This is a genomic window from Micromonospora sp. NPDC005324 (genome assembly GCF_040607155.1).
Lineage (GTDB): Bacteria > Actinomycetota > Actinomycetes > Mycobacteriales > Micromonosporaceae > Micromonospora > Micromonospora trifolii.
In genome coordinates, this window is the sequence record NZ_JBEXGE010000006.1 from 54,816 (window position 1) to 109,253 (window position 54,438).

Below are 54,438 nucleotides of genomic sequence, written 5' to 3' on the forward strand. Positions count from 1 at the left end.
GGCCGAACGCGCCCACCTCACGCACCGCATCACCAGCACACTCAAGGTCGACGAGCAGGAGGTGCAACGGGTGCTCGCCACCCTCGTCGACGCGGACCTCGCCGAGACCGACCACGACGCCGACGCACCACGGCTGCGGCTCACCGACGCCGGTCACGCCGTGCAGACCCGCATCGCCGCCGCCGTCGCGGACATCAGCGCCCGCCTCTACGCGGACATCCCCACCGACGAGGCGAGCGCCGCCGCCCGGGCGCTCACCCTCATCACCCAGCGCGCCAACGCCGAACTGGCCGCGACCTGACGGGCACGAGCCCGCCGGTGCGCGGCCCGATCCTGCCGGCCCGCGCGCCGGGTCCGGCCAACCTGTCGGCGGCCCGCGCGCCGGGTCCGGCCAACCTGTCGGCGGCCCACGTGCCGGGCCCGGTCGGTCAGAAGTAGTCGAGCAACTGCGCCGGGCCTCCGACGCCCAGCAGGTCCAGGGCGGCCGGGTCGGTGTCGCCGGCACAGAGCAGCAGGCCGGCCTGCGCGACCGACCGGGCGTGGGCCGCTCCGGCGTAGAGCAGGGCGAAACCGCGTACGTCCAACCGCAGCTCCGCCTCGCCGTCGACGCGGGTCAGCTCGGCGGCGCCGTCGGCGACCGTCAACCGCCAGGTGCCGGTGTTCCACTCGGCGAGCGGGTCGGTGAGGTGGAAGTCGACGGCGCCCCGGGCGTGGATCGGCCACCCCCGCGCGCTCACCGCCCGCGCCACGTCCACCGGCCGGTGCATCCACAGGTCCCGCTCGTGCTCGCGGGCCGACTCCAACGGCAGGTGGACGCTGACCGCGTCCCCGTCGAGCGGGCACAGTCGCAGGGTCGGCGCGACGCTGGCCCAACTGCCGAGCACCCCGACGAGTTCCCGGGCGGCCTCGGTGGTGACCGCCAGGGCCTCGTCGACGGTGAGCACGGAATCGGCCCCGTATCCGCGGCCCCGCTGCCAGGTGGCGTAGCCGACCAGGTCGCCGCCGGCCTCGACGAGGGTGACGCCGTCGCCGGGCAGGCCGCGGTCGGTGGCGTCGAACAGCTCACCCCGGCGGGTCAGCATGCCGTTGCGGTGCCGGGTGACCCGCTCGTACAGGTCGTCGACGGCCGGCAGGTCGGCGGGCGTACCGGCCCGGACGGTGAGGTGTGACGCGGGTCGGTGCCGGGGCAGCGCGGCGGTGACCAGGTCGACGGTGCGCAGCACCCCGGCGGCCTCCCACCCGCAGGCCCGGTACGGGGCCGCGACGGTCGGGTAGAGCGCGCTGATCGCCGCCCCACGGTTCCGGCCACCGCGTAGCAACGCGGTGAGCAGGGCGCGAGCCACGCCACGACCCCGGGCCTCGGGGGCGACCGCCACCCCGGCCACGTCGGCGGCCGGCACCGCCCGCCCGGACCACCACTGGTCGTGGTGCAGGTCGACCGCCTTGCCGACCAGCCGGCCGGCGTCGTCGAACGCGCCGTAACGGGTCAGGCCCGGCACCGGCGCGGACGCGGGCGCCGGGCGCTGCGGGTCGGAGCCGAACGCGAACCGGCCCAGTTCCCAGGCGGCGTCGAGGTCGTCGGCGGTGAGTTCGCGGACGTGCACAGTGGCAGGCATCGGCACACCGTAGCGAGACAGCTCCCCACCAACAGCGCATTTACCGCCGGCATGATCGACTCGCCACGCGATCTTGCAGTTTCTGTGGTGGCATACGGGGCACTCCACGCATCACGGCGACCGAAACTGCAAGATCGACGAGGTGGCGACCCCGCACCCCTGTCGGTCAGTGCTGCGGGATGTTGGCCACGCCGATGCGCTTGCGGAACACCCAGTACGTCCACCCCTGGTAGGCCAGCACCACCGGAGTGAAGATCACCGCCACCCAGGTCATGATCTTCAGGGTGTACGGGGTGGACGCGGCGTTGGTGGCCGTCAACGTGCCCGCCGCGTCCAGCGTGGAGGGCAGCACGTTCGGGAACAGCGCCGCGAACAGGGTCGCCACGGCCAGACCGATCGCCACGGCGGTGCCGGTGAACGCCCAGCCCTCCCGGCGTACCCGGGCAGCGGCCAGCGCGCCGAGCAGGGCGAGGGCCGCGCCGACGGCGAGCACGACGGCGGCCGCGCTGGAACGGATGGTCAGCGTCCAGGTCAGGAACCCGACCGCGAGCACGGCGGCGCCCACACCCAGGCGCACGGCGAGCGCGCCCGCGCGCTCCCGGATGTCTCCGGTGGTCTTCAGGGCGAGGAACACCGCGCCGTGGGTGAGGAACAGCGCGAGGGTGGTCGCGCCGCCCAGCAGGGCGTACGGGTTGAGCAGGTTCAGCAGGCCGCCGACGTACTCGTGGTCGGCGTCCAGTGGCACGCCGCGCAGGATGTTGGCGAAGGCGACGCCCCACAGGATCGCCGGTAGCAGCGAGCCGACCACGATCGCCGCGTCCCACCGGCGCTTCCAGGACGCCTCGGGGCGCTTGTGCCGGTACTCGAAGGCGACCCCCCGGGCGATCAGGGCCAGCAGGATCAGCAGCAGCGGCAGGTAGAAGCCGGAGAAGAGGGTGGCGTACCACTCGGGGAACGCGGCGAACATGGCGCCACCGGCGGTGATCAGCCACACCTCGTTGCCGTCCCAGACCGGGCCGATGGTGTTGATCAGGACGCGGCGTTCCCGGTCGTCGCGGCCGAGCACGGGCAGCAGCATGCCGACGCCGAAGTCGAAGCCCTCCAGGATGAAGTACCCGGTGAACAGCACGGCGACGAGGAGAAACCAGATGGTGGTCAGTTCCACGATGGGCTCCGGGATCAGTAGGCGAAGGCGAGCGGGCGCTCGGCGTCGTCGGTGTCGTCGGTGGGGGGTTGCTCGCTGACGTCCGGCACGCCGGCCTTGGCGTAGCGCAGCAGCAGCTTGACCTCGATCACGGCGAGGGTGGCGTAGATCAGCGTGAAGGCGGTGAACGAGGTGAGCACCTCGGCCAGCGAGACGCTGCGGGACACCCCGTTGCGGGTGAGCATCTCGCCGAAGACGATCCACGGTTGGCGACCCATCTCGGTGAAGATCCAGCCGAAGGAGTTGGCCAGCAGTGGCAGCACCGGCATGGCCAGTCCGGCACGCAGCAGCCACCTGCTGCTCGGGGTGCGGCCCTTGCGCTGGCTCCAGAGCACCAGCAGGGCGATCGCGCCGGCCGCCATCCCAAAGGCGATCATGAAGCGGAAGCTCCAGTAGGTGACGGGGATGATCGGGGTGTAGCTGCCCGCGCCGTACTGGGTGGCGTACTGCGCCTGCAGGTCGTTGATGCCGTGCACTGTGCCGTTCGGGTCACCGGTGCCCAGGTACGACAGCAGGTACGGGATCTTGAGGGCGAACACCTCGCGGCTGCCGTCCAGGCTGCCGATGGTGAGCACGGAGAACGAGGCGGGGCTCTCGGTGGTGTAAAGGCCCTCGGCGGCGGCCATCTTCATCGGCTGCACGTCCGTCATGATCTTGCCCTGGATGTCGCCGGTGAACAGCACGGCCGCGGAGGCGACCAGGACCACCCAGGAGCCGAACTTGGTGGCGAAGCGGTACGCGCCAGTGTCGGCGGAGTCGCGGTTGCGGATGACGTGCCACAGGCCGACCGCGACGATGAGCGACCCGGCGACCAGGAACGAGCCGGCCAGGGTGTGCGGGAAGGTGATCAGGGCGACCTTGTTGGTCAGCACGGCCGGGAAGTCGGTCAGCTCGGCGCGTCCGCTGTCGGGGTTGATCCGGTAGCCGACCGGGTTCTGCATGAACGAGTTCGCGGCGAGGATGAAGTAGGCGCTGAGGTTGGTGCCGATCGCGGCGGCCCAGATGCTGGCCAGGTGCGCCCGCTTGGGCAGCCGGTCCCAGCCGAAGATCCACAGGCCGATGAAGGTGGATTCGAGGAAGAACGCGACGAGCGCCTCGATGGCCAGGGGTGCGCCGAAGACGTCGCCGACGAAGCGGGAGTAGTCGCTCCAGTTCATCCCGAACTGGAACTCCTGCACGATGCCGGTGACCACGCCCATGGCGAAGTTGATCAGGAACAGCTTGCCGTAGAACTTGGTGAGCTTGAGGTAACGCTCGTTGCCGGTGCGGTGCCACATCGTCTGCAGGATGGCCACCAGCACGGAGAGGCCGATGGTCAGCGGCACGAAGAGAAAGTGGTAGACGGTGGTGACACCGAACTGCCAGCGGGCAACGTCCAACGCGTCCACCTGAGAACCCCCAACCATCCGTACTACGAGACGTAGTAAATACTACTGCTCGTCGTAGAAGGCGGGGCGGCCCGCACCCTCCCGGAACCAATGACCCTGATCACCCCGACCCGCCCTCGCGGCCCCGCCGACGCGTGCGACGATGGCGCGCTGATGGACACCGCACACACCGCCTGGCAGCCGCCGCTGATCTGGCGCGCAGCCCTGCTGCTGGCCCGGGGCCTGGTCGGCCTGCTCGCCCGCCTCGAGGTCACCGGCGACGTCCCGGCGCACCTGCGTCGCGGCCCGCTGGTGCTGACCGCCAACCACATCAGCCCGTTCGACCCGGTGGTCATGGCCGCCGCCTGCCACACTCGTGGCATCGCTCCGCGGATCATGGCGACCGCCGGACTGTTCCGCGTCCCGGTGTTCGGCGCCGCCATGCGTCACGCCGGGCACATCCGGGTCGACCGGGGCACCAGCGCCGTGCACCGGGCCCTCGACGACGCCGCCACGGCCGTCGCCCGCGGCTCGGCGATCCTCATCTATCCCGAGGGGCGCATCGGCCTGGACCCCGGCCTGTGGCCCGAACGCGGCAAGACCGGCGCCGCCCGACTGGCCCTGGCCTGCGGCGCCCCGGTAGTCCCGGTCGCCCAGTGGGGCTCGCACGAGGTGCTGCCCTACCAGGCGCCCCGCGGAATGCTGCGCGGCATCGCCCGCTCACTGTGGCGTCGACCGGTGATCCGGGTGCACTTCGGCACGCCCGTCGACCTGGGTGAGACGGCGGCCACCAACCCCGGCGCGGCCCGCCGCGCCACCGACCGGATCATCGACGCGATCACCGACACCCTCGCCCCGCTGCGCCCCGACGAGCCGAACCTGCCCCGCCACGTCGACCCCGGCCGCCCCAGCGATCCCAGCCGCGCCCACCGGCGCGAAGCGAGCTGACGGTCGGACGGATTCGGCCCGATCAACGACACGTGACGGCAAGGTGGAGGACACCACCGCTAGGAGAGGCAGACACATGGGCGAGCAGACCGTGCTGATCACCGGCACGTCCACGGGCATCGGACTGGAAATCGCGCTCGGCTGCGCACGCGCCGGCTGGCGGACCGTCGCCACGATGCGCGACGTGAGCCGCGCCGAACGGCTGCTCGCCGCCGCCGACACCGCCGGAGTCGCCGACCTGATCGACGTACGCCGGCTCGACGTCACCGAACCCGGCGCCGTGGATACCTGTGTCGAGGAGGTGACCAGCACATACGGGCGGCTGGACGCGGTGGTCAACAACGCCGGCGCCGGGCACCTGGGCACCCTGGAACAGGAGAGCATCGACGACATCCGGGCGGTCATGGAGGTCAACTTCTTTGGCGTGCTGCACGTCAGCCGCGCCGCCCTGCCGCACCTGCGGGCCAGTCGCGGCCGGCTGGTCACCGTCTCCAGCGTCGGCGGCATCCTCGGGCAGCCCTTCAACGAGGCGTACTGCGCGGCGAAGTTCGCCGTCGAGGGATTCATGGAGGCACTCGCCCCACTCGCCGCGACCACCGGCGTACGGGTCACGCTCGTCGAGCCGGGCGCGGTGGCCAGCGAGTTCATCGCCAACGTCGGCATCGACGCCGACGCCGCCATCGACGCCGCTGGCGTGTACGGGCCGGCGCTGCGTGCATACCTGGCCCGGACCGGGCAGGCGTTCGCCGCAGCGCAGTCGCCTGCCGCCGCAGCGGCGGTGGTGGTCGCCGCGCTGGGCGATCCGACACCGCCGGTACGGGTACAGACCTCGGACGCTGCTCGGACATTCGTCGGAGTCAAGCTCGCCGACCTGGACGGCGGGGCGGTTTCTCGGACAACCGCCAGTTGGCTCGTCTGACACCGAGACGAGACGCTCCGACTCCTGGGGCGCTGACCGGGTACGGCTCAGGTGCCCGGGCACCTGAGCCGTACGGGCGAGGGGGACAATGATCATGTGTCGCGTCGCCCTCTCGTCCTCGTCGCAGTGGTACTCCTCGTCGTCGGCGGCATCGGCTACGCCGGGCTGCGGACGGCGTACCACCACGCCAGGGACCAGCGGGACCTCGCCGACCTGACCAGATCGTCACCGTGGCCTCGGGGCCAACTGCTGATCCCCGACGGCGTGACCCGCTCCGGCGCCGTCGGCTGGCTGGAGCGTGGCGGCCTCGACATCGCCTACCCGCTGCGTACCGCCGATGGCGGCGCCGTACCCGTGCTCTGGCGGTTGCGTGTGCCGCACCCCGCGAGCGGGCTGCCCGACGGCGTCGACTGCGGCTCGCCGCGGCTGCGCACCTGCACCGACCTGGGCGGCGGGAGCACGCTGATCGTGACTCACGAGACCGACAACAGCGACCCGTCCGTCGCCCTCTACCGCACCGACGGCGCCACGGTACGGGCGATCGAGGTGCAGGGGCCGGAGCCGGTCGGCGTCGACGAGTTGACCGCCGCGCTCACCCACGCCCACCGGCCCAGCGACGCCGAACTGCTGGACCTGTTGCGCCACGACGGCTACCAGACCGACTGGAGCTGAGGCGCGAGCGGGCGACAGACGCCGGCCGGCCACCCGCCGGCCACCAACCGCAGGCATACTGCCTCGCGTGTTGACCCGATTCGGCTACCTCGACGCGCCGGCGCCGCTGGCGTTCGCCCATCGTGGCGGCGCCGCCGAGGGCGACGAGAACACCACCGAGGCGTTCGCCCGGGCCATCGGGCTGGGCTACCGGTACGTGGAGACCGACGTGCACGCCACCGCCGACGGCGTCGCGGTGATCTTTCACGATCCGACGCTGCGCCGGGTCACCGGTGAGGCGGGGAGCATCGCCGAGATGAACTGGGCGGACCTCGCCTCGGTACGGGTCGGCGGCGCTGCCGTCGTACCCCGGCTCGACGAGGTGTTGGGGGCGTGGCCGCAGGTCCGCTTCAACATCGACGTGAAGGCCGACGGCGGCGTCGCGCCGACGGTCGCGACGGTGACCCGGGCCGGCGCCGGCGACCGGGTGCTGCTCGCCTCGTTCAGCGACGCCCGGCTGACCCGGTTGCGCGCGCTCACCGAGGGACGGGTCGCGACCAGCCTGGGCATGCGCGGCGTCGCCCGGCTGCGGCTGGCCTTCCTGCACGGGCGTCCGCTGCGGCTGCCGCCGTCGGTGGTCGCCGCGCAGGTCCCGCCGCGCTACGGGCGGGTGCCGGTGGTGGACCGCCGGTTCCTCGACTACTGCCACCGCATCGGCCTCCAGGTGCACGTCTGGACGATCGACGAACCAGCCCAGATGCACGAGTTACTGGATCGTGGCGTGGATGGCATCATGACCGATCACGTCGGCGTGCTGCGCGACGTCTACCGCAGCCGCGGCCACTGGGCCGCCTGAGGATCGAAGGACCCCCGATGGCCGAGACCGTGACCCCCACGGTGGACGACACCCCGCCGCCGGCGAGCACTCGCCGGGAGCGGCGCGGCTGGTACATCTACGACTGGGCCAACTCCGCGTTCCAGACCACAGTCATCACTGTGTTCCTGGGCCCGTTCATCACGACCGTCGCCGAGTTGGCCGCCGGGTGCGAGTTGGGCGCGGACACCTGCGACGGGTACGTGCACCCGCTGGGCATCCGGGTGGCGGCCGGGTCCTACTACCCGTACCTCATCTCGCTGTCGGTGTTCCTCACCGTGTTCGTGCTGCCGGTGATCGGGGCGATCGCCGACCGGTCGGCGCACAAGAAGCGGCTGCTCGGCGGCGCCGCGTTCACCGGCGCCGGCGCGACCATCGCGATGATCTTCGTCACCGGTGACCGCTACCTGCTCGGCGGGGCGCTCTTCCTGGTCGCCAACATCTCCTTCGGCGCGGCCGTCGTGGTCTACAACTCGTTCCTGCCGCAGCTCGGCGGCCCGGACGAACGCGACGGCATCTCCAGCCGCGGCTGGGCGCTGGGCTACCTGGGCGGCGGCCTGCTGCTGGCGTTCAACCTGGTCGCTGTCACGGTGTTCAGCGAGGACGACAACCCGCAGCGCACCCTGGACCTGGCCCGCTGGTCGATCGTCTCCGCCGGGGTCTGGTGGGCGGTGTTCACCCTCGTACCGCTGCGCTGGCTGCGGGAACGCCCCAGCGCGGCGGCGGCGCTGACCCGGCGCGGCAACGTGCTCACCGACGGGTTCCGGCAGCTGGGCCGCACCCTGCGGGAAATCAAGGCGTACCCGTTGACGCTGTTCTTCCTGCTGGCGTTCCTGGTCTACAACGACGGCATCCAGACCGTCATCACCCTCGCCAGCCAGTACGGCACCGAGGAGCTGCGGCTGGACCAGAGCACCCTGATCGTCACCATCCTGCTGGTGCAGTTCCTCGCCTTCGGGGGCGCGTTGAGCCTGGGCGCGCTGGCCAAGCGCATCGGCGCCTGGAAGACGGTGCTGCTCAGCCTGGTCCTCTGGACCGGTGTGATCATCGGCGCGTTCCGGCTGCCGGCCGAGGCGCCGGTGCCGTTCATGGTCCTCGGCGCGGCCATCGGCCTGGTCCTCGGCGGCAGCCAGGCGCTGAGCCGGTCGCTGTTCAGCCAGCTCATTCCGGCCGGGAAGGAAGGCGAGTACTACGGCTTCTACGAGATCAGCGACAAGGGCACCAGCTGGCTCGGCCCGCTCGCCTTCGGCCTGGTGTTCCAACTCACCGCCTCGTACCGGGTGGGCCTGGTCTCACTGCTGATCTTCTTCGTGGTCGGGTTCCTGCTCCTCGCCGCCGTGCCGATCCGCCGTGCCATCGTGGCCGCGGGCAACACCCCACCCCGGGTGCTCTGAGCACGGGTCCCGCACCCGACCGATTCGGGCCGGTCAATGGGCTAGGCTGCCCGACCGTGACCGACGACGCCGCCACCGCCCCGACCTGCCTGGCCCACCCGTTCCCCGGCCAGCCACACGCCCCGGCCGGGTGCGCGGCCGCGCGCGGGCTCGACGGGCGTCCGGTGCACGCGGCGGCGTTGAAGTTCTTCTGGGGGCCGATGGACTGCGGCAAGTCCACGATGGCGTTGCAGATGAACTACAACCACGCCCGGCAGGGCCGGCGAGGGCTGGTCACCACCCGCATCGACCGGTCGCTGGGGCCGCAGGTCACCACCCGCATCGGCCTGGCCCACGAGGCCATCGAGGTCACCGACGACCTGGACCTGCGGGCCCTGGTGCGCGGCCGGTGGGCCGACGGGGTACGCGTCGACTACCTGATCTGCGACGAGGCGTGCTTCTACACCGTCGATCACGTCGAGCAGATGGCCGAGCTGGTCGACAGCTACGACGTCGACGTGTTCGCGTTCGGCCTGGCCACCGACTTCCGGTCGCGGCTGTTCCCCGCCGCGCAACGCCTGTTCGAGCTGGCCGACGAGGTGGCCCGCATCCAGGTCGAGGTGCTCTGCTGGTGCGGCCGCGAAGGGTTGCTCAACGCCCGGGTCGTCGACGGGCGGGTCGTCCGTGAGGGCGCCCAGGTCGTCATCGGCGACACCGTCGACACCGCCGAGGTGCGCTACCAGGTGCTCTGCCGCCGGCACTACCGCAGCGGCGACCTCGGCCCCCGCGACTGAGGCAGTCACGCCGAGCCGGCCGCCCCCTGGGTGGGAACGGCCGGTCCCGCTGCGGGTCGGTCAGCCGACGCAGACCTGCTGCGCCTTGATCCTCCACGACGAGGCGTACGCGATGATCTCGCGGCCGGTGGCGTCCGCGCTGTCCAGCGCCGCCTTGGGCAACAGGGTGGCCACCGAGCCGGCCCCGGTGAGCCCGGTCAGCGCCGCGCCGACCCCTGCGGTCTGCGAACCCGCCGGGCAGGACGGCGCGGTCGCCGTCTTCGGCGCGGACGCGTTGGACACGCTCGACGCCTCCGTCAACGTCATCGCCGGCAGCGGGGTGCCGCAGAACGCCTGGGTCTGCAGGGTGAAGTTGCCCGGTGCGCCGAACACGTACGCGGTGCTCGACACCGAGGCGAGCGTCGAGGTGAACTCCAGCTCGTCCACCGCCACCGCCGCGTTGGCGTTGTCCACCCGGTACCCGCCGCCGAAGGTGCTCTTGCCCGGCGGGCACACGGCGGTCACCGCGATCTTGTCCAACGCGTTGTTGGCCGACGTGGTGGTGACCAGTTGCAGGCCGGCCACCGCCCCGGCCGGTGCGCAGACAGCGAACGCGTCCACCGACCAGGGCACGTTCGTGGCGTTGGCCTCCACGCCCAGCACTGTCACCGTGTGCAGTGTGGCGTCGGCGTACACGCGGGTCATCAGGACGTCGCCCTGACCGTCGTTGATGCGCCCACCGGCGCCGACGACCTGGTCGGCGCCGTTGCACGAGATGGCCATCGTCTTGGCGTTCGTCGCGTCCAGGACGCTGGTGGCGGCGACCCGGTACAGGCCGACCGACGCCTGAGCCGGGGTCACCGGTGCGAGCAGCGTCGTGGCCGCCGCCATGCCGGTCAGCACTGCCAGACCAGCCAGTTTCCGTTTCATTGGATCTTCCCTCCGCACTGCCTCGTCGACTGTCGACGACGGCTGTGGGATCAGGCTCCGCACGGTCGTCAGGAGGGCGTCAGCAGCGCGTCGTACTGACGCCACGATGACGTGTGGCTGCGACAGTGCGCGCGACGACGTCATCGTGGCGTCGCCGGGCTCCGGACGGGGCCACGAACAGGAGGTTCCATCATGCGTACCCGAGCGTCGGTGGCGGCGGTACTGGCTGCCCTACTGCTCAGCGGCGGTCTGGTCGGCGGCGGCGCGGCGCACGCCGACCCGAACACGAACCCGTGCGCCACCACCGACGGCGACCCGATCATGGGCACCGACGGCGACGACATCATCTACGGCGGTGGCGGACCCGACGAGATCTACGGCCTCGGTGGCGACGACATCATCTACGGCGGCGGCGGCGTCGACACGATCCACGGCGGCTGGGGTGACGACACCATCTTCGGTGAGGGCTGCGGGGACTTCATCGCCGGCGGCGGCGGCGGTGACCTGCTCGCCGGGCTCGAGGGCAACGACGTCCTCTCCGGCGCCCACGGCGCCGACCTGCTGATCGGAGTGGCCGGCGACACCGTCACGGGTGGCACCGGCGGTGACACCCTCGACGGTGGGCCCGGTGTGGACACCTGCGCGGAGGACGACGAGCCCGACCCCGGCGCGATCTTCTACTCGTACGTGCAAACCGACGCGGGCAACGAGAACCTCTACAGCTGCTGACCGGCCCGTCCGCGCAGCAGACCCGGATCCGGGGGCGGTGCGTCGATCGCGCGCATCGCCCCGGACCACCTGTCGAACGCCCGGCGGGCCTCACCGTGCCGGCCGGCACCGACCAGCGTCGCGACCAGCGCGCGGTGCGCCCACTCGTCGTAGGAGTCGGCGTCGAGCAGCCGAACCAGTGTGGTGGCGGCCCGGTCGGCGTGCCCGTCGCGCCGGTACAGGCGGGCGAGTTCACGCATCGCCCGCAACCACACCGAGCGGGTCTGTTCCCGCAGCCCGTCGGCCCAGTCCTCGTACGGCTCGTCGGCGAAGGCGTCGCCCCGGTAGGCGGCGTCCACCTCGGCGAGCAGTTCGCGGGCCCGTGCCTCCTCACCGTCGCGACCGAGGCGCTCGGCCCGCGGCACGTCGGCGAGGAGGCGCTCCGCGTCGACGACCACCCGGGTCAGGTCGACGCGTACACCGGTCAGGTCGGCGCGCACGTACCGGTCGACGGGCCACCGGCGCGGCGGGTCGAGCACGGCCCGCACGGCGGAGAGCAGCACCGACAGGCGGTGCGCGGTGCGCCTCGGCTCGTCGTCGGGCCACAACAGCTCACACAGTTCGGCCCGCCCGATGGCACGGCCACGTCGGGCAACGAGGATCTTCAGCAGCGTACGGGCCTGCCGGGACCGCCACGCCGGCAGCGGGACCTCCCGCCCGCCGACGATCACCTCGAACCGGCCGAGCACCCGCACCTCGACGGCGCCGCTCCCGGCGGAGGTCTCGGACAACTGCCGCCCGTCGACCGTCTCGACCCCGCGCGCCACCAACCGGTCGGCGGCCAGCTGCGCCGCCGACCGCTGTGCGCCGTCGGCGCCCGGGATGCGGCCGAGCAGGACGACGGTCTGCTCGGCGGCGGGGGTCGCGCCCGCCGCCTGCCAGATCTCTGCGGCCTCCAGCAACGCCGCGCGGCTCGCGGCCGGCTCGGCGGCGACCGCAGCGGTGAGCTCCAACGCCTCGGCCAACGCGTCGGACTGCCGGCCGGCCCGGGCCGCGCCGACCGCTTCGGCCGCCCGTCGCCGGGCCAACCCCAGATCACCCCCGGCGTACGCCACCCAGCCCGTCGCGACCAGCGCGGACGAGAGCAGGTACGCCGGCGCCAGGCGGTGCGCCTCGTCGGCGGCGGCGCGGGCGGCCGCGAGGTCGGCGCCCACGCCCTCGCACCGCAGCCGAGCCAGGCCGACCAGCGCCGGGATGAGCACCTGGAGGTCTCCCACGTCGCGGGCCAGTTCCACCGCCTCGGCGAAGGCCGCCAACGCCTCCTCGCGCCGGCCGAGGCGGCGACTGACCTCGGCGATCCCGTAGACACCGGCCGCCGCCCGGCGCAGCCCCAACCGTTGCGAGACCGAGGTGGAGCGGCTGAAGTGCAGCGTCGCCTCCTCGTAGCGCCCGAGCCGCAGCAGCGCCTCACCGGCGTTGTGCAGCGCGGTCACCAGCACACCCGGCGGGCCGGCGAGTTCCGCCGCGCGAACGGCCCGCACGGCGGTGGCCAGCGCCGACGGGTAACGGGCCTCCCGTAGCAGGCAGTGCGCCTGGTTGACCAGGACCCGCGCCTGCTGGACCAGGTCGCCCGCGCGTTCCGCCGCGGCCAGGGCCTCGGCGAGGTGCCCGTCGCGGCGGGTGCCGGACGAGGTCAGTGCCGCCGCGATGTGCGCCGCCGCCAACGGGCCGTCCTCGTTGAGGTGCTGCGCCGCGGCGAGCGCCCTGGTCGCGGTGGTGGTGGCGTCCTCGACCTGGCCGAGCTGGGCGAGGGTGCTGGCGCGGCAGGCCAGCACCAGCACGTCGTCCGGGCCGGGCGAAAGGACCGTCGGCTGTGTACCGACCAGGTCGAGCACGGCCAGGGCGCCCGCGTAGTCGGCCCGCAGGTACGGCACCATGGCCGCCCGCCAGAGCAACCGTGCCGGCCAGCGACGATCCTGGTCCGCCTGCGCCACTAGCGGCGCGAAGACCCGCGCCGCCTGGGTCACCGAGCCGGACATGCGCAACGCCTCACCGTGGATCAGCCGGATGTCGGGGCTCTGCTCGGCCTGCGGCAACGCGGTGACCAGGTCAGTGACCTCGGGCGCCCCGCCGGCGGCGAGCATCTCCCCGCCGTGGCGCGCGATCAGGTCGGCACACCGGGCGGGGTCCCCCGCGTGGTGCAGGGCTCGGGCCGCCGCCAGCGGGTGCGCGTTGGCGAGGTACCAGTCGGCGGCGACGTTCAGCCGACGGCGTTCTGCGGCTTCGGGCCGGCCCGGTTGCTGCGTCAACACCTCGGCGAGCACCCTGACCAGCTGCACCATCGGCGGCGTACGACCGGGGTGCCGGCGGGGGTGGGCGACCAGCAGCCCGGTGCGGATCGCCCAGCGCAACGCCTCCGCGCTGCCCTCGGCCGTGACGTGACCGTCGACGGCCGCACACAGCGGCGCGCTGATCGGATCGAGGTCGTGGACGCGACCGAGCAGCCGCGCCACCGGCGGGGGCAGGCCGGCGAGGACCTCGTCGCGGGCGAAGTGCCCGCCCGCGGTGCCGGGCTCGGTCAGGGCCGCGAGCAACTCCCGCCGGCCGACGCCCTGCCGGCCGAGGGCGTCACCGGCGAGGTGCACCCACGCTGGCCAGCCGGCGGTCAGCTCGTACACCAGGTAGGCCAGGTCACTGTCGGGCACCGCGTGCTCGTCGCGCAGGATCCGGGCGACCGCGTCCCGGTTGAGGGCGAGTGTCTCCGGCCCACGCTCGACGACGGGTACGGCACAAGCGCTCAGCGTCGCGGCGGCCAGCGGGTGCCGGGCCGCCAGCGTCACCGCCGGCTGACCCGGCAGCGCGGTCAACAGGCGTACCAGGGTCAGTTGGTCGTCCTCGGCGAGCGCGGACACCTCGTCCACCGCGACCCGTTCCGAGGGCTGGGTGGTCGTCGGCGGGCTGGTGGCGTGTGTGGCCGCCTCGATCAGGTCGGTCGCCCGGTGACAGGTTGTCGGGCCGTCTCCACCGATGGTCTCCAGGGCTGTGGTCTTGCCGTAGCCGGCGGCGGCGACCAGCACCAACCACCGCTGTGGCCAGGTCTGTTGCGCTGTCGTCATCGGGTCGCCTCCGCTCGTCCGAGCACTGCGGAAGGTCACCCGGAGGGCCGGTGACCCACGCTAACCACCCGCCGGCCCGCCGACGGTGCCGTTGTCCTAGAACCGACGGACGCCGTCGGACGGTCAGGCCGGCTGCCGGGCGTGGGCCCGCACCCGGAACCGGTCGGTCAGGATCACGGCGACCGTCACCGCCAACGCCACCGCGGCGCACACCGCGACGGGCGCCCCCAGCACCACACCGACCGGCATCAGTGCCAGCAGGACCACCACCGCCGTGACCCGGCTGATCGGCAGGGTCCGCCACAACAGCGCCTTGTAGGCGGCGTGCCCGGCCAGGAACAGCGCGGGACCACCCAGGGTGAGCAGCACGTCGACAGTGGTGGCCGGTGCGCCGGGCTCCCGCAGCAACCGCTCGTCGGCCGCCGACGTGACGACGACGCCGGCGACGATCAGCGGGTGCAGGAAGTTGAACGCGACCCGGCTCAACGCGCCCGTGCGCTCCCCGGCGTTGGCGATGACCTCCGTGGCGGCCGGGGCCGAGCGGGCGAAGTACACCCACCACAACGCCACCGAACCGCCGAACGCCAGCAGGAACGCCCCGGACGTCACCAGGTCCACGTGCGAGGTGAGGGTGCTGCCGGTGACCAGGATCGACTCCCCCAGCGCGATCAGGACGAACGCCGCGCACCGTTCGGCCAGGTGCCCACCCTCCACCATCCACCGCTCGGGTCGGCTGCGTCCCCGTCGCGGCAGCGGATAGCCGATCGAGAGGCCGACCACCTCGATCACGATCACCGTCGCCCACACCGCGTCGCGGGCGGCCCCGCCGACCAGGCCACCGAGGACCACGAGCACCGATGTCCCGGTGATCCACGGCAGCGACTGCTGAAATCCGGCCACCAACCAGGGACTGCCCTGCACCGCCCACAACGAGAACAGGGTGCGGCCCACCTGCACGATCAGGTAGACCAGCGCGAAGAGCAGGCCGGTCGAGCCGAACGCCTCCGGGATCGCCGCCGACAACAGCAGGCTGCCCAGCCCCACCCCGATCAGCATCGTGCGCACCGGCCCCTGGTCGGGGTTCAGCCAGTTGGTCAGCCAGGTGGTGTAGACCCAGACCAGCCACACCAGCGCCAGCAACAGGCCGGTACGCGCGGCGCCCCGCCAGTCCAGGTGCGCGATCAGGTAGTGCGACAACTGGGTGATGGTGAAGATGAAGACCAGGTCGAAGAAGAGTTCCGTCGAGGTGGTCGGCTGCACCCCCTCGCGTGGTCGCAGCAGCTGCGGGCGTATCGGGGCGGCGACCGGGGGCCTAGAAGGGGTCACCGCACACCCGCCAGTTCCCGTCCTCGCGGACCACCGGCAGGCGACGTTCCTCGCTGAGCCCGCCGTTGCGGGTCACCTTCACTGTCACCGTGCCGTGCGGTCGTCCGCTGCGGGTGGCGACCGACACGTCGGTGATCTCGTAGTCGGTGACCATCGGTGGTGTCCGCACCCAACTGGTGAAGCCGATCGCGCTCCACCGGCTGCGCGCGTCCTCGCAGAGCCGCTCGTACGCCCGGTCGCTGTCGCCCAGGGCCACCTCGTTGAGGAAACCGTCGGCGGTCTCTCGGATCGGGCCGGCGGCCTGTCGGACGGTCTGGAGGTTCCAGGCGCCCAACCCGGCCACCCCCACGCAGCACAGCGCCACACCGAACCCGGCGAACGCCAACCCGGTGCGCATCGGGCGGTGACGCCGGGCCGGTCGGCTCCACGACTGGCCCGCACCCACGACTACCGACCGTAGAGAACACGCTCGCGCCGACGGGCGACAAGCCGGAAACTGGGTGCGCCCGGTGTGCGGGTGTGCCCTGTTCGCGGCGGCCCCGCATCGTCTACCGTCGGCGCACACCCCCGAGCAGTGCCAGGAGCCGATCGATGAGCCGCTTCGTGCAGCCGGTACCACCCCCCGTCGACCCGTACGCCGGCGATGGCCTGCTGCGGTCCTGGCTGGAGCGTCACCTCGGCCCGGGCGGGCACGCCGCAGCGAAGGGCCGTCTCGCGGACCTGGCCGCCGACGTCACCGGCCCGCTTCGCGCGGCGCACGCCGACGCGGAGGCGCACCCGCCGACGCTGGTCCGCTACGACCCGTGGGGCGCCCGGATCGACCGCATCGACACCTCCGCCGGTTGGCAGGCGCAACGAGCCGCCGCCGCCCGACACGCCGTGGTCGCGCTGCCCTACCTGCCGGACGCCCGGGGCACCTGGGGTGCCGCCGCGCGGGTCGTGCAACACGCCCTGCTGCACCTGTACGGGCCGGAGTCGGCGACGTTCTCCTGCCCGGTGGCGATGGCCGACGGTGCGGCGGCGCTGCTCAGCATGCCCGACGTCGACGCCACGGTCCGCGACGCGTGGCTGCCCCGACTGATCTCCACGGACCCGGCCACGGCGATCACCAGCGGGCAGTGGATGACCGAGTCGCAGGGCGGCTCCGATCTGGGCCGCTCCAGCACGCTCGGCCGACCCGCGGCGGACGGTTCGTGGCGGCTGACCGGGGAGAAGTGGTTCTGCTCCGCCGCCGATGCGGCGATGGCGGTGGCGCTGGCCCGGCCGGAGGGCGCCGGGCGGGGCAGCCGGGTGCTCGCCCCGTTCCTCGTTCCCCGGTACGCGGTCGACTCACCGCTGGCCGACGGCGCGGCGCCGGGCGCACCCGCACCGGGTGTCACAGTGCACCGGCTCAAGGACAAGCTCGGCACCCGGGCGCTGCCCACCGCCGAGATCGGCCTGCGCGACGCGTACGCCCTTCCGCTGGGTGATCCGGCGGTGCCCGGTCTGGTCCGGGCGATGACCCTGGTCGTGGTGACCCGGGTGCACAACGCCGCGGCGGCGGCCGGCGGGATGCGACGGGGTGTCGCCTACGCCCGCGCGTACGCCGAGGTGCGGCACGTCGCCGGCGGCCCGTTGGTGTCCTCGCCCCTGCACCGGGCCACCCTCGGCACCCTCGCGGTCGACGCGGCGGGCGCGTTCGCTCTCGCCGGGCACGCTTTCGCCCTGCTCGGGCGGGTCGAGGTCGGCGCCGACCCGGAGGCCGCGGCGGAGCTGCGCATCGTGGCGCCGTTGGCGAAGTTGGCCACCGGACGGCTCGCCGTCAGCTCCGCCAGCGAGTACGTGGAGAGCTTCGGCGGGGCCGGCTACGTGGAGGACACCGGCGTGCCCCGGCTGCTGCGCGACGCCCAGGTGCTGCCGATCTGGGAGGGCACCACCAATGTGCTGGCCCTGGACGTGCTGCGCGCGCTGACCCGGGAGGACGCCGGGGCGCCACTGCTGAGCCGGCTGGCCGCCGCCGTCGACCTGGCGCGGCCGCTGTCGCCGGTGCTGGCCGACACCCTGGCCGCCGTCGCAGCGCAGTTGGCGGAGACCATCACCGCGGTGACCGTCGACCCGGGTGCGTCGGGGGTGCTCGCGGGCGCCCGCGGTCTGGCGTTGCGCCTGGCGTACGCGCTGACCACCGCGTTGCTCGTCGAGCACGCCGCGTGGGGGGACGAGCAGGCGGAGTTGGCCGCCCGGCTGTGGGCGCGCCGCTGGCTGCGGCACGAGGAGATCGCCGAGGACGCCCACCACCACCTCGACCTGCTCTGCTGACCGGCCGGCGCGAGCGGACGGGTGGGCGCGCATGTCGGTGCTGATCGAGCTGGGTGACGACCGGGGCGCGCCTCTGCAGGAGCGCAGACCACCGCCGCAGGTGTCCCGCCGGTGGTGGGTGGCGGCGCTGGTGGCGGCCTGTGTCCTGCTTGGCGGCGCCGCGCCGGCCGCGGGCCTGACGCCCCAGGTGGGGCCGGCGGTGCCCGCCCGGGCGACGGTGCTCGGCGCGGGGCCGCTGCTGCTTGTCGTCGACCCCGACCCGAACCCGCCGACGCTGAGCGCCTACGACTCGGCCGCGCCGAACGGCCCACCGCGGTGGCGGGTCACAGTGCCGCCCGCCGCCGGGTGGTCCGCCGAGGTCGCCGGTGACCTGTTGCTGCTGGTCGAGCGCGACCAGGCGCTCGGGGCGCGGGTGACCACGGCGCGGTCGTTGCGTACCGGCCAGCCGGTGTGGCGGCGACCCGAGCGGGTGTACGCGGCCGGGAACGAGGCGGTCGCGGTGAGCGAGGTGCGCAGCGCCGCCGAACCGGGACGGCGGATCGAGGGCACGGTGCACGGCGTCGACCCGACCACCGGCGCGACCCGTTGGTCGGTCCCGCTGCCCTCCACGGCGGTGCTACGGGCGCTGCCCGGTCTGCCCGGGCGGGTGCTGCTGGTCCAGGACGACGGGCTGGCCCGACTCCTCGACGCCCGCGACGGCACCGAACGTGGGCGGGGACAGCTTCCGCCGGCCGACTACGGCCCGGACAATCCCCAGGTCGTCGGCGCGCATCTGGTGCTGCGCCACCCGAGCGGCGGCGCGGTCGCGCTGACCGGCTACGACCTACCCGGCCTGGCACCGCGCTGGCGGGCGCCGGCGCAGCCCGGTGAGTTGACGCTGCGGCCCTGCCAGGGCCTGATCTGCGGTCAGGACGAGCACGGGCGCTGGGCTATCGACGCGGGCACCGGGGCGCGGGTGTGGACGTGGCCGGCCGGGGCGCGCTGGCGCACAGTGGGGGGCCCACGGGTCGCCACGGAACCTTTGGTGGTGCTGGGAATGGCGTCGGACGGCAGGCGCTCCCTGGTCGCGATAGTGGGACGCGACGGTCATCGGGTGTCCGCGGTGCTCCCGGCGGGTGTGACCGACTGCCGACGGGTCGGCGCCGGGCTGATCTGCCGCGACGGCACGGCCCGTAGGACGTTCTGGCCCCTCGACATCCCCTGACTTCGGGTCAGCGCAGGGGGCCTCGGGCAACGGCTGCGCGCATCGTCGCCGGGTCGCCGGCCGGAACGAACTCCAGCCACCAGGTGGCGCCGGCGGCGGCCAGCTCACCGAGGTAGGCCCGTTCGGTGCGCTCGTCGGAACGGCGCCGTCGGCCGCCGACCGCCACGTCGAACGGCTGACCGTCGGCGCGCGTCGATGGCAGGGCGTTCGCCAGGTCGTGTACCTCGTCGGGGGTGAAGTCGGACCACCCGTCGGTGTCGGTGAGCTTGTACGGCACGATGCCGTCGGCGCGGGCGGCCCGACGGCGCACCGCCCCGGCCTGGGTGCTCCCGCCGACCCAGACCGGCACCCGCGGGGACTGCACCGGCGCGGGCCGCAGCGACACCCCGTCGGCGCGGTAGTGGGTGCCCCGGTGGCTGACCCGCTCACCGCTGAGCAGCCCGGTCAGCAGGTCGAGACCCTCGTCGAGCATCGCGGCCCGCACGGACACCTCGGTCTGCTCACCGAAGGCGGCCAGGCCCCGGTCGCCCGGGTCGCCGACACCGACCGCCACGGTGGCCCGGCCCGCGCTGAGGTGGTCCAGGGTGAGGACCTCCCGCGCCAGCTTCGCCGGGCGACGCCGGGGCAGTGCGGTGACAGTGGTGCCCAGTCGCACCCGCTCGGTGCGCCCGGCGATCGCGGCGAGGACCAGCCATGGGTCGTAGGTGTTCGGCTCGTCGCCGGAATAGTGGATCAGATAGTCCTCCAGGAACACGCCGTCCCAGCCGGCGCGCTCGGCAGTTTCGCCCAACTCGACCAGTGTGGACACCGCGACCGAGGCCCCGCCGCAGGAGATCTCCAGACCGTGTCTCATCCGCCGACCGTAGGGCGGGGGCCCGACACTCGACCGCGGCGAGCGTCGCGTGGCCAGAGTTGTCGGGCCTCGGCGGCATACTGCCGACGTGACAGCTTCTGCCGACCTCGCAATGGTCAACCTCGACAGTTCCGACCCCGCCGGCCACGCCGCGTTCTACCACGAGGCGCTGGGCTGGGAGGTCACCCACAGCCAACCGGAGTACGCGATGATCAGCTCCGGTGGCGTCTCCATCGGCTTCGGTCTGGTCGAGGGCTACCGACCGCCCTCCTGGCCGGACCAGACCGGTGACAAGCGCTACCACCTGGATCTCTACGTCGACGACCTGGCGGCGGCGGAGGAGAAGTTCGTCGCCGCGGGCGCGTCGAAGCCGGATTTCCAGCCCGGTGGCGACAAGTGGGTCGTGCTCCTCGACCCGATCGGGCAGCCGTTCTGCATCTGCCCGCGTCCGCAGAGCTGACGCCGCCCGCGCCTCAGCCGCGACGGCGTGACCGGGCCGCCCACACCGCGTAGGCCGGGTCGCGGTCGAGGTTGTGCCGGTCCCGGTCGTAGCGGCGGGTGGTGCGCGGGTCGGCGTGCCCCATGGCGTCCTGCACGTCCTCCAACGGCACGCCCTCCGAGCGTGCCGTGGTGGCGAAGGCGTGCCGCAGCGAGTGTGGGGACAGCTTCGCCCAGGCCGGGATGCCGGCGGCGCGGGCGAGCCGACGAACCATCCGGAACACCGAGTGCCGGTCCAGTCGCGCGCCGCTGGCGGTGACCAGCAGTGGGCCGGTGAGCTGCGGCACCGGCACGCCGGTGGCGGCGGCCCGCTGGGCCAGGTAGGCGTCCAGGGCGTGCCCGGTGCCGGGGGTGAGGGCGCGGCGACGTTGTTTGCCGCCCTTGCCGACGAAGCGCACGCTGCGGTGACCGCGTTCGGTGCCGAGGTCGGTCAGGTCCAGCGAGATCAGCTCCCCGACCCGCAGACCCAGGTCGGCGAGGAGCGCGAGCGCCGCCCGGTTGCGCACGGCGGTCGCGCCGGTGTCCGCGTCGGCGGCGCTGAGCAGGGCGTCCACCTCCTCGGGGGTGAGCCCGACGGTGGCGGAGTGGTCCCGGTCGACGCGGGGGCGGTCGGCGCCGGAGACCGGGTTGGCCGGCACTGCGCCCAGTTTGACCAGGAAGTCGTACCAACTGGACAGCGCCGAGAGTCGGCGTGCGACGGTCGCCGGGGTCAGTGGGCGGCCGCTGCGCGCGCCGACGCTGCTCTCCAGCGCGCGGGCGTACTCGTTGACGTGCAGGAACGTGGCCCGCAGCGGGTCCAGGTCGTGGCCGGCGCACCAGTTGAGCCAGCCGGTGACGTCACGTCGGTAGGCGTCGCGGGTGTGCTCGGACAACCGCCGGTTGCGCAGCCACGCCTCGGTGACCTCGACCGGCCCGCTCGGCAGCGCCGGTGGCGCGGACGGGCGGGCGAGCACCGGAGCGTCGGAGAACACCATGTGAAAAAGACTCTCAGCCTCGGGTGGGATCGGCGTGCAGGCGCGCCGATCCCACCCGTCACCGTGTCGGATCAGGCGTTGATCTCCCGGCGGCCGGTTCCGTTGGCCTGGATGGTCACCCGCCGGGGCTTGGCACGCTCGGCGACCGGGATGCGCAGCGTCAGCACCCCGTTCTCGTACCCGGCCTCCAGCTTGTCAGTGTCGAGCGTGTCGCCGAGGAACAGTTGCCGGGTGAAGGTGCCCATCGGGCGTTCGGCGGCGACCAGTTCGACGCCGTCGCCGGCGGGCCGGTGGCGCTCGGCGCGGACGGTGAGCACGTTGCGCTCGACCGTGCAGTCGATGGTGTCCGGATCGACGCCGGGCAGGTCGAACGCCGCGTAGAAGTGGTCGCCGTCGCGGTAGGCGTCCAGCTGCATCGTCGCGGGACGGGCCGCAGTGCCGAAGAACTGCTCGGCGAGCCGGTCGATCTCGCGGAACGGGTCGGTACGCATCAACATTGTCATGCCTCCTCGGTTCTCCTGGCCGAAGGTGATGAGTTGAGCCGGGGCGACTCAACTTCCTCTTCTTATTTAGCGCGTTCGGAGGCGAACGTCAACTGCTTCTCGAACCAGTGCTCGGCGTAGGGGCCTCGCGAGTACGCCGGGATCTCGGCGTAGCCGTGCCGGGCGTACAGGGCGCGGGCCTCGACCAGGTCGTGCCGGGTGTCGAGCCGGATCCGGTCCGCCCCGGCCCTGCGGGCCCGCTCCTCGACGGCGGCGAGCAGCGCGGCGCCCCCACCGGCGCCGCGATGCTCGGAGCGGATGAACACCCGCGTCAGCTCGGCCCAGCCCGGTTGCCAGCGCAGCCCGGCGCAGCCGGCCAGGTCGGTGCCGTGGTGCGCGAGCAGGAGCAGCCCGCTCGGCGCGGCCAGGTCGTCGCTGGGCAGTTCGGCCAGTGCCGCGTCGACCTCGCCGGGCAGGGTGGGGCGACGGTGATAGCGAACCACCATCTCGCTCACGTACTCGCGCAGCAGCAGCGCCGCGTCGGGTTGGTCGGGCCGGCTGGTGTTGGTCACCCAGGCGGACCGGGCGGTAATGGTCACCTGTTGATCATCGCCGCCCGGTCAACGGCTTTATCCGGTAGCCCGCCGTTTACCGGCGGGGGCGGGGCAGCAGCGCGATCAGCGCGACCGCCACGGCCACGTGCGTCGCGCCCAGGGCCAGTTTGGCGCCGCCGGTGGCCTCGACGCCGAACAGCGGAACGAAGGACAGCACCGTCACCACGATGGCCAGCGAGATCCAGACCGGACGGGCAACCCGGCTGGCGAACCGCTCCAGCAGCGCCAGCGCCGCCCAGCCGAGCAGAGCGGATCCCAGGGCGATCATGACGATCGCGCCGGCCCCGATGACAGTGGCGGGCTGGCCCGGGCTCTCGACGGTGTAGTCGACTCCGGCCAGCGCGCCGATCGCCCAGATGGCCAGGGGTGCCACGACGGCGACGGCGACGCCGAGGGCGCGTCGGCGCAGTGGTGAGGTGGTGGGGGTCGTGACGGTGGCAGCACTCATGACGGCTCCTCGTTCAGGGGAAACGAACGAGTACGACCGTAACAGATAGTCTTGTTCAGAACTATCTGTTCCGGAACTAACAGCCGGAGCGAGCCCCCGGCGCGTACGGGGAGGTGTTGGCCAGTGGTCCGCTCACCAGCCCCAGGAGAGCCCGCAGGAACACCTCCCGGTCCTGCTCGGGCAGGGTTGCCAGCAGGTCGTCCTGGATGCGCCGGACCACCTGTTGCGCTTGCCGCAGCACCTGCTCCCCCGCCGGAGTCACAGCGACCAGCCGGGCACGCCGGTCCGTCGGCACCGGACGGCGCTCGGCCAGCCCGGCCCGTTCCAACTGGTCGAGCGTCACCACCATCGTGGTCTTGTCCACACCGCACCGCTCGCCGATCTCCCGTTGGGTCAGGTCACCGGTGCGGGCCTGTGCCAGCACGTAGTGCGCCCGCGGCGAGATGCCCAGCTCGGCCAGCCCGGCGGCGTGCTCGGTCTGCAACGCGTGACTCGCCCAGGAGAGCAGGAACAACAGGTCCGGCGGGCCATCGGAGGGCGTGCAGGAGGTCATGTGCCGAGGCTAGCAAGATCCTCCGCGACGAGACTGTTCGCGCGACGGACGATCAGAGCCGCTGGTAGACGCCGTGCTCGCGGGTGAGCAACTGCTCGTCGATCAGATACCGGCGCAGCGTCGCGTGATCCGACCCGCCGGCGGCGCACCACGGCTTGAGCGCGTCGTCGACGGCCCGCTCCGGATAGCGGCTGCCCGGCTCGAACGACTGCTCGGCGATGTGCGCGAGCAGAACCCGCCGTCGGCCCCGCTGCGCGGGCAGGCCCACCAGGACGCCCGCGCGCAGGAAGGTCCGCAGCACCGGGTCGACGCCGGGTTCGGCGTCGTCGGCCGGGCGGCTGTCGCGCGCGGTTGCCCGTAGCGACGCCTCGTCGGCCGCGAGCGCGCCGTCCGCGCCGGTCACGAGGCCCGCGTCGTGGAGCCGGCGGAGCCCGGTGTGCACCGTCCGCGCCGGCAGGCCGGTCCGCTCGGCGACCTCGGTCGCGCTGGTCGCACCCAGCACGATCGCCGCGAAGATCCGTCGCCGTCCGTCGTCGGCTAGGGCCCCGGCCAGCACATGCGCAGTCACGCCGGTCACCCTTGCATCAGCGGTACGCGGACCGCCAGGCGATTTCCTGCCCGCCCAGCCGGTCGGCAGTCCGCTCAGTCGGTCTGCGGCGCGCTCTGTGGCTGCTCGGCGACGAGCAGCACCCGGCGCAGCAGGTCGGAGAGGTGTCGCCGCTCGGTCGCGGTGAGCGCGCCGAGCAGGCGGTGCTCCTCGGCGCCCTGAACCTCCATCGCCCCGCGCCATGCGGCCTGGCCCGCCTCGGTGAGCTCCACGTCGACACGTCGACGGTCGACTGTCGACGGAAGTCGGCGTACGAAGCCCCGCCGCAGCAGCGCGTCCACCCGCGCGGTGATCGAGGCGGGGGCCATCGTGAGGTCCGCGGCGAGGTCGGAGGGTGCGGCCCGGCCACCGCGACCGGCCAGGGCGTGCAGGGTGTCGTACTCGTGGGCCGGCAGGTCGAGGTCGACCAGGACCCGCTCCTTGACCGCCCGCAGATGCCGGGTCACTCGGATCATCCTGGTCACCGCCCCCTCGACGTCCGCGTCGAGGTCGGGCACCACGGGCAGCCAACGCTCGATGTGCCGGTCGACGGCGTCCGGAGTGGCGGTCACCGTGCCAGCTTACCTCAACGCCGAAATATTCATTGCCGAAATATTCGATGCCGAAGTATGTTGTGGCCATGGCTCACCCTCTGCGCGACCACTCCTTCCGGCTGCTGTTCCTGGGCCGCACGATCTCCGCCCTCGGCGACGCGGTCGTGCCCGCCGCACTGGCGCTGGCCGTGCTGCGGGCCACCGGCTCCACCGGCGCGCTGGCCGTCGTCCTCGCCGCGGCGGTCGTCCCCCGGCTGGTTTTCCTGCCGTTCGGCGGTGTGGTGGCCGACCGGTTCGACGCCCGCCGGGTCGCCCTCCTGGCCGACCTGGTCCGCTGCGCGACGCAGCTCGCGGTCGGCGTGGAGCTGCTCGACGGCGACCCGTCACTGACCACAGTGGTGGTGGCGTCCGCACTCGGCGGCACCGCCTCGGCGTTCGCCATTCCGACCGCATCCCCGCTGGTCGCCGGCACCGTCGAACCGGCCAACCGGCAGCGGGCCAACGCCCTGATGGGGATCACCGCCAACACCAGCCGCCTCGCCGGTCCGGCGCTGGCCGGCGCGCTGATCTGGGCCGCCGGGCCGGGCTGGGCGTTCATCCTGGACGGCGCGTCGTTCGCGCTCAGCGCCGCACTGCTCGCGCTGGTGCGGGTCCGTCACGTGCCGGTGCCTCGCCGTTCCGTCCTCGCCGACCTGCGGCACGGCTTCGGTGAGGTGCGCGCCCGCGACTGGTTCTGGACCAGCCTGCTCGGGCACGGCGTGTGGAACGGCGCCGCCGCTGTGCTGATGACCCTCGGGCCGGCCGTGGCCATCGACCGCCTGGGCGGCGAGACGACCTGGGTGCTGCTGTTACAGGCCGGCGCGATCGGGATGCTGACCGGTTCGCTGCTGGCCGGGCGGGTCCGGCTGCACCGGCCGGTGCTGCTGGCCAACCTCGGGCTGGCCTGCTACGCCGCGCCGCTGTTCCTGCTCGCCGTCGCCGCGCCCGCCCCCGCGGTGATCGCCGCCTACGCGGTGGCGCTGACCGCCCTCGGTTACCTCAACCCGGTGTGGGAGACCGTCGTGCAGCACCACTTCCCGCCGGAGGTCCTGGCCCGGGTCACCTCGTACGACTGGCTGGTGTCGCTGGGCGCCATGCCGCTGGGCTACGCACTGGCGCCGTTGGCCGCCGACGCGTTCGGCGCACCCGTCCCGCTGGCCGTGGCCGGCCTGCTGGTCCTCGCCTCCTGCGCGGGCACCGCCCTCGTTCCCGGCGTACGCCGTCTCACCTGGCCGGCGACGCCACAACCGCAACCGGCCGACCCCGCCGGCGTCCGTTGATCAGATCGATCGTCGGTGCCCGGCGGCCGACGACCGGGCCCACTCACAACGAAGGCTCCCAGTCGACGCCGGGAGCCTTCGTCGCGATGTGGTCGGTCAGCCGGCGTCGCGGACCACCGCCACGAAGCCACGCCACGACTGGGGGCTGAACGTCAGCGTCGCGCCGTCGCGGTCCTTCGTGTCACGCACGAGGACCACGCCCGGAAGGTTGTCGGCGACCTCGACACAGTTGCCACCGTTGCCGCCGCTCTTCGTGCTCTTCCGCCACCGCGCACCGGTCATGTCCATGATGCCGCCGCTTTTCTGAGAAGTTCCAACGAACGCGCTCGGGGCAGGGCCTCGCCGCGAATACGCTCCCACCGTCGTTCCAGGCTAACAAGATCCGACGTTTGATCGAGGATCTGCGCCCGTGCCGCGCTGTCGACATGCGCGACCCGCGACCCGTCCGGCATGTCGGCGATGGCGATCTGACCCCGCGTTTCGTCGGCTGGGCGGAGACCCGCTGAGGCGGTCGTCAGCCACCTCCAGGGGTCTGTACGCGTCAACCTCGCAAGCCGATGTGGTGTCTTGCTGGTTGACGAGGCCGGGAGGTCAGATGAGGGATTCGCGCGGGGCGGAGTTCGACGACGTCGTTCGCACGCGGTCGGGGGTGCTGTTGGCGCCAACGTCCCGATCGCTTCCTGAATCAGCTCCCCGACAACCGTAAATACCGCGCTCACCGACGCTTCGATGGCTACCTTCACCCACAGGCTGGTTCACCCGTCCCGGGTATCGGCAGCACGACGCCGCACCGCAGCCCTCAGCGACAGGGGAAGTTCGAGATGTCCGGCGCAGCGTCCGCCACGGCAGAAGCTGCGCCGTTGCGTCCCACCCAGCTGCTTCGCCGCAACAGGCCATTTCGAGCCCTCTTCTCGGCGAGGCTCGTCTCGTACGCGGGCGATTCACTCAGCCTCGTCGCGCTGATCTTCCACGTGGCCGAGACGACGGGTAAGGGGCTGGCAGTCGCGCTTCTGCTCCTTGTCGGGGATTTCGCTCCATCTCTGCTGGGTCCCTTCACTGGCGCCCTCGTCGATCGGCTCAATCTCCGACGGTTGATGATCGTCTGCGAACTCATCCAAGCTGTGGTCCTGCTGGTCATCGTGCTGACAATGCCCTCGCTGCCGATGCTGCTGGCTCTCGTCGCGATTCGCGCCACAGCGTCGCAGCTCTTTCAACCGGCGTCTCGGGCGGCGGTGCCCGCACTGGTCGGTGACCGTGACCTGGAGACCGCCAACTCCACCCTCGGGTTCGGCTCCAACGCGGCAGAGGCGGTCGGCCCGCTGCTCGCCGCGGCCCTGTTCCCGTTGGTCGGACTGCGCGGTGTGCTGCTCGTCGACGCCGTGTCGTTCCTGGTCTCGGCCGTGCTGCTCGCGACGCTCCCGTCACTTCCGGCGGCAACCGGCGACGGGCGCCAGCCGTCCCTGCTGCGACAGGCCAGAGCGGGCATCGGTTATCTGTTGAGTGTTCCCACGGTGCGGGTGATCTTCCTTGGCTTCACTGCGGTGGTCGCCTTCAACGGGGTCGACGACGTGGCCCTGGTGCTGCTGGCCCAGGAGACCTTCCACGTCGGTGAATCCGCTGTCGGGCTGCTGCTGGGGGCGGTCGGTGTCGGACTGGTGGCCGGCTACGCCATGTTGTCCAGGTGGGGCTCCCGGGCGTCGATGCCGCTCCTGCTGATCGCGGGCTTCGCCGTCAGCAGTGTCGGCAACCTGCTGACCGGGCTCGCCTGGGCCGTCGCGGCCGCGATCGCCCTGCAAGCCGTCCGTGGTTTCGGGTTGGCGGCCATGGACGTCGCCTCCAGCACGCTGCTGCAACGCACGGTGCCAGCGGGCATGCTCGGCAGGGTCTTCGGCAATCTGTACGGCGCGATCGGGGTCGCCGCCGCGACGTCCTACCTCGCCGGTGGCGTCCTGTTGGACGCCACCTCCGCCCCGGTGACCCTGATGGTCGCGGGCGTCGGCGGACTGGTCGCCACCGGCGTCGTCGCGCTGCGACTGCCGAGGGCGATACGACGCGCCGAGAAGGATGGCGCGACGCCGACACCATCCGCGTCGACCATCGAGTAAGTCGGGCGATCAGATCGGGCCGTCGGTGCGCAGCCGTGCGTGCAGGTGCATGTCGTGCCAGCCGTCGGCGTGGCGAACCGACCCCCGGGCTACGCCCTCCACCGGAAAGCCGGCCCGCGTGGCGACCCGGCAGGACGCCGCGTTGGCCGTCGAGTGCTCCAGGGCCAGTCGGTGCAGACCGGCCCGCGTGAAACTCCACCGGGTGAGCGCCCCCAGCGCCTCGGTGGCGATGCGCCGACCACGCGCGGCGGGCACCAACCAGTACGACAGCTGCGCCGACGCCTCGGTCAACAGCACACCGCGCAACCCGATCTGACCGACAGGCCGGTCGTCGGCGTCGACGACGGCCCAACTGGCGGCCGTCTCGTCGTGCCAGCGGCGGGCCCACTGCCCCGTCCAGGCCCGCGCCTCATCGCCACTGTCGAGACGGCGCACGTGCCATCGCTGGATCGCCGGACAGTCGAAGGCGGCCCGGACGGCCGGGGCGTCGTCGTCGCGCCACGGCCGCAGGGCCAGCCCGGGGCGTACCGGAAGGTGGGGTTGCTCCTGAGCGGCGAGGCTCCCGGCGGACAGGGCTGGTGCGACGAGCAGCGGCATCAGCCCATTATCGAGCCGGCGGCCTCACTCTCCGGTCGGGCCGCCCGCGAGTTCGGCGACCACGTCCAGGTGACCCAGGTGGCGGGCGTACTCCTGCACCAGGTGGAACAGCACCCGCTCCAGCGACGCCGGGTCCGCGCCTGTCCAGCGCGGGCCCGGCGCACCGATCTCGGCCAGGTCGTGCGCCGTCACCACCGCTGTGGTGTGCGCGCCCTGCGCCCGCAGCGCAGCCACCAGATCCGCGCGCGTCTCGTCGGGGCCGACGTACCAGCGGTCGTCGCGGCGGTCGCCCCACGGCTCGGTGACGTCCCGCCCCTGGAAACCCCACTCGATCCAGCGCCGTTCGACGTGGCGCAGGTGTGTGAGCAGTTCCAGTGGGGTCCACCCGGACGGCAGCCGGCTGCGCCGCAGCTCCGGCTCGGCCAGCGCGGACACCTTGTCCACCACGGACTCCCGGAAGTAGTCCAGGTAGCGCAGGAAGACCTCGGTGCGGCTGCCGGCCGGGTGGGTGGGCTCGGGGAACGCGGTCATGACCCGGTCGGCAGGTCACGGGCGCGCTGGCGCACACCCGCGCCGCCATACGGGTAGTCGCCCACCAGCGGGGCGCTCGCCTCGTCCAGCAACCGCATCTGCTCGGCGTCGAGGACCAGGTTGCCGGCGGTCAGGTTGTCGTCGAGCTGCTCGGTGGTTCGCGCGCCGAGGATCACCGAGGTGACCGCCGGTCGCGCCACCAGCCAGGCCAGCGACACCGCCGACATGGACACGCCCCGGTCCTCGGCGATCTGGCGGACCGCGTCGAGCACCCGCCAGGTGCGTTCCTCGGCGTTGCGACCCGCGTACGCCTCGACGCCGCGCTGTGGGTTCTCGCCGAGCCGCGTCGCGCCGGTGGGCGTGCTGTCGCGCTGGTACTTGCCGGTCAGCCACCCGCCGCCCAGAGGTGACCACGGCAGGATGCCGATGCCCTCGTTCTCGCAGACCGGCACCAACTCGAACTCGATCTCCCGGGCCAGCAGGTTGTACTGCGGTTGCAGGGTCACGATCGGGGTGAGGTTGAGGTGCTGGGTGAGCAGGGCGGCCTTCTGCAACTGCCAACCGGTGAAGTTGCTGACCCCCGCGTAGCGGATCTTGCCGGCGCTGACCGCGTCGTCGAAGAACCGCAGCGTCTCCGGCAGCGGGGTCAGCGGATCCCAGGCGTGCGCCTGGTACAGGTCGAGGGCCTCGACGCCGAGTCGACGCAGGCTGGCGTCCAGGGCGCGGGTGAGGTGCACCCGGGACAGGCCGGCGTCGTTGGCCCCCGCGCCCATCGGGAACCGCCCCTTGGTGGCGATCACCAGGCGGTCACGCACGTCGGGTCGGCTGCGCAACCAGCGACCGATGATGTCCTCCGAGATGCCGGTGGAGTAGACGTCAGCGGTGTCGACGAAGGTGCCACCGGCCTCGACGAACCGGTCCAGTTGGGCGAAGCTGCCGGCCTCGTCGGTCTCCGCGCCGAAGGTCATCGTGCCCAGACACAGGGTCGACACCACGGTGCCGGTGGAGCCCAGAGTGCGATAGCGCATATCGTCCTTTCGGTCCAAGTGACAAAGCCGATCTTCGCACCCGTCCCGACCACCCGCATTCGGGACTGTGCCGAACGCCGTACGGGCACCCGCGCGGCGACTCCCCCGGTCATCATGAGCGGGTGAGCGAGCCCGCGATCGAGATCGACCGACCTCAGCGGCCCACCCAGTCGCCGCCCTCGGCGGTGCCACCCGAGCCCGGCGCGCCCGCCCGTGGCCCGTGGCTGGTGGCCGCCGCGACCACAGTGACGCTCCTGCTGCTCGCGGGTCGTTACGGCTATCACCGCGACGAGCTGTACTTCCTGCTCGCCGGCCGGCACCTCGACTGGGGCTACGTCGATCAGGGGCCACTGGTCCCGACGCTGGCCCGGCTGCTCGACACGATCGCGCCGGGCAATCTGGTGGTGCTGCGTACCCCGTCGGCGCTGCTGGCCGGCGCCGCGGTGCTGCTGGTCGCCGCCATCGCCCGGGAGTTGGGCGCCGGCCGGGACGGGCAGCTCTTCGCAGCGGTGCTCGCCGCGCTCTCCGGCATCGTGCTCGCCAGTGGTCACCTGCTCAGCACCACCACCGTCGACCTGCTGGTCTGGTTGGTCGCGGCGTGGTGTGCGGTGCGGTTGCTGCGCACCGGTGACAGCCGCTGGGCGTTGGGCATCGGGCTGGCGCTCGGTGTGGGCATGCTCAGCAAGCTGCTGCCGGCGCTGCTGGCCGTCGGCCTGGTCGCCGGGGTGCTCATCGCCGGGCCGCGTCGGCTGCTGCGCGACCGGTGGGTGCTCGCCGCCGCCGGGATCACCGTGCTGCTGGCCGCGCCGAACCTGATCTGGCAGGCGACCAACGGTTTCCCGCAGCTCGGCGTGGCCGGGTCCATCTCCGACGGCGACAGCTCCTACAGTGGTCGGCGCGACGCGTTCATCCTCCACTTCGTCATCATCAGCCCGTACGCCGTACCGATCTGGATCGCCGGTCTCGTCGCGCTGCTGCGCCGGCCGGCCTGGCGGGCCTACCGGGCGGTGGGCTGGGCGTGGCTGGTAGTGGTCGGCATCGTGCTGATCGCCGGCGGCAAGGGTTACTACGACGCGCCGCTGTTGCTGGTCCTCACCGCCGCCGGCGCGTTGGTCACCGTGGCGTGGGCCTCGCGCGGTTCGCTCTGGTGGCGTCGGGGGTTGCTCGCGTTGGGCGTGGTGCCGTTCCTGCTGCCCAACGTCGTGCTGCTGCTGCCGGTGCTGCCGGCCGACCGGCTGCCCGGCTTCGTGGTCGACGTCAACTACGACGCCGGCGAGACGATCGGTTGGCCGGAGTTCGCCGACTCTCTCGCCGCTGTCCATCGCGGACTGCCGCCGCAGGAGCGTTCGCGGGCGGTCGTCCTCACCGGCAACTACGGCGAGGCCGGTGCGGTGGCCCGCTACGGGCCGGCCCGTGGTCTGCCCCGGGCGTACTCCGGGCACAACAGCATGGTCGACTTCGGTCGGCCGCCCGCCGACGCGGACGTGGTCATCGCCGTCGGCTGGGAGCGCCCCGACCAGCTGAACACCTGGTTCGAGCAGTGCACCCTCGCCGGGCGGGTGGACCAGCGCGTCGAGGTGGAGAACGACGAGAACGGCGGCCCGATCCACGTGTGCCGGGGGCTGCGGCGTCCGTGGGCGCAGATCTGGGACTCCGAGGTACGCCACACCGGCTGACCGTGTTCACCCGGCTCCGTCGGGTCGGGTCAGGCTCCGCCGGTCAGCCAGGCCTGGATACCGACCAGCGCCTCGGGGCCGGAGGTGGCGTCGACGTCGCGGGCGAGATCGGCGATCGTGACCGCGGCGAGCGCCTGGTGCCACGCGTCCTCCGCCGCCCACATGGCGCGGGACACCGGGCACGGCGTGGTGCAGGCGTCGGCCGGGGTCGCGAAGGGGCCGCGCTGGCGGATCTCCGTGCAGACGAAGGACGGGCCGGGCCCGTCAATGGCCCGGACCACGTCGAGCAGGGTGATGCTCGCCGGCGCGCGGGTCAGCACGTAGCCGCCCGACTTGCCCTGTACGGAGTGGATCAGGCCGGCGCGGGCCAGCGCCTGGAGCTGCTTGGCGAGGTAGCTGCTGGAGACGTCGTGCAGCTCAGCCAGCTTGGCCGCCGGCACGGGCGTGTGGCTGGCCGTGAGCACCACGCAGCAGTGCAGCGCCCACTCGACCCCGCCGGACATCTTCATGACGTCACCCTAGCCACCCCATTACCCGGACTTATTATGTCCGAGTATAGTTCCCGGACAACGAAGGTCCGAGTATCGGCTGAACCTCAGCCGGACAGACGACCACGTATCCACGGGAAGGTGCATGGGCATGAAGATCGCCGTACTGGGCGGGACCGGTCTCATCGGGTCACAGGTCGTCAAGATCTTGCAGGCCGCGGGGCACGAGGCGGTGCCGCTCTCGCCGTCCACCGGGGTGGACCTGCTCACCGGACAGGGCCTGTCCGACGGGCTCTCCGGCGCCGAGGTCGTCGTCAACCTGACGAACTCGCCGACCTTCGACGAGGCCTCGCCCGCCTTCTTCCAGACGACCATGGACAACCTGCTGGCCGCCGCCGCTCGCGCGGGCGTCGGCCACGCGGTGGTGCTCTCCATCGTCGGCGTCGACCAGGTGCCCGACCTGGACTACTACCGCGCCAAGACCCTCCAGGAGGAGATCCTCACGGCCGGTCCGATTCCGTACTCGATCGTCCGCGCCACCCAGTTCTTCGAGTTCGTCGAGGCGATCATGTCCTGGACGGCCGACGACAGCACCGTCCGGCTGCCCAGCGCTCCCGTCCAGCCCATCGCCGCGGCCGACGTCGCGCAGGCCGTCGCCGAGGTCAGCATGGGCGCGCCGTTGCAGGGCATCCGCAACGTCGCCGGACCCGACGTCTTCGCCCTCGACGAGCTGGGGCGGATCACCCTCGCCGCCCGCGGTGACACGCGCACCGTCACCACCGACGACAGCGCCGGCATGTTCGCCGCCGCCCCCAACGACGTCCTCATCGCCACGGACGACGCCGTCATCGCGCCCACCGCCTACCGGGAGTGGCTCGGCCGCCAGGCCTGAGGTGTCGACCTGATCCGCACGTCGCCGTGGCAGACGATCACGACGGCGGCGTGCGGGTCCGGGCCCGCCACTCGTGCGCCAGGATCGCGAAGACGAGCTGGTCGGCCCACTCCCCCTTGAACTGGTAACTCTCGACATGGCGGGCCTCCTGCCGCATGCCGAGTCGCGTCATCATCCGGGCCGACGCGGCGTTGCGACAGTGGCACCGGCCGTAGACGCGGTGCAGCCCGAACTCGGCGAACCCCCACGCCAGCATGGCGGTGGCGGCCTCAGTGGCCAACCCGCGACCGCCGTGGTCGGGGTGGAAGACGAACCCGAGTTCGGCCGTACGGTCGGACTGGCTGCGCCACACCAACTCCACGATCCCGATCACCCCGGCGTCGGCGACCGCGGCCACCGTCAGGCAGTCACCCTCCGCGCGCCACGCGTCCTCGCCTGCCATGGCGAGCACCGACACCCGTGACTGCTCACGTGTACGTGGCTCCGCGCCGAGCATCCAGCGCACGACGTCGGGTCGACGCTGAAACGCGTACACGTTGTCGAGGTCGTCGATCGTGACCGGGCGCAGGGCGAGCCGTGCGGTCCGGATCGGGTAGGTCGGCTGGGCCATCACGCGATCGTAGAGACCCGCGCGGAGCGCTCCGCTGCCGGTCGATCGGCGTTCGGGCGCCGGGGCAGCAGCAACGGGCTCGCGAAGATCACCAGCCCGGCGACCGTGATCGCCGTACGAGGGCTGGTGGCCTGCGCGAGCAGCCCACCGAGCGCGCTGAGGGTGGCGATGGTGGCGCTGCTGCCGATCGACCAGGCAGAGAGGGTACGGACGATGCGATCCTTCGGAGTCTGCTGAAGGCGGTAGGTGGCGAGCACCGGGTTGTACAGGCTCATGCTGATGATGATCGCGAACTCGACGGCGATCACCGTGGCGAGACCGAGCACGCCGGGTTGGACGAAGGCGAGGCCGATCAGCCAGATCGCGCGCAACGTGCCCAGGGTGCGGATGATCCGGTGTTGGCCGTAGCGTGCCACCACCCGACGGGCCAGGCGTGACCCGATGAGCCCGCCGACGCAGGGCACGGCGAAGGCGAGGCCGTACTGCCAGGGCGGAAAGCCCAGCTCGCCGAGCAGGAGCACGGCCAGCAGCGGCTCGGTGGCCATGATCAGTCCCGCGACGAGCAACTGGTTGAGGTAGAGCGCCCGCAGGCCGGGATGGGTGAGCAGGTGCCGCCAGCCGTCGAGCAGCTCACCGGCCCGGATCCGGCCTGCGCCGGTGCGCCGCGGGAGGTCCTCGTGCCCGCGAATGGCGGTGAGGCCCAGCGCGGAGAGCAGGTAGCTGAGCGCGTCGGCCACGATGGTGACGACCGGCCCGAACAGTCCCACTGCCGCCCCGCCCAGCGGCGGTCCGAGCGCGATCGCGCTCCAGGTCGTCGACTCGAACCGCGCGTTCGCCACCAGCAGGTCGTCCGGCCGGACGAGGGCCTTGAGGAAGGCGCCGCTGGCCGTGTTGAAGGCGATCTTGGCGGTGGCGGCCACTGCCGAGACGACCAGCAACTGCCCGAAGCTGAGCCGGCCGAGGGCGTACGTGACGGGGATCGTCAGCAGGACCGCGAACCGGGCCAGGTCCATCGCGATCATCACCCGCCGCTTGCGGTGGAACTCCACCCACGGCCCGAGCGGCAACGCGATCAGCGCGCCCACCGCCGGCCCCAACGCGGCCAACACGGAGACCTGTGCGGGGCTGGCCTGCAACACCAGCACGGCGATCAACGGCAACGCCCCGAAGCCCAGCCCGGAGCCGTAGGCGCTGACCGCGTACGACGCCCACAACCAGCCGAACCGCCGCCCCAGGGATCGCCTCGCGGACACGCCCACACCCCCGTTCCCGACAACTCAGCGTTGACCGTGAGGATCAAAGCAACGCCGCTCACCCGGGATCAAACAACCGCACGAGCGGCGAGCCACAACCAGACGTTGTGTCAGTAGGGTTGCCGGGTGAATCTCGATGCCGTCCGCACCTTCGTCGCCGCCGTCGACGCCGGCCAGTTCCAGGACGCCGCCGCCACGCTGTCGATCACCCAGCAGGCTGTCTCCAAGCGCATCGCCGCACTGGAGAAGGACCTCGGGGTACGGCTGTTCACCCGCACGGCGCGCGGCACCCACCTCACCGTCGACGGTCAGACCTTCCTGCCGCACGCCCGTGAACTGCTCCGAGCCGAGGCGCGCGCCGACGCCTCCGTACGCCCCGGCCGACGGGCACTGCGCGTCGACGTGCACAGCCGACGGATCGCACCGGCGGTGCTGTTGCAGGACTTCCACCGCGCGCATCCCCGCATCGAGCTGGACGTCGTCACCCTCGACGCCGACGTTCACGCCGCGATGGCCGCCGCCGAGGCGGGGACGGTCGACGCCACCTTCCACGCCGTCACCGTCGCTGCGCGTCACCTGCCCGCCGCGATCAGAACCACGCGCGTGATCGACGAGCACCACGAGCTACTCGTCGGCCCCCGTCACGCGCTCGCCAACGCCCGCACCGTCACGCCCGCGCAACTCGCCGAGCACCGGATCTGGATGCCCGGCATGGCCCCCGGCACCGAATGGGCCGACTACTACGACGAACTCGCCGCCGCGTTCGGCCTCACCATCGACCTGGTCGGGCCGGTCTTCGGTAACGAGGCGCTGCTGGCCGAGATCGCCGACTCCGCGGAGCTGGCGACCCTTGCCGGCGTTCGCACCCGGTACCTGTGGCCGGACAGCTACGACCTGCGGCGCGTACCGGTGCGGGACCCGGCGCCCATCTACCCCATGTCACTCATCTGGCGCGACGACAACCCCCACCCCGCGCTGCGGGCACTGCGCGACCACCTCGACTCCCGGCGAGTGCAGGCACCCGACATCGAGGTCTGGCTACCGGAATGGGCGCACGTCAGCTAGTCAGGTCGGCGGACACCTGATCGTCGTGACGGCGGCGGGCCCGACCAACGGCCGCCATGTGGTGCTCAGCCCAGGCGCGTACCGCTGCCAGCGGGGCGTCCAACGAGACGCCCAGATCGGTGAGCGCATAGTAGACGCGCGGCGGCACGGTCGGCTCGACGCGGCGGGTGACCAGGCCGTCACGGCGCAGGCTCTGCAGGGTCTGCGAGAGCATCTTGTGCGACACCCCGGGCGTACGGCGACGCAGCTCGGCGAACCCGAGTTCGCCCGGATGGACGTCAGCGAGCACCTTGATCAGCATCGACGTCCACTTGTCGCCGATCCGGTCGAGCAGCTCCCGGGTCGGGCAGGCCGGGCTGAAGAGATTCCCGGTTACCTCCAGCTCACCAGGTGGTGCCGGACCGCCGGTGCTGCTGATGCACGGTTGGCCGCACACCTGGCAGGTGTGGCGTCCCGTCCTGCCGCTGTTGACCAGCCAGCGTCGGGTCATCGCGCCCGACCTGCGCGGCCCTCGGCGACAGCGCCCACGCGGCAGATGGCTTCGACGCCGCGACCGGTGCCGACGACATGCTCGGGCTGCTCGACGCACTCGGCGTCGACCAGGCCGATGTGGTGGCCCTCGACGCCGGCGTACCCGCCGCCTTCCTGCTGGGCGTGCGGCACCCGACCCGCGTCCGCCGACTGGTCCTCATGGAGTCGGTGCTGCCCGGCCTGCCGGGCGGTTTCGCCACGCCGCCGTGGTGGTTCGGCTTCCACTCCGCCCCCGGGCTGGCCGAGACGGTGCTGGAAGGTCACGAGGGCGCATACCTGGACTGGTTCCTCACGGCGGGGACCTACGAGCGCCGGGGCGTGCCGCCGGAGATCCGGGAGGCGTTCGTCCACGCGTACACCGGCCGCGAGGCGCTGCGCCGCGGGTTCGGCTACTACCGGGCGGCGGAGCAGAACGCGGCAGCCATCCTCGCGGCGGGACGGCTGACCGTGCCGACCCTCGCCGTCGGCGGCAACACGGTCGGCGACCTCCTGCACCACCAGTTGGCCCCGGTCAGCGACGATCTGACGGGAACCCTCGTCGCGCGCAGCGGCCATCTCGTGCCGCTCGACCGTCCAGACGCCGTCGCCGAGCTGATCCTCGCATCTCCGTGAGCTGAATCCCGCAGTCTCGAAAGAGCGCCGCCCACCCTGGTCGCCCGCGACGTCTTGGCGTGTTGACACGCGCTCGTCCGGCACTACATTTAACGTGTTGGTTAAGTGACTGGAGGCTCTGGTGTCTGGCAGCGATCAACTCAGCGCGGTGTTCTCGGCGCTCGCCGACCCGACTCGACGGGCGATCCTCGCCGAGCTGGCCGATCGCGACGCCACGGTCACCGAGCTCACCGCTCCGCTTCCGATCTCGATGCCGGCGGTGTCGCGGCACCTGAAGGCGCTTGAGCGCGCCGGGCTCATCTCACGCACCCGGTCGGGGAAGTTGCGGATGAGTCGCATCGAGGCCGCCCCGCTGCGCGAAGCGGCCGAGTGGATCGAGCGGTACCGGCGGATCTGGGACACGTCCCTCACCCGCCTCGACGCCCACCTCGCGGCCGTGCAGGCCGCCGGTCACCCTACGGATCTCACGGCCCACGGACCTGCAACTCCCGACAGGGAAACCCCGAACAGGGCAAACGACAAGGAGAATTGATGGACAGCGACAGGCCGCCAATCGTCATCTCACGCGTGGTGGACGCGCCACGGGAGCTGGTCTACCGCGCTTTCACCGACCCGGACCACCTGGCGGCATGGTGGGGGCCGATCGGCAACTCACTGCCCCGCGAGGAGATGAAGTTCGACGTCCGCCCTGGCGGCTACCAGCGGTGGATCGAGGTCTTCCCGTCCCAACCCGGCCTTCGAGTCGAGGTCCACATCGACCTGACCGACGTCGTCGACGGCGAACTGCTCGACGGCGTCGCGCACGTCACCGGGCAACTGCCGGAGGGCCTTCAGCCGCACGAGACACGGATGCGGGTCGAGTTCCACGACGAGGCCGATGGACGGACGCGACTCGAGATCCGTCAGTGGCTCTCCGAGCAGCTGGCCGATCCCGCCAACCAGGGTTGGAACGAGGCCTTCTCCAAACTGGATGCCACACTGCGGAATGCCGTCGCCGTCGACGTGGAGGTGTAGCGCCATGGCCAAGCTGATCTACGTGACCAATGTGTCCCTCGACGGATACATCGAGGACGAACACGGCCGCTTCGACTGGGCCCAGCCCAGCGACGATTACTTCGCGTTCGTCACCGATCTCATGCGGCCCATGGGCACCTACCTCTACGGCCGACGCCTGTACGAGTCGATGGCTGTCTGGGAGACCGACTCCGCCCTGGCCGCGGGGTCGAAGCTGAGGGCCGACTTCGCCGACGTCTGGCAGACAGCGGACAAGGTCGTCTACTCCACCACGCTGGACTCGACGTCGACTGCCAAAACCCGGCTCGAAGGGAGCTTCGACCCCGCCTCGGTACGCGCCATGAAAGCCTCGGCCACCAGTGACCTCACCATCGGGGGCGCACACCTCGCGGCGCAGGCATTCCGGGCCGGGCTGGTCGACGAGTGCAACCTGCTGATCCACCCCATCGTCACCGGCGGAGGCAAGCCCGCGCTGCCCAGCGGCACCCGCCTCGGCCTGGAGCTACTGAGCGATCGCCGATTCAACAACGGCGTGGCATCCCTGCACTACCGCATCCGTACCTGAAACGGTTGTCGGCGTCACCGACCCGGACGTATGTCGGTGGCGCCGACAGGGCTTCGCCCAGCTCGCTCTGTGCAAGCTCTCGCCTCCCCGTCAGTCTCCATACCAGTGCAGCGTCAGGCCAGGCTCGTCACGCCAACGCGCCAGCAACGCCTTCAGCCCCGCCACCAGCCCACGCTCCGCGTCGTCAGCCGCCGCCGCCCCGAGACAGTCGACGTCAGCATCGAGCTGCGGCAGATCATCGTGAACGAGTACGCCATCTGACCACGGGTCGAGCTGACCCAGGATCGGAAGTCGGTTACCGCCGGCGGCGTTCAGCAACGGCAGCAACTTCTCCACCGGCACGTCGAGCAGCAAACCGCGCTCCCGCGCTGTGGCCCACTCTTCGGCGTCGGCGCGATAGCGCTCCCGTCGCTGCGCGCGGGTAGCCCGACGCAGGCTCTTCGGACGCGGCAGCGGAGCGCGCAGCACCAACAGCAGACCCACCCCGGCGACGCTACGGCAGCTCTGGTGTGGACAGCACGGCCGGCTACCGGCCGGCCGGAGCGCGCGGCCATTCGCCGAGCAGGCACGCCCGCGTGTCAGGCATCGTTGGGCCACGCTGCGTGACGTGGGTACGGTGACGGGGTGCTCTCGACCGTGAAGGGTCTGTCCCGGTACCACACCGACGAGTCGCTGCGCGCTCACCTGCTGGAGCGCTCACACCGCACCGAGGACGGCTGCCTGGTCATCGAAGGTTACGGGCGGCGACGCGGGGTGCACCAGAAGGTTGCCGGCCGCGCGTGGGCGCATATCGCCGCTTACGTCGTCCTCGTCGGCGGGTACGACCCGGCCCTCGACGTCGACCAGACCTGCGGCGCCGCCGACTGTATCGAGCCGACACATCTGCGCCAGGTCAGCCGGACCGAGGCCTGCCGCAACCGAACACAGGCGGCACAGTGCCGCAACGGCCACGACCGTGAACTCGACCCGGCCACCGGCCGGTACCGTCGGGTCTGCCGGACGTGCAACCGGGAGGCCCAGCGCCGCTGGCGTGAACGTGAGGCCGCCGAGGTAGCCCAGGGCCGCGCCGCGTTCGGCCGCTCGTAGTGATCGCTCGGGGATGACAGGTCTCCCCGCGACCCGTTTTCCCGTCGGGGCAAAGACGGTCGGCTCATCCGGCCATCTACACCATCCTCATTCCTTACGCACAAGAACTGTCATTATGATGCACGTACTTTTCGCCCCTTTTGTCGTAGGTATTTATTGGATTATCATTAATAAAAATCCAGTAATTCTGTCAGGAGGGTCGGCGAGGCTCGATCAGGTGCCACGCAGTCGTCAGATGGTCGCGTGGTTCAGCATGAGATACGCGCACTCATGCGGGCTGTGACCGTCCGCGTCCCTCAGTCCTGAGGCCGGTCGTCAGTGGCCGGTGGACTCCAGTTGACCGAAGGCCACGCTCCACCACGCCTCCGGGTCGGCGAACGCGGACGGGTCCACCATCGTCAGGTCGGCGCGGACAGCTGCGGCGCGGGCCGCACGCTCCCGGCCACCCGGGTCGTTCACGATCAGCTGCCCGAGGCGGTAGAGGAACTCGACGAACGCCGCGAATGTCGTGTTGACCTGCTCGAAGTTCGGCGACTCCAGATCCAGCAACTCGACGCCGCCGGCCAGCGTGTCCAGGCAGAACAGCATCAGGCTGTCCTCGGGAGAGCTACCCAGGACGAGGTAGGTGCGCGGCCCCGCGTCGCCGACCTCGATCCGCAGCTTCGAGAACAGCTCCAAGCCTTCGACGGCGACGTCGACGGTGAACAGGATTGGTACTTCCGTCGGGAAGGCGCCGTTGGGTGGGAAGGTCTCCGGCCGGATCGGGCCGAGGATGTCATCGAACCTGTCGACCGGGAAGTGCAGCACCCCGTCGGCGCCCCACAGGTCGATGAGCTGCTCGTAGGTAACTGTCACTCGTCCGGTTCCTCGTCGTCCTCGTCCACGGTAGTGAGCCCGTGCTCGTCGAGAAAACCCCACCACTCGTCGTCGCCTGCCACCTCGACGTACAGGGGACCGAACACGTAGCCGGCGAGGAAATATTCGAGGTTCGGCATCAGCTCCTCGAACTCCTCCCGCACATAGAACGGGTCACTGCTGGTCTGCGGGCACCACCAGACGGCCCCGGTGTCGCGCCGCAGCAGCACCGGTTCCCGGGCCAGGACGCCGAGGTAGTACCACTCGGCGGGCTCGTCGGCCACTCCGGTGAACTCGGGCATGTGGCCGAGCATGTCCCGCCGGTAGTCAAGGTGGACGGTGCCCCACAGCTCGAAGTCGCCGGCCCGGACGCCGTCGGCGACCTCCAGCAGATCCCGAACCGGCTGCGGCACATCGTCGGAGATCTTGTCGGCCGGCGCGCCCTGATTGATCTGCGCCCACAGCAACGTCGCGGGCTGGTCTGCCTCCAGATCGGCGCGCAACTGCACGATGAGTTCCCGCAAGTCGGGATTCAAGGGATCACCTCTATTCGGATCGGCGTTCCGTCGGGCAGCTTCCGAATCACCTGCCAGAACTCGTTGCCCATGTCCTGGTTCGTGTCGGAATCCAGAAGCCTCAGATTATCGACGGTGTCCGGACCGCCCAACTGCGGATCCCACACATGATCGACATCGAGAGAGTCCAGGCGGGCCAGAAGCTTGGTCGCCATGGCCTTGCCCTCCTCGGTGGCTGTGCCGCCCGGCGGCCAGTACTTGGCGAAAATTGCCTCCCGGACGCGTTTGCGGTAGGCCTTGGTGAGCTCGGGGTCCTTGTCGACGGGGTTGGCCTGCTTGAACAGCTTGCCCTCGTCACTGAGCTTCTGCAGTGCTCTGACCTTGCGGTCGAAGGGTCCCTTCTTGTAGAACGACTTGCGCTTGACCTTGAGGACGAACTCGGGCAGGTCGTTGTTGCGGGTCACCGGCTCGGCCCGCTTCTTCGGCTTCTTGGCGGCGGCCTCGACCGCCTTGCCCACCAGCTTGCCGACCTTCGCCTTCGGCACGTCGCCGCGTGGCTTCGAGCTCTTCGGCTTGTGGCTAGGCATCCATGAGCTCCGAGAGGACCTGGTCGATCAACAGGCCAACGATCTCCCGCATGATCACCTGGAAGATCGGAATCTCGAGAAGTGAAGCGCCGAAGGTGGCGACCGCCGTCGCGATGGCCTGCGCCACCTGAAACGCCAGAATCGCGAGCTGCACGATTATCTGAATCTTCAGGGCCAGCACAATCGCCGCGCAGATCATCAGACCGGTGCCGACCAGCATCGCCGCCTGGGAGTAGCTCGGCAGGGTGCCCGGCCCGCTCTCGGCGTCCGTCCACCACTTCTGAAACGCCTGCAACGACTCGGCGCTGTGCTGCGACCACACAGTGGTCGCGGCTGACCCGGCTCGGCCCGCGGTGGCCCCGACGGTACCGCCGAAGGCAAGCCAAGCCTGGCCCATTTCGAAGATTCTCTCCTCGTCGGCCTCGGGCCAGGTGTACCCGAGCCAGCCGAGCGCGGTGATCAGCTCCCCCGGCAGTTGGAGTCCCATGCCGTCAGTCCAGTTGTCCGCGGAGGGACCGGATCATGCCGGCCGCGTCCTGCTCGGCGGCCTCGTAGTTGTCGGCCATCAGCGTCAGGTCGCTGCCCGCCGAACCGATCTCCTCGGCCGCCTCGCCGATGCAGTCGAGCACCCAGGCCGCGACCATGGTGTACGCCACACCGATCAGCGACCCGATGTCGTCGGCGCCCCACGGCTCGCCGAAGCCCTGCATCTGTGACTCGAAACTCTCCAGCTCACCAATGAACCCTTGGGCGACGTCGATCACGGCGTCCCCGCCGGACCGCAGCAACGCCGGATCGACCTCGAAGCCGTTCACCCGACGCAGCCCCGGGACATCCGCGTCTGCGCCTCAGCTGACGCCGGCTTGAACTCGCCCGGCCGCGGGCGGCGCGCGGTCTCGTCATTCTCTGGTGCAGGACTGGCACCTCGCAGCGGACCGGCGGTCGCGGCCAGCATGCGGGCGAACTCCCCGCCCGTCAATTGATTCGTTGGCATCTGCCCTCCCCGTTTGACCGGAGAATACAACCGGGCCGTCCTTCATCGACACCCGTTGAGGCGGAACACCCCTCCGGTTAGAACCAGCCGAGTGTCCTACACGGACTGTGGTCGGTGACGAAGGGCTCCTGCTCGATGATCCCTCCCCTGGAGGCGAGTATCAGTATTCGAAAACTGTTGTGGTACACAGCGATGGTCGATCGGCGTGGCTCCGTGAGACCGCCGTGGTCGGCCAGCCACATCAACGACCAGGGGAAGCAATGAACTCTGGTCCGCGTACCGGTTCAGGCCGCAGCCAGCGGTCAAACCAGGAGCGGGTCCGGCGCAGGACGTCGAGTTGGTGATTGCGTTCCCGGACCGAGTGGCCTTCTCTCGGGTAGATCACGAACTCGTGTTCGACGTCGAAGTGGCGCAGCGCCCGGTGGAGGAACACGGCCTGTCCGACGGGAACGTTGGTGTCCTCGGCGCCGTGCAGGATGAGCACCGGCGTGTGGATGTGGCTGGCGAAGGAGATCGGGCTGACCGCGTCATGTGGGTGTGGCCCGATACCGGACCAGCCGGTGCTGCCGCCGAGCGCGGCTTCGAACTGGCCGTTCTCGCCAGTCGCGGCGAGCATGCCCCAGTCGATGATGCCGGCGCCGACCAGCGCGGCGCGGAAGCGGTCGGTCTGGCCGATGGCCCAGGCGGACATGAAGCCGCCGTGGCTCCAGCCGGCGATACCCAGCCGGTCAGGGTCGGCGATGCCCTCGGCAATGAGCAGGTCGATGCCGGCCAGGATGTCGGTCCACTCCTGCTGGCCGACCTGGCCGGCGATGCTGGCGGCGAACTGGTGGCCACGGCCCTGGCCGCCGCGCGGATTGGGCAGCAACACCGCGTAGCCGGCGGCGGCCAGCCACTGCGCACTGGGGATCCAGAACAACTGGCAACGGTCGGCGTAGCGATCGTATGGGCCTCCGTGCACGATTGTGACCAGCGGGAACGGACCCTCCGATGCGGCTCGTCCGACCGGTAGTACGAGCAAGCCGTCCAGGGCGAGGCCGTCTGCGGCGCGGTAGGCCAGCGGTTGTTGGGTGCCGAGTGCGATGCCGTCCAGCTCCGGCCGGGTGTTGGTGATTCTTCGCAGCGGCCCGGTTGGCGCTCCGATGTGAACGTTCGGGGGCTGATAGCGGGTGCCGGTGAGCACCGCGATCTCGTCGCCGGTAGGGGTGGTGGCGAGGTCGTCGAGGCGTCCGGGGTGATGCGACAGGGTCGTGAGGTCGGTGGGGTCGAGCCGGGCCATTGTCGTGTTCAGGCCGTCGGCGAGAACCACCAGCGGGGCGGCGTCGGTTTGACACAGTTCGGTGGGGCACATCGAGAGGCCGGCGGTGCGGTTGCGCAGGACGTGGCTGTCCACGGCCAGGTCGAACACGGCGGTGCCGGCCTGCAGAGCCGGTGGGGTGAGCGCGATGTAACCGAGGTGCCACCCGTCCTCGCCCGGCCACCAGGCCAGAGATCGTGCGTCGACCCCGACCGGTCCGAGGTTCTCGGCGGTCCCGGCCGTGGGGTCGAACAGGTGCAGGTGACCGGTACGCGGACCGTAGTCGTTGTCAGCGCTGGCCCAGGTCAGCACGGCAAGTGGGCCGCCGTCGGGACGTTGCCGCAGTTCCACGACGTGCCGGTCACCGAACACCTTCGGGGTGGTGACCCCACCGGTGCGTAGGTCGAATAGGCGGATCCGGGCACGTGGTTCGCGCTCGCCGACGACGATGGCGTCGTGTCGGTCCCGGGCGCGGCGCGCGTCCTGCTCGGTGGGTTCGTCCTCGGCGAGCAGAGCGACCAGGTTGGAGTCGGCGAGCGGCAGGTGGTCGAGGACGCCGGCGCACCAGTTGGTCAACGTGGTCAATGTGCCGTCGGCGAGGGTGAGCCCGTGCAGTTGCGGGGTACCACGGTCGTTGCGGTCGGACAGGAAGAACAGCGTCTCCGAGTCGGCCGACCAGCGTGGCCGGGACTCGGTCGCGGTGTCGGCGGTCGCCCGCCGTGACGCGAAGGCGCCATCGGTGTGCACGAGCCAGAGTTCGGTGTCGAGGTGGTCACCGGTCCGGCTGACGGGAGCCAGGACGTAGCAGAGCAGCCGCCCGTCCGGGGCGAGCGCCGGGGCCTGCGGGGCACAGCCATCGACCACGAGTTCGGCGGTCAGTCCCGTCATGCGATCAGTCTGCCAGCGTCCACGGATCACATGCGATCGCTCCGGTGCTGAATCGACGCACTGGCGAGTTCCTGGCGCAAGCGGCGAGGCATGATGTCCTCATGGACGCGTGCGAACCGCTTGTCATGGTGCGAGCGAGAACGGCTCCCCGCCGCCTCAGCCGCGCGTCTCCCACAGCCGCGGCAAGTAGGTGTCGGAGCACCGCGACCTGATGTTCTCAGTAGAGGATCGCGACCTGATCCAGCGGCGGCTGCTGCAGCTGGCGGAACAAGACCCCGCTGTCGTCGCCGCGGCGATCACCGGCTCGCACGCCACGAACGATGAGGATCGCTGGTCGGACATCGATCTGGCCTTGGGGGTCAGTGAACCGCTCGACGCCGTGATGAGTCGATGGACGCGGCAGATGTATCAGGACTTCGCGGCGGTCCACCACTGGGATGTGACGTCCGGGCCTGCGATCTACCGGGTGTTCCTGCTGCCTCACTGCCTGGAAGTCGACCTCTCGTTCAGTTCGGAAGTCGAGTTCGGGCCGCGAGGCCCGAGTTGGCGACTCGTATTCGGGCAGTCCACACCACCCCGGGCTGTCACGCCGAGCCGCCACGACGAGATGGCCGGCCTGGCATGGCACCACGCACTACACGCGCGGATCAGCATTGAACGAGGCAGATATTGGCAGGCGGAGCACTGGATCGGCGCCATGCGCACCCAGACAATCGCACTCGCCTGCCAGCGCTTGGGCCACCCCACAATTTACGCCAAAGGCGCCCACCTACTGCCCGCCGACATCACCGGACCGCTCGAAGCGACACTGGTCCGCTGCATGGACGAAACTGAGTTACGTCGCGCACTCTCGGCCGTCGCAACGGCCCTGACCGCAGAGCTCACTCGCACGGACCCGGCCCTGGCCGATCGACTACACCCGTTTCTCACCGAACTCCGATCGCCCGTAGCGTACCGCCCACAACAACGCTGAGCAGATGACCGAGTTGGGTGTGCCGTCGTGGCGGGGTCGGTGAACAGGTGGCACGTAGGGCCGCCGTTCCTGAGATCAGTGGGCCTGCCTGCCGAACCAGCGGGTGAGGTGGTCCTCCAGGTCCCGCTGGTCCTCGCCGATCCAGGCGACATGTCCGTCGGGGCGGAGCAGGACACCCGGAACGTCCACTGCCGCAGTGGGGTCCGCGAGGTAGTCGACCCGGTCTGACCAGCCGCCGACAGTGAGGCGTTCGGTGCGGTCCAGCAGTAGGCCGCGGCCGCGGTGCAGCAGACCGTAGAGGTTGCCCTGTTTCACATCCAGGTCGGGCAGGCGGCGACCGAGCAGGTCAGGGCCCGCGCCGAAGTCGTAGCGGATGCCGATGGCGGTGATCTTCTCGAGCAGGTGGAGGTTCACCTCGTCGAAGTCCATCAGCTCGGTGAGCAACCTCCGCACGGCCTGCGCGCCCGGTTCGGTGGACAACAGCTCCGTCTGGGCTCGGGTGTTGTCCAGCACCGCCTCGGCGACCGGACGGCGTTCGGTCTGGTAGGTGTCCAGCAGGGCGTCCGGCGCCCAGCCGCGGACTCGCGCGGCCAACTTCCAGCCGAGGTTGAACGCGTCCTGGACGCCCAGGTTGAGGCCCTGCCCGCCGATGGGCGGATGGATGTGCGCCGCGTCGCCGGCCAGCAGCACCCGATCGACCCGATAACGTTCGGCGAGCCGGGTGGCATCGCCGAAGCGGGACAACCAGCGCGGGGAGTGCACGCCGAAGTCGGTCCCGGCGATGGCGCGCAACTGGTGTTTGAAGTCCTCGAGGGTGGGCGGTTCGGCGCGGTCGCTGACCCCGGCGGCGGGCACCAGGACGCTGTAGACCCCGACGCCCGCGGGCCGGAGCCAGAATCGCTGATGGGTCTCGCGGATCTCGGCCACCGTGACGGCGATCTGCTCCTGCGGTACGCCCACCTCCATCTCGCCCATCAGGCTCTCGGTCCGTGCGGGCTCGCCGGGAAAGCCGACGCCGAGCAGTTTGCGCACAGTGCTGCGCCCCCCGTCACCACCGACGAGATAACGCGAACGCAGCTTTTCCCCGTCGGCCAGTTCGACGGTCACACCCTCGTCGTCCTGCTCGAGACCGACGACCGCGCAACCGCGCCGGACCTGCGCGCCCAGTTCGATGGCGTGCTCTTCGAGCAGACGTTCGATGACCGGCTGTGGAATACCCAGCAGATAGGCGTACCGGGAATCCACGCCCCTGGGCGCGGGCTTGGCGATGGCGGCGAAGAAGGCGCTGGCCGGACGCCGCCGCCCGTGCGGGAGGATGCGGTCCAGCAGGCCTCGCATCGCCATCAGCTCGAGACTGCGGATGTGCAGGCCGACGATGCGGACGGCCGACGCCGGCTGGGTCTCCTTCTCCAGAACGAGGACCCGTACGTCGTGCAGTCGCAGTTCGGCGGCGAGCATCGCACCGGTCGGCCCGCACCCGGCAATGATCACGTCGTACGGCGGCTCGGCGATGGATTGCGCAGGGTACATAGGTGTTGCCTTTCGGGAGTGTGCCGTGTTGGCAGGGCGCTCCCGGCGACACCTACGTCAATCGCCCGACCGTGACGGCAAGGGGGAGCACCCACATCGCTACAACGTTCATGGGTCTCACCTCCTCGGGCGGTGGCGCGGTCAACTGCAAGTTATCTCCCCAGCGCGATCACGTCGAGTCGTTTCCTCGTCAGGCGATCACGGGGTCGGGTGAGTCAGCGATCGGTGGAGCCACTCGGCCATCAGCGCACGTTCGGCGGCGGTGAGCCCCGGGAGGTCGGCCAGCACCGTCGCGAAGGTCACCGCGACCGCGTTCGCGGTCGTGTCGGGTGTCGCCGGAGTTGTCGCCAGGATGCTGGTGAGCACGGCATCGAGCATGGCCTCGCCCAGACCGAGGTCGCGCTGGTCGGCTGGCAGTCCGAGCAGCGCGAGGATGGTTCCGTTGCCCGCGGAGTGGATCATCATGAGGGCGCGCTCCTCGTCGACCCGGAGGAGGCCGGCTGCGGCGAGTCGCCGGACGCGGCGACGGAGCACGTCGAGGCCGGCGACCGTCGCCGGCGAGGGTGCGCCGCTCCCCCGCGTGGCGATCAGCGCGTACAGCTCGGGGTTTGTCAGGCCGAACTCGACGTGCGCGCGCCACCCGGCGCGCAGGTCCGCGACCGGGTCGTCCGTCGCGCCGTCCGCTGCGACCGATTTGCCGCTGACGTAAGTGGCCATGACGTGCTCGGCGACGGCGTCGATGAGGCCGTCCTTGTCGCCGAACAGGCGATAGATGGTCGGCGCCTGTACGCCCGCGGCCTGGGCGACGGCGCGCGTCGTCACCGCGTTCGCGCCGTTCTCGCGCAGCAGTTGGGTCGCTGCCGCGACGATGCCCGCGCGGACGTCGTCGCGGGTGTCCTGCGTCGTCACCATGAACCGATGCTAACAGTGACTTGTTATCCACGAATTATCGATGATAACGTTCGTCGCGTAACGTCGATAACAAGGAGCGCTCATCATGATCGTCGTCACCGGAGCCACTGGTCAGCTCGGGTCCCAGATCGTCGACCGGCTGCTCGACCGGCTGCCGCCCGACGCCCTGGCCGTGAGCGTGCGCGACGTCGACAGGGCTGCCGGCCTCGCCGAGCGAGGGGTGCGGGTGCGCGCCGCGGACTTCACCGACCCGGCCACGCTGGGGCACGCCTTCGAGGGTGCCGACAAGGTCCTCATCGTGTCCGCCGCCATCCGCGGCCCCGGCGCGATCGTCGCCAACCGCGCCGCCATCGACGCCGCCCGCGCCGCGGGAGCCAACCGAGTGCTCTACACCAGCCACCAGGCCGCCTCCCGGGACTCGCTCTTCGCCGCCCAGCCCACGCACGCCGCGACCGAGGAGCACCTGGCCGGACTGGGGGTTCCCTTCACCGCACTGCGCAACGGGTTCTACGCGAGCGCGCTCAGCTTCTCCATCGGCACGGCACTGGAAACCGGGCAACTCGTGGCGCCGGCGGACGGCCCGGTGTCCTGGACCGCGCACGCAGACCTGGCCGAGGCCGCAGCCGTCGCCCTCACCGAGGACGGCGTACTGGACGGGGTCACGGCACCGCTGACCGCGTCGGAGATGCTCGACCTCGAAGCGGTGGCCGCCCTCCTCAGCGACATCACGGGCCGCACCGTCGAGCGTGTCGTCGTGCAGGACGACGAGTGGCGGGCGGGCGCGATCGAGCGAGGCATGCCTGCCGGGGCAGCGGACTTCACTCTCGGCATGTACCGCGCGGCGCGAGGAAAAGAGTTCGCCGTGACCGATCCGACGCTGGAGACGGTCATCGGCCACCGCCCGGTCCCCGTCCGCACGGTGCTGGAGACCATCGTCGCCCAGCGATGAGGAGTCGAGAACTCGGTGGTCGTCAGCGCAGCATCGCCCGGGTCATTCGACGGGTGGCGACGTACATCGCGATCGAGCCGAACGCGACGAGGTAGGCCACCGGGATCAGCAGCTCCCAGCCGAGGTGGCCCAACGCGGGTTCCCGGACCAGCTCGATGCTGTGGTAGAGCGGCAGCGCCTGGATCAGGGGCCGCACCGCCTCCGGGTAGACCGACAGGGGATAGAACGTCGTCGCGAACAGGTACATCGGCAGCATGAAGAGCTGGATGTACTGGAAGTCGGGGAAGTCGCGCAGGTACGTCGTGACGGCCAGTCCGCCGGCCGCGAACGCGTACGAGATCAGCACCGACGCCGGTAGGGCCAGCAGCACCCAGGCCGACGTGACCAGCCCACCGACGGCCATGAGGATGAGGAATCCGATCGACGTCAGCAGCCCGTTGATCATCGCGCTGGTCACCTCGCCGACGGCGATGTCGGTGACGGAGAGCGGTGTCGGCAGGATCGCCTCGTAGGTCTTCTCGACCCTCATCCGGATGAACACACCGAAGCTCGTCTGGTTGAACGCCGTGTTCATGGCCGTGGTCGCCAGGATCGCCGGGGCCACGTACGCGGCGTACGGGACCTCGACGCCGGGGACCGTGCCGACGAGCATCCCGACGCCGACGCCGATCGACAGCAGGTACAGGATCGGTTCGACGAGCGCGTTGAGCAGCGGCGTGACCGACCGGCGGTAGATCATGAAGTTGCGTTCGATGAGCGCCAGAGCCCGGCGTCTCGTCCAGGCGGGTACGGCGACGGTGGTCATGGTGCCTCCAGGGGGCTCTGGACGTCGGCCGTCACGGGTGCAACCGTCGGCGGTAGGTGACCCGAGCGACCAGGAAGCCGCCGATCGCGAGTGCCAGCAGGTAGCCGATGTGGACGGAGCTGCCGGTGATCGTCGCTGTGCCGAGGCTGAGGGTGCGGCACAGCTCCACCCCGTGCCACAGCGGCAGCAGGTAGGACACCGGTCGGATCCACTCCGGTAGCTGCGAGACCGCGAAGAACGTGCCGGAGAACATGTAGAGCGGCATGATGACGAAGCGGAACACCGTGTCGATGTGGCGCAGCTTGCGCACACCGACCGCCCAGGCGGCTGCGGGTGCCGCGAACGCGACCCCGGTCAGCGTCGCGCCGAGCAGGGCGCCGAGGGCCCACCATCCTCCGATCAACCCGAACGCGGCCATCACCACGATGAAAGCGCCGCTGGCGATGAGCACCCGGAAGGTGATGAAGAGCAGGTGCCCGGCGGCGAGCTGCTCCGGCCGCAGCGGCGTCGGTGTGGCACTGCGGTACGCCCCGAAGCCGGCAGCGCGGGCGACCCCCCCGGCCCCTTCCAGGAACGCGTTCTGCATCGCGGCGGCGGCCAGCATGCCCGGGGCGAAGAACGCCGCGTAGGAGACGCCGGCGATCTGGGCGGGCGCGTTGTCGTCGACCAGCGCGCCCAGCCCGGCACCGATGCCGATGAGGAACAGCGACGGGTTCAGCACGTTGATCACGATCGAGCCCCGCCAGGTACGCCGGTAGCGCGTCAACCAGTACGTGAATACACGAAACACCAGTGAGCTCTCCTGCTACTCGATGAGCGATCGGCCGGTGAGCTTGAGGAACACGTCCTCCAACGTCGCGCGGCGGACCAGTGCGGTGAGCGGCGTGAGCGACATGGCGTGCACCGTGGCGAGGGCCGCCTCGCCGTCGGCGGCGTAGACGAGCACCCGGTCGGGGAGCAGTTCGACGCGGCCCTCGGTGTCGTTGCCGCCGGTGGCCAGCACCGACGTGCGCAGTTTCTCCGCCGCGGTGTCGCGTTCGTCGAGGCGGAAGCGGAGTTCGAGAACCTCCCGCGTGGCGTACCTGGTGATCAGTTCCTGGGGTGAGCCCTGCGCGACGATGCGGCCGTGGTCGACCACGATGAGCCGGTCGCAGAGCTGCTCGGCCTCGTCCATGTAGTGCGTGGTGAGGATGAGCGTGACGCCCTGCTGTTTGAGCTGGAAGAGCCGGTCCCACAGGATGTGTCGGGCCTGCGGGTCGAGGCCGGTGGTCGGCTCGTCGAGCAGCAGGATGTCCGGTTCGTTGATCAGGGAGCGGGCGATGGTCAGCCGCCGCCGCATGCCGCCGGAGAGCGTCTCCACCTGGTCGCCGGCTTTCTCCTGAAGCTGGGCGAAGTCGAGCAGTCGGGTCGCGCGGTCCCGGATGACGGCCCGCGACAGGCCGAAGTATCGCCCGTAGATGTGCAGGTTCTCCCGCACGGTGAGCTCGTTGTCCAGGTAGTCGTCCTGCGTGACGACGCCCAGCCGGGCCCGGATCTCCGGCCCCTGTCTCATCGGGTCCATGCCCAGCACGCGCAGGCTGCCACCGCTGATCGGCGACGTGGCGGCGATCATCCGCATGGTGGTGGACTTGCCGGCGCCGTTGGGGCCGAGGAGCCCGAACGACTCCCCTCGCTCAAGCGCGAAGTCGATGCCGTCGACCGCGCGGAACTCCGCAGTGGAACCACGTGCTGGATAGACCTTCGTCAGATCTCTCGCTTCGACCAGCGAATGTTCGCTCACCACGGCAGCCTAGGGAAATTCGACAGCTAAGTGCAAGATCTGAGCAGAGCTTTGTAACTTTCAGACGCAACAAGGATTTGACCCTCGACCGGGTGGAGACCCGACCATCGGCGGCATGACCGAACAATCGACCGCCGACCCGACCATGAGCCGCATCATCGACGCCGTACAGCTCGGCCAGAGCGGCGCACCCGCCCAGGCTCGTGAACTGCTCACCGCCTTGTGGGACGAACTCGGCCCCACCGGTGACGCCCTGCACCGCTGCACCCTGGCGCACTACCTCGCCGACCTTCAGGACACCACCGAGGCGGAGCTGGCCTGGGACGAACGTGCCCTGGCCGCAGTGTCCGACCTGACCGACGAACGCGCCCAGCGGTATCTGTCCTCACTCCAGGTCCAGTCGTTCCTGCCGTCGCTGTACCTCAACCTGGCCGACTGCCACCGGCGCCTGGGCAACGTCGGCCCGGCCCGGAAGCACCTCGCCCGAGCCCGCGAACACCTGGTGCGGCTACCGGACGACCCGTACGGCGAGAGCATCCGCGCCGCGGTGCGTGACTTCGTCGAGGACGATCCGACCGACCGCCGGCGGTAGCGGTCGGTCGGGTCACCGGTCCCGGCGAGCGACGCCCGTGCGGTACTCCTGCGGCGAACGTCCGTAGTGGGCACGGAAGAGGCGGCTGAAGTGGGCCTTGTCCGGGAAACCCCAACGGGCGGCTATGACCTGGATCGGCTGCCGCAGCAGCGGGTTGCCGAGATCACGCCGGCACTGCTCCAGGCGCTTGGCGCGGATGAGTTCGGCAACGGTCGTCGCCTCCGCCTCGAACAGGCGGTGAAGCGACCGCGGCGAGATGTGGTGGGCGGCGGCGACGCTGCGAGGGCTGAGCTCGTCACTGTCGAGGTGGCGGTCGATGAAATCGACGACCCGGGCCCGCAGTGCGGTGTGCCGCGCCTCCGGCGACAGGGTGTCCTCGATGTCGAGGTACTGAGCGAGCGCGGCAGTGAGCAGGTCCACCGCCACCCCGCCCAGGATCTCGGCCTCAGCCGGCGCGAACTGCTCCGGGTGCGCCGCGATGCTGCGCAGGTGGTGGGCCAGAAGCCCGCCAACGCCGAGGTGCGACGACATCGGCGTGGCCAGCAGGCGGCGGAGCCGATCCGGCGCCAGGCGCAGCGCCGCGTGCGGTATCTGCACGGTGATCGTGGTGGCGAGACCGGGGCCGTCCGCGCGGTGCCGGGCGACGTGCGGCCGCGCGGTGTCCAGGAGCGTGAAATGGTTGGCGGGTTCCAGCGTGGACTCGGTGCGGTCCTGGATCAGGGTGCTGCGACCGGTCAGCGGCATCGCGAGCTGGTACACGTCCCCCTCGGCTCGGCGGACCAGTTTCGTGGGCCGGATCGAGTCCAGCGACGGGTAGCGCAGCGAGGTCATCCGAATGCGGCCGAGATCGATGGCCTGCGCGTAGGCCACGAAATTGTCCAGGTGGCCGCTGCTGATGTGCGCCGGCGCCGTCTCCTGAGCGACCAGCGCATACCAGAACGCGAACCGGTCCGCCGGGGGCAGCACCGTCGTGTCCACCACCAGGTTGGGCAACACTCCGCCCGCCTCCCCCCATGTGCGAGGATGGATTCTTGCACGCCTCGACTGTCTTCACCCACGACGCGAATCCCACGCCCGGCGCCGTCGGAGGGGTTGGCGTATGTCGGCGATGACCGGCGCCGACCTGCGGGAGGCAGCCGACGAGACGACCAGGGTGCTGCTGCCACACCGGGAACGCGACTGGTCGGTGCCGGCCGGCTCGTTGACCTGGAGCTGCTGGACCACCGCGGCGCACATCGCGCACGACCTCCTCGCGTACGCGGGCCAGGTCACCGGCCGCCCGGATGACGGCTATCTGCCGTACGACCTGCGGGTCTCCCCCGACGCCAGCCCGACGCAGGTGCTCACTGTGGTGCGGGCCTGCGCCGGTCTGCTCGCCGCCGCCGTCGACGCCGCCCCACCGGACGCGCGGGCCTGGCACTTCGGTCCGTGCGATCCGGCCGGCTTCGCCGCCATGGGCGTGGCCGAGACCCTGCTGCACACCCACGACATCACCCTCGGTCTCGGCGTGCCGTGGCAGCCGC

The 54,438-nt window shown here is 71.2% G+C and carries 61 protein-coding genes and 1 pseudogene (2 of these 62 running past the window's edge); 25 read left to right on the plus strand and 37 right to left on the minus strand.

Annotated elements, in window-relative coordinates; all coding sequences use genetic code 11:
- Positions 1–301: the 3' portion of a MarR family winged helix-turn-helix transcriptional regulator gene (locus ABZS40_RS08260; protein ID WP_354942640.1), read on the plus strand. 140 nt of this gene lie to the left of the window's left edge; only the last 301 of its 441 coding nucleotides appear in the window; its start codon lies beyond the left edge, outside the window; the stop codon is at positions 299–301.
- Positions 302–428: 127 nt separating this feature from the next.
- Here the strand turns inward: ABZS40_RS08260 and ABZS40_RS08265 are convergent, their stop codons facing one another.
- From ABZS40_RS08265 to ABZS40_RS08275, 3 genes are all read right to left on the minus strand, one after another.
- Positions 429–1,616, minus strand: a complete 1,188-nt coding sequence (locus tag ABZS40_RS08265) for a GNAT family N-acetyltransferase (RefSeq protein WP_354942641.1) — start codon at positions 1,614–1,616, stop codon at positions 429–431.
- Positions 1,617–1,782: 166 nt separating this feature from the next.
- Positions 1,783–2,781 carry a cytochrome d ubiquinol oxidase subunit II gene (gene cydB / locus ABZS40_RS08270; protein WP_354942642.1) on the minus strand — a complete coding sequence of 333 codons (999 nt, stop codon included), beginning with the start codon at positions 2,779–2,781 and terminating at the stop codon, positions 1,783–1,785.
- A gap of 14 nt (positions 2,782–2,795) precedes the next feature.
- Positions 2,796–4,208, minus strand: a complete 1,413-nt coding sequence (locus ABZS40_RS08275; protein WP_354942826.1) for a cytochrome ubiquinol oxidase subunit I — start codon at positions 4,206–4,208, stop codon at positions 2,796–2,798.
- 153 nt (positions 4,209–4,361) lie between these two features.
- Here ABZS40_RS08275 and ABZS40_RS08280 point away from each other — a divergent pair, with 153 nt between their 5' ends.
- The 6 genes from ABZS40_RS08280 to ABZS40_RS08305 all read left to right on the plus strand — a co-directional run bounded on the left by ABZS40_RS08280 (position 4,362) and on the right by ABZS40_RS08305 (position 9,746).
- On the plus strand, positions 4,362–5,135 hold the full coding sequence (locus ABZS40_RS08280; protein WP_354942827.1) for a lysophospholipid acyltransferase family protein: 774 nt from the start codon (positions 4,362–4,364) through the stop codon (positions 5,133–5,135).
- Positions 5,136–5,211: 76 nt separating this feature from the next.
- Entirely contained in the window at positions 5,212–6,054 is an 843-nt protein-coding gene (locus ABZS40_RS08285; RefSeq protein WP_354942643.1) for an SDR family NAD(P)-dependent oxidoreductase, read from the plus strand.
- Positions 6,055–6,150: 96 nt separating this feature from the next.
- Positions 6,151–6,726, plus strand: a complete 576-nt coding sequence (locus ABZS40_RS08290) for a hypothetical protein (protein WP_354942644.1) — start codon at positions 6,151–6,153, stop codon at positions 6,724–6,726.
- Positions 6,727–6,793: 67 nt separating this feature from the next.
- Entirely contained in the window at positions 6,794–7,561 is a 768-nt protein-coding gene (locus ABZS40_RS08295; protein WP_354942645.1) for a glycerophosphodiester phosphodiesterase, read from the plus strand.
- A 17-nt stretch (positions 7,562–7,578) separates the two neighbouring features.
- Positions 7,579–8,973: an MFS transporter gene (locus tag ABZS40_RS08300; protein ID WP_354942646.1), complete on the plus strand. Its 1,395-nt coding sequence runs from the start codon at positions 7,579–7,581 to the stop codon at positions 8,971–8,973.
- A gap of 164 nt (positions 8,974–9,137) precedes the next feature.
- Complete coding sequence (locus ABZS40_RS08305) at positions 9,138–9,746, plus strand: thymidine kinase (protein ID WP_354942828.1); 609 nt, start codon at positions 9,138–9,140, stop codon at positions 9,744–9,746.
- Between the two features lie 60 nt (positions 9,747–9,806).
- On the opposite strand, the gene ABZS40_RS08310 is transcribed toward ABZS40_RS08305, so the two are convergent.
- Positions 9,807–10,655, minus strand: coding sequence for a hypothetical protein (locus ABZS40_RS08310; protein WP_354942647.1), 849 nt, complete (start codon positions 10,653–10,655; stop codon positions 9,807–9,809).
- 192 nt (positions 10,656–10,847) lie between these two features.
- On the opposite strand from ABZS40_RS08310, the gene ABZS40_RS08315 reads away from it, so the two are divergent.
- Positions 10,848–11,384 carry a hypothetical protein gene (locus tag ABZS40_RS08315; RefSeq protein ID WP_354942648.1) on the plus strand — a complete coding sequence of 179 codons (537 nt, stop codon included), beginning with the start codon at positions 10,848–10,850 and terminating at the stop codon, positions 11,382–11,384.
- Here the strand turns inward: ABZS40_RS08315 and ABZS40_RS08320 are convergent.
- The 3 genes from ABZS40_RS08320 to ABZS40_RS08330 all read right to left on the minus strand — a co-directional run bounded on the left by ABZS40_RS08320 (position 11,372) and on the right by ABZS40_RS08330 (position 16,202).
- Positions 11,372–14,479, minus strand: coding sequence for a BTAD domain-containing putative transcriptional regulator (locus tag ABZS40_RS08320; RefSeq protein ID WP_354942649.1), 3,108 nt, complete (start codon positions 14,477–14,479; stop codon positions 11,372–11,374). The genes ABZS40_RS08315 and ABZS40_RS08320 overlap by 13 nt on opposite strands.
- Before the next feature lie 123 nt (positions 14,480–14,602).
- Positions 14,603–15,805, minus strand: coding sequence for a low temperature requirement protein A (locus tag ABZS40_RS08325; protein WP_354942650.1), 1,203 nt, complete (start codon positions 15,803–15,805; stop codon positions 14,603–14,605).
- A complete protein-coding gene (locus tag ABZS40_RS08330; RefSeq protein WP_354942829.1) occupies positions 15,792–16,202 on the minus strand; it encodes a hypothetical protein in 411 nt (136 codons plus the stop codon). Before ABZS40_RS08330 ends, ABZS40_RS08325 begins: the two co-directional genes overlap by 14 nt.
- Before the next feature lie 194 nt (positions 16,203–16,396).
- On the opposite strand from ABZS40_RS08330, the gene ABZS40_RS08335 reads away from it, so the two are divergent.
- Together ABZS40_RS08335 and ABZS40_RS08340 are read left to right on the plus strand one after the other, a co-directional pair.
- Positions 16,397–18,100, plus strand: a complete 1,704-nt coding sequence (locus ABZS40_RS08335) for an acyl-CoA dehydrogenase family protein (RefSeq protein ID WP_354942651.1) — start codon at positions 16,397–16,399, stop codon at positions 18,098–18,100.
- A gap of 31 nt (positions 18,101–18,131) precedes the next feature.
- Positions 18,132–19,304 carry a PQQ-binding-like beta-propeller repeat protein gene (locus ABZS40_RS08340; RefSeq protein ID WP_354942652.1) on the plus strand — a complete coding sequence of 391 codons (1,173 nt, stop codon included), beginning with the start codon at positions 18,132–18,134 and terminating at the stop codon, positions 19,302–19,304.
- Between the two features lie 7 nt (positions 19,305–19,311).
- On the opposite strand, the gene ABZS40_RS08345 is transcribed toward ABZS40_RS08340, so the two are convergent.
- Entirely contained in the window at positions 19,312–20,157 is an 846-nt protein-coding gene (locus tag ABZS40_RS08345; RefSeq protein WP_354942653.1) for an LLM class flavin-dependent oxidoreductase, read from the minus strand.
- A gap of 88 nt (positions 20,158–20,245) precedes the next feature.
- Between ABZS40_RS08345 and ABZS40_RS08350 the strand changes: the two genes are divergently transcribed.
- Positions 20,246–20,617, plus strand: coding sequence for a VOC family protein (locus ABZS40_RS08350; protein WP_354942654.1), 372 nt, complete (start codon positions 20,246–20,248; stop codon positions 20,615–20,617).
- A gap of 13 nt (positions 20,618–20,630) precedes the next feature.
- On the opposite strand, the gene ABZS40_RS08355 is transcribed toward ABZS40_RS08350, so the two are convergent.
- The 7 genes from ABZS40_RS08355 to ABZS40_RS08385 all read right to left on the minus strand — a co-directional run bounded on the left by ABZS40_RS08355 (position 20,631) and on the right by ABZS40_RS08385 (position 24,884).
- A complete protein-coding gene (locus tag ABZS40_RS08355) occupies positions 20,631–21,629 on the minus strand; it encodes a tyrosine-type recombinase/integrase (protein WP_354942655.1) in 999 nt (332 codons plus the stop codon).
- A gap of 71 nt (positions 21,630–21,700) precedes the next feature.
- Positions 21,701–22,126, minus strand: coding sequence for an Hsp20/alpha crystallin family protein (locus ABZS40_RS08360; protein WP_354942656.1), 426 nt, complete (start codon positions 22,124–22,126; stop codon positions 21,701–21,703).
- Between the two features lie 68 nt (positions 22,127–22,194).
- Complete coding sequence (locus tag ABZS40_RS08365) at positions 22,195–22,710, minus strand: GNAT family N-acetyltransferase (protein ID WP_354942657.1); 516 nt, start codon at positions 22,708–22,710, stop codon at positions 22,195–22,197.
- A 49-nt stretch (positions 22,711–22,759) separates the two neighbouring features.
- Positions 22,760–23,173 carry a DUF6069 family protein gene (locus tag ABZS40_RS08370; RefSeq protein ID WP_354942658.1) on the minus strand — a complete coding sequence of 138 codons (414 nt, stop codon included), beginning with the start codon at positions 23,171–23,173 and terminating at the stop codon, positions 22,760–22,762.
- A 76-nt stretch (positions 23,174–23,249) separates the two neighbouring features.
- Positions 23,250–23,726, minus strand: coding sequence for a MarR family winged helix-turn-helix transcriptional regulator (locus tag ABZS40_RS08375; protein ID WP_354942659.1), 477 nt, complete (start codon positions 23,724–23,726; stop codon positions 23,250–23,252).
- Between the two features lie 52 nt (positions 23,727–23,778).
- Positions 23,779–24,294, minus strand: a complete 516-nt coding sequence (locus ABZS40_RS08380) for a DUF2087 domain-containing protein (protein ID WP_354942660.1) — start codon at positions 24,292–24,294, stop codon at positions 23,779–23,781.
- A 74-nt stretch (positions 24,295–24,368) separates the two neighbouring features.
- On the minus strand, positions 24,369–24,884 hold the full coding sequence (locus tag ABZS40_RS08385) for a MarR family transcriptional regulator (RefSeq protein WP_354942661.1): 516 nt from the start codon (positions 24,882–24,884) through the stop codon (positions 24,369–24,371).
- A gap of 68 nt (positions 24,885–24,952) precedes the next feature.
- Here ABZS40_RS08385 and ABZS40_RS08390 point away from each other — a divergent pair, with 68 nt between their 5' ends.
- Positions 24,953–26,185, plus strand: a complete 1,233-nt coding sequence (locus ABZS40_RS08390; protein ID WP_354942662.1) for an MFS transporter — start codon at positions 24,953–24,955, stop codon at positions 26,183–26,185.
- A 96-nt stretch (positions 26,186–26,281) separates the two neighbouring features.
- On the opposite strand, the gene ABZS40_RS08395 is transcribed toward ABZS40_RS08390, so the two are convergent.
- Together ABZS40_RS08395 and ABZS40_RS08400 are read right to left on the minus strand one after the other, a co-directional pair.
- A complete protein-coding gene (locus ABZS40_RS08395) occupies positions 26,282–26,473 on the minus strand; it encodes a DUF397 domain-containing protein (protein ID WP_354942663.1) in 192 nt (63 codons plus the stop codon).
- The gene (locus tag ABZS40_RS08400) at positions 26,464–26,703 is read right to left on the minus strand and encodes a Scr1 family TA system antitoxin-like transcriptional regulator (RefSeq protein ID WP_354942830.1); all 240 of its coding nucleotides are present in this window, start codon (positions 26,701–26,703) and stop codon (positions 26,464–26,466) included. The genes ABZS40_RS08395 and ABZS40_RS08400 overlap by 10 nt, the downstream gene beginning before the upstream one ends.
- Before the next feature lie 342 nt (positions 26,704–27,045).
- Between ABZS40_RS08400 and ABZS40_RS08405 the strand changes: the two genes are divergently transcribed.
- Positions 27,046–28,290 (plus strand): MFS transporter, encoded by a 1,245-nt coding sequence (locus ABZS40_RS08405; protein ID WP_354942664.1) that lies wholly within the window; start codon positions 27,046–27,048, stop codon positions 28,288–28,290.
- Positions 28,291–28,299: 9 nt separating this feature from the next.
- Here the strand turns inward: ABZS40_RS08405 and ABZS40_RS08410 are convergent, their stop codons facing one another.
- Genes ABZS40_RS08410 through ABZS40_RS08420 form a run of 3 tightly spaced genes read right to left on the minus strand, consistent with a single transcriptional unit; the run spans position 28,300 to position 30,446 of the window.
- Positions 28,300–28,887: a GNAT family N-acetyltransferase gene (locus tag ABZS40_RS08410; RefSeq protein ID WP_354942665.1), complete on the minus strand. Its 588-nt coding sequence runs from the start codon at positions 28,885–28,887 to the stop codon at positions 28,300–28,302.
- Between the two features lie 24 nt (positions 28,888–28,911).
- Positions 28,912–29,418 carry a DinB family protein gene (locus tag ABZS40_RS08415; protein WP_354942666.1) on the minus strand — a complete coding sequence of 169 codons (507 nt, stop codon included), beginning with the start codon at positions 29,416–29,418 and terminating at the stop codon, positions 28,912–28,914.
- Entirely contained in the window at positions 29,415–30,446 is a 1,032-nt protein-coding gene (locus ABZS40_RS08420; protein ID WP_354942667.1) for an aldo/keto reductase, read from the minus strand. Before ABZS40_RS08420 ends, ABZS40_RS08415 begins: the two co-directional genes overlap by 4 nt.
- A gap of 122 nt (positions 30,447–30,568) precedes the next feature.
- Here ABZS40_RS08420 and ABZS40_RS08425 point away from each other — a divergent pair, with 122 nt between their 5' ends.
- A complete protein-coding gene (locus ABZS40_RS08425) occupies positions 30,569–32,122 on the plus strand; it encodes a glycosyltransferase family 39 protein (protein WP_354942668.1) in 1,554 nt (517 codons plus the stop codon).
- A gap of 29 nt (positions 32,123–32,151) precedes the next feature.
- On the opposite strand, the gene ABZS40_RS08430 is transcribed toward ABZS40_RS08425, so the two are convergent.
- Positions 32,152–32,631, minus strand: a complete 480-nt coding sequence (locus ABZS40_RS08430; protein WP_354942669.1) for an Rrf2 family transcriptional regulator — start codon at positions 32,629–32,631, stop codon at positions 32,152–32,154.
- 130 nt (positions 32,632–32,761) lie between these two features.
- Here ABZS40_RS08430 and ABZS40_RS08435 point away from each other — a divergent pair, with 130 nt between their 5' ends.
- Positions 32,762–33,502 carry an NAD(P)H-binding protein gene (locus ABZS40_RS08435; protein ID WP_354942670.1) on the plus strand — a complete coding sequence of 247 codons (741 nt, stop codon included), beginning with the start codon at positions 32,762–32,764 and terminating at the stop codon, positions 33,500–33,502.
- A 37-nt stretch (positions 33,503–33,539) separates the two neighbouring features.
- Here ABZS40_RS08435 and ABZS40_RS08440 read toward each other — a convergent pair whose 3' ends face one another.
- Positions 33,540–34,112 (minus strand): GNAT family N-acetyltransferase, encoded by a 573-nt coding sequence (locus ABZS40_RS08440; protein WP_354942671.1) that lies wholly within the window; start codon positions 34,110–34,112, stop codon positions 33,540–33,542.
- The gene (locus ABZS40_RS08445; protein WP_354942672.1) at positions 34,112–35,365 is read right to left on the minus strand and encodes an MFS transporter; all 1,254 of its coding nucleotides are present in this window, start codon (positions 35,363–35,365) and stop codon (positions 34,112–34,114) included. The genes ABZS40_RS08440 and ABZS40_RS08445 overlap by 1 nt, the downstream gene beginning before the upstream one ends.
- A gap of 126 nt (positions 35,366–35,491) precedes the next feature.
- Between ABZS40_RS08445 and ABZS40_RS08450 the strand changes: the two genes are divergently transcribed.
- A complete protein-coding gene (locus tag ABZS40_RS08450; protein ID WP_354942673.1) occupies positions 35,492–36,430 on the plus strand; it encodes a LysR family transcriptional regulator in 939 nt (312 codons plus the stop codon).
- On the opposite strand, the gene ABZS40_RS08455 is transcribed toward ABZS40_RS08450, so the two are convergent.
- Positions 36,423–36,866, minus strand: coding sequence for a helix-turn-helix domain-containing protein (locus ABZS40_RS08455; RefSeq protein ID WP_354942674.1), 444 nt, complete (start codon positions 36,864–36,866; stop codon positions 36,423–36,425). The genes ABZS40_RS08450 and ABZS40_RS08455 overlap by 8 nt on opposite strands.
- Here ABZS40_RS08455 and ABZS40_RS08460 point away from each other — a divergent pair.
- The 4 genes and pseudogenes from ABZS40_RS08460 (at position 36,847) to ABZS40_RS08475 (ending at position 39,152) form a co-directional block, all read left to right on the plus strand.
- Positions 36,847–37,573: pseudogene (locus ABZS40_RS08460) on the plus strand (alpha/beta hydrolase). The gene ABZS40_RS08455 and the pseudogene ABZS40_RS08460 overlap by 20 nt on opposite strands.
- A 121-nt stretch (positions 37,574–37,694) precedes the next feature.
- The gene (locus ABZS40_RS08465) at positions 37,695–38,105 is read left to right on the plus strand and encodes a metalloregulator ArsR/SmtB family transcription factor (RefSeq protein ID WP_354942675.1); all 411 of its coding nucleotides are present in this window, start codon (positions 37,695–37,697) and stop codon (positions 38,103–38,105) included.
- Entirely contained in the window at positions 38,105–38,587 is a 483-nt protein-coding gene (locus ABZS40_RS08470) for an SRPBCC domain-containing protein (RefSeq protein ID WP_354942676.1), read from the plus strand. The genes ABZS40_RS08465 and ABZS40_RS08470 overlap by 1 nt, the downstream gene beginning before the upstream one ends.
- Before the next feature lie 4 nt (positions 38,588–38,591).
- Positions 38,592–39,152, plus strand: a complete 561-nt coding sequence (locus ABZS40_RS08475; protein WP_354942677.1) for a dihydrofolate reductase family protein — start codon at positions 38,592–38,594, stop codon at positions 39,150–39,152.
- Positions 39,153–39,242: 90 nt separating this feature from the next.
- Here ABZS40_RS08475 and ABZS40_RS08480 read toward each other — a convergent pair whose 3' ends face one another.
- Positions 39,243–39,635 (minus strand): hypothetical protein, encoded by a 393-nt coding sequence (locus ABZS40_RS08480; protein WP_354942678.1) that lies wholly within the window; start codon positions 39,633–39,635, stop codon positions 39,243–39,245.
- Between the two features lie 141 nt (positions 39,636–39,776).
- Between ABZS40_RS08480 and ABZS40_RS08485 the strand changes: the two genes are divergently transcribed.
- A complete protein-coding gene (locus ABZS40_RS08485) occupies positions 39,777–40,238 on the plus strand; it encodes an HNH endonuclease (RefSeq protein ID WP_354942679.1) in 462 nt (153 codons plus the stop codon).
- A 315-nt stretch (positions 40,239–40,553) separates the two neighbouring features.
- Here the strand turns inward: ABZS40_RS08485 and ABZS40_RS08490 are convergent, their stop codons facing one another.
- The 6 genes from ABZS40_RS08490 to ABZS40_RS08515 all read right to left on the minus strand — a co-directional run bounded on the left by ABZS40_RS08490 (position 40,554) and on the right by ABZS40_RS08515 (position 45,374).
- Positions 40,554–41,093, minus strand: coding sequence for an SUKH-4 family immunity protein (locus ABZS40_RS08490; RefSeq protein ID WP_354942680.1), 540 nt, complete (start codon positions 41,091–41,093; stop codon positions 40,554–40,556).
- Positions 41,090–41,629: a hypothetical protein gene (locus ABZS40_RS08495; RefSeq protein ID WP_354942681.1), complete on the minus strand. Its 540-nt coding sequence runs from the start codon at positions 41,627–41,629 to the stop codon at positions 41,090–41,092. The genes ABZS40_RS08490 and ABZS40_RS08495 overlap by 4 nt, the downstream gene beginning before the upstream one ends.
- On the minus strand, positions 41,626–42,195 hold the full coding sequence (locus tag ABZS40_RS08500; RefSeq protein ID WP_354942682.1) for an endonuclease: 570 nt from the start codon (positions 42,193–42,195) through the stop codon (positions 41,626–41,628). The genes ABZS40_RS08495 and ABZS40_RS08500 overlap by 4 nt, the downstream gene beginning before the upstream one ends.
- On the minus strand, positions 42,188–42,682 hold the full coding sequence (locus ABZS40_RS08505) for a hypothetical protein (RefSeq protein ID WP_354942683.1): 495 nt from the start codon (positions 42,680–42,682) through the stop codon (positions 42,188–42,190). Before ABZS40_RS08505 ends, ABZS40_RS08500 begins: the two co-directional genes overlap by 8 nt.
- Before the next feature lie 4 nt (positions 42,683–42,686).
- Positions 42,687–43,010 carry a hypothetical protein gene (locus tag ABZS40_RS08510; protein ID WP_354942684.1) on the minus strand — a complete coding sequence of 108 codons (324 nt, stop codon included), beginning with the start codon at positions 43,008–43,010 and terminating at the stop codon, positions 42,687–42,689.
- A gap of 420 nt (positions 43,011–43,430) precedes the next feature.
- Positions 43,431–45,374, minus strand: coding sequence for a S9 family peptidase (locus ABZS40_RS08515; RefSeq protein WP_354942685.1), 1,944 nt, complete (start codon positions 45,372–45,374; stop codon positions 43,431–43,433).
- A 190-nt stretch (positions 45,375–45,564) separates the two neighbouring features.
- Here ABZS40_RS08515 and ABZS40_RS08520 point away from each other — a divergent pair, with 190 nt between their 5' ends.
- Positions 45,565–46,347, plus strand: coding sequence for a nucleotidyltransferase domain-containing protein (locus tag ABZS40_RS08520; RefSeq protein ID WP_354942686.1), 783 nt, complete (start codon positions 45,565–45,567; stop codon positions 46,345–46,347).
- 75 nt (positions 46,348–46,422) lie between these two features.
- Here the strand turns inward: ABZS40_RS08520 and rox are convergent, their stop codons facing one another.
- Positions 46,423–47,877 (minus strand): rifampin monooxygenase, encoded by a 1,455-nt coding sequence (gene rox / locus ABZS40_RS08525; protein ID WP_354942687.1) that lies wholly within the window; start codon positions 47,875–47,877, stop codon positions 46,423–46,425.
- Between the two features lie 198 nt (positions 47,878–48,075).
- Positions 48,076–48,789, minus strand: coding sequence for a TetR/AcrR family transcriptional regulator (locus ABZS40_RS08530; protein WP_354942688.1), 714 nt, complete (start codon positions 48,787–48,789; stop codon positions 48,076–48,078).
- Positions 48,790–48,874: 85 nt separating this feature from the next.
- Between ABZS40_RS08530 and ABZS40_RS08535 the strand changes: the two genes are divergently transcribed.
- Positions 48,875–49,738: an NmrA family NAD(P)-binding protein gene (locus ABZS40_RS08535; protein WP_354942689.1), complete on the plus strand. Its 864-nt coding sequence runs from the start codon at positions 48,875–48,877 to the stop codon at positions 49,736–49,738.
- Between the two features lie 22 nt (positions 49,739–49,760).
- Here the strand turns inward: ABZS40_RS08535 and ABZS40_RS08540 are convergent, their stop codons facing one another.
- The 3 genes from ABZS40_RS08540 to ABZS40_RS08550 are packed head-to-tail and all read right to left on the minus strand — an operon-like array spanning position 49,761 to position 52,290.
- Entirely contained in the window at positions 49,761–50,543 is a 783-nt protein-coding gene (locus tag ABZS40_RS08540; protein WP_354942690.1) for an ABC transporter permease, read from the minus strand.
- 31 nt (positions 50,544–50,574) lie between these two features.
- On the minus strand, positions 50,575–51,333 hold the full coding sequence (locus ABZS40_RS08545; RefSeq protein WP_354942691.1) for an ABC transporter permease: 759 nt from the start codon (positions 51,331–51,333) through the stop codon (positions 50,575–50,577).
- A gap of 15 nt (positions 51,334–51,348) precedes the next feature.
- Positions 51,349–52,290 carry an ABC transporter ATP-binding protein gene (locus tag ABZS40_RS08550; protein WP_354942831.1) on the minus strand — a complete coding sequence of 314 codons (942 nt, stop codon included), beginning with the start codon at positions 52,288–52,290 and terminating at the stop codon, positions 51,349–51,351.
- Between the two features lie 148 nt (positions 52,291–52,438).
- Here ABZS40_RS08550 and ABZS40_RS08555 point away from each other — a divergent pair, with 148 nt between their 5' ends.
- Positions 52,439–52,915 (plus strand): hypothetical protein, encoded by a 477-nt coding sequence (locus tag ABZS40_RS08555; protein ID WP_354942692.1) that lies wholly within the window; start codon positions 52,439–52,441, stop codon positions 52,913–52,915.
- Positions 52,916–52,927: 12 nt separating this feature from the next.
- Here the strand turns inward: ABZS40_RS08555 and ABZS40_RS08560 are convergent, their stop codons facing one another.
- Positions 52,928–53,911, minus strand: a complete 984-nt coding sequence (locus tag ABZS40_RS08560) for a helix-turn-helix domain-containing protein (RefSeq protein ID WP_354942693.1) — start codon at positions 53,909–53,911, stop codon at positions 52,928–52,930.
- Between the two features lie 112 nt (positions 53,912–54,023).
- Between ABZS40_RS08560 and ABZS40_RS08565 the strand changes: the two genes are divergently transcribed.
- Positions 54,024–54,438, plus strand: the 5' portion of a protein-coding gene (locus tag ABZS40_RS08565; RefSeq protein ID WP_354942832.1) for a maleylpyruvate isomerase N-terminal domain-containing protein. It continues 152 nt past the right edge of the window; 415 of the gene's 567 nt are visible here — the first part of the coding sequence; the start codon lies at positions 54,024–54,026; its stop codon lies beyond the right edge, outside the window.

Coding starts and splice junctions, on each gene's coding strand:
- ABZS40_RS08265 (WP_354942641.1), bottom strand. CDS start 1,616: ATGCCTGCCACTGTGCACGTCCGCGAACTCACCGCCGACGACCTCGAC.
- ABZS40_RS08280 (WP_354942827.1), top strand. CDS start 4,362: ATGGACACCGCACACACCGCCTGGCAGCCGCCGCTGATCTGGCGCGCA.
- ABZS40_RS08285 (WP_354942643.1), top strand. CDS start 5,212: ATGGGCGAGCAGACCGTGCTGATCACCGGCACGTCCACGGGCATCGGA.
- ABZS40_RS08300 (WP_354942646.1), top strand. CDS start 7,579: ATGGCCGAGACCGTGACCCCCACGGTGGACGACACCCCGCCGCCGGCG.
- ABZS40_RS08310 (WP_354942647.1), bottom strand. CDS start 10,655: ATGAAACGGAAACTGGCTGGTCTGGCAGTGCTGACCGGCATGGCGGCG.
- ABZS40_RS08315 (WP_354942648.1), top strand. CDS start 10,848: ATGCGTACCCGAGCGTCGGTGGCGGCGGTACTGGCTGCCCTACTGCTC.
- ABZS40_RS08320 (WP_354942649.1), bottom strand. CDS start 14,479: ATGACGACAGCGCAACAGACCTGGCCACAGCGGTGGTTGGTGCTGGTC.
- ABZS40_RS08330 (WP_354942829.1), bottom strand. CDS start 16,202: ATGCGCACCGGGTTGGCGTTCGCCGGGTTCGGTGTGGCGCTGTGCTGC.
- ABZS40_RS08335 (WP_354942651.1), top strand. CDS start 16,397: ATGAGCCGCTTCGTGCAGCCGGTACCACCCCCCGTCGACCCGTACGCC.
- ABZS40_RS08340 (WP_354942652.1), top strand. CDS start 18,132: ATGTCGGTGCTGATCGAGCTGGGTGACGACCGGGGCGCGCCTCTGCAG.
- ABZS40_RS08345 (WP_354942653.1), bottom strand. CDS start 20,157: ATGAGACACGGTCTGGAGATCTCCTGCGGCGGGGCCTCGGTCGCGGTG.
- ABZS40_RS08355 (WP_354942655.1), bottom strand. CDS start 21,629: ATGGTGTTCTCCGACGCTCCGGTGCTCGCCCGCCCGTCCGCGCCACCG.
- ABZS40_RS08360 (WP_354942656.1), bottom strand. CDS start 22,126: ATGTTGATGCGTACCGACCCGTTCCGCGAGATCGACCGGCTCGCCGAG.
- ABZS40_RS08370 (WP_354942658.1), bottom strand. CDS start 23,173: ATGAGTGCTGCCACCGTCACGACCCCCACCACCTCACCACTGCGCCGA.
- ABZS40_RS08375 (WP_354942659.1), bottom strand. CDS start 23,726: ATGACCTCCTGCACGCCCTCCGATGGCCCGCCGGACCTGTTGTTCCTG.
- ABZS40_RS08390 (WP_354942662.1), top strand. CDS start 24,953: ATGGCTCACCCTCTGCGCGACCACTCCTTCCGGCTGCTGTTCCTGGGC.
- ABZS40_RS08395 (WP_354942663.1), bottom strand. CDS start 26,473: ATGGACATGACCGGTGCGCGGTGGCGGAAGAGCACGAAGAGCGGCGGC.
- ABZS40_RS08410 (WP_354942665.1), bottom strand. CDS start 28,887: ATGCCGCTGCTCGTCGCACCAGCCCTGTCCGCCGGGAGCCTCGCCGCT.
- ABZS40_RS08415 (WP_354942666.1), bottom strand. CDS start 29,418: ATGACCGCGTTCCCCGAGCCCACCCACCCGGCCGGCAGCCGCACCGAG.
- ABZS40_RS08420 (WP_354942667.1), bottom strand. CDS start 30,446: ATGCGCTATCGCACTCTGGGCTCCACCGGCACCGTGGTGTCGACCCTG.
- ABZS40_RS08430 (WP_354942669.1), bottom strand. CDS start 32,631: ATGAAGATGTCCGGCGGGGTCGAGTGGGCGCTGCACTGCTGCGTGGTG.
- ABZS40_RS08435 (WP_354942670.1), top strand. CDS start 32,762: ATGAAGATCGCCGTACTGGGCGGGACCGGTCTCATCGGGTCACAGGTC.
- ABZS40_RS08440 (WP_354942671.1), bottom strand. CDS start 34,112: ATGGCCCAGCCGACCTACCCGATCCGGACCGCACGGCTCGCCCTGCGC.
- ABZS40_RS08470 (WP_354942676.1), top strand. CDS start 38,105: ATGGACAGCGACAGGCCGCCAATCGTCATCTCACGCGTGGTGGACGCG.
- ABZS40_RS08475 (WP_354942677.1), top strand. CDS start 38,592: ATGGCCAAGCTGATCTACGTGACCAATGTGTCCCTCGACGGATACATC.
- ABZS40_RS08500 (WP_354942682.1), bottom strand. CDS start 42,195: ATGCCTAGCCACAAGCCGAAGAGCTCGAAGCCACGCGGCGACGTGCCG.
- ABZS40_RS08505 (WP_354942683.1), bottom strand. CDS start 42,682: ATGGGACTCCAACTGCCGGGGGAGCTGATCACCGCGCTCGGCTGGCTC.
- ABZS40_RS08515 (WP_354942685.1), bottom strand. CDS start 45,374: ATGACGGGACTGACCGCCGAACTCGTGGTCGATGGCTGTGCCCCGCAG.
- rox (WP_354942687.1), bottom strand. CDS start 47,877: ATGTACCCTGCGCAATCCATCGCCGAGCCGCCGTACGACGTGATCATT.
- ABZS40_RS08530 (WP_354942688.1), bottom strand. CDS start 48,789: ATGGTGACGACGCAGGACACCCGCGACGACGTCCGCGCGGGCATCGTC.
- ABZS40_RS08535 (WP_354942689.1), top strand. CDS start 48,875: ATGATCGTCGTCACCGGAGCCACTGGTCAGCTCGGGTCCCAGATCGTC.
- ABZS40_RS08540 (WP_354942690.1), bottom strand. CDS start 50,543: ATGACCACCGTCGCCGTACCCGCCTGGACGAGACGCCGGGCTCTGGCG.
- ABZS40_RS08555 (WP_354942692.1), top strand. CDS start 52,439: ATGACCGAACAATCGACCGCCGACCCGACCATGAGCCGCATCATCGAC.